The organism is Saccharopolyspora galaxeae (assembly GCF_016526145.1).
Lineage (GTDB): Bacteria > Actinomycetota > Actinomycetes > Mycobacteriales > Pseudonocardiaceae > Saccharopolyspora_C > Saccharopolyspora_C galaxeae.
Genome location: NZ_JADDUE010000013.1, coordinates 1 through 56,790 on the forward strand (window position 1 = coordinate 1; position 56,790 = coordinate 56,790).

Annotated in this window: 58 protein-coding genes (1 of these 58 only partly in view); 19 read left to right on the forward strand and 39 right to left on the reverse strand. The window is 68.1% G+C overall.

Going from position 1 to position 56,790, the window contains the following annotated elements; translation table 11 throughout:
• From INP57_RS24940 to INP57_RS24970, 7 genes are all read right to left on the reverse strand, one after another.
• Positions 1-113 (reverse strand): transposase (locus INP57_RS24940; protein ID WP_200072785.1); only part of this gene is annotated, 113 nt, incomplete at its 3' end.
• 141 nt (positions 114-254) lie between these two features.
• Positions 255-650 carry a hypothetical protein gene (locus tag INP57_RS24945; protein ID WP_200072786.1) on the reverse strand — a complete coding sequence of 132 codons (396 nt, stop codon included), beginning with the start codon at positions 648-650 and terminating at the stop codon, positions 255-257.
• A 46-nt stretch (positions 651-696) separates the two neighbouring features.
• A complete protein-coding gene (locus INP57_RS24950) occupies positions 697-1,806 on the reverse strand; it encodes an ABC transporter ATP-binding protein (RefSeq protein ID WP_233628254.1) in 1,110 nt (369 codons plus the stop codon).
• A complete protein-coding gene (locus tag INP57_RS24955) occupies positions 1,806-2,447 on the reverse strand; it encodes an ABC transporter permease (protein WP_200072787.1) in 642 nt (213 codons plus the stop codon). Before INP57_RS24955 ends, INP57_RS24950 begins: the two co-directional genes overlap by 1 nt.
• A 15-nt stretch (positions 2,448-2,462) precedes the next feature.
• Positions 2,463-3,677, reverse strand: coding sequence for an IclR family transcriptional regulator domain-containing protein (locus tag INP57_RS24960; RefSeq protein ID WP_200072788.1), 1,215 nt, complete (start codon positions 3,675-3,677; stop codon positions 2,463-2,465).
• A 303-nt stretch (positions 3,678-3,980) separates the two neighbouring features.
• Positions 3,981-4,808 (reverse strand): DUF6282 family protein, encoded by an 828-nt coding sequence (locus INP57_RS24965; protein WP_200072789.1) that lies wholly within the window; start codon positions 4,806-4,808, stop codon positions 3,981-3,983.
• Positions 4,809-4,873: 65 nt separating this feature from the next.
• Positions 4,874-5,704: a nitrilase-related carbon-nitrogen hydrolase gene (locus INP57_RS24970; RefSeq protein WP_200072915.1), complete on the reverse strand. Its 831-nt coding sequence runs from the start codon at positions 5,702-5,704 to the stop codon at positions 4,874-4,876.
• A gap of 255 nt (positions 5,705-5,959) precedes the next feature.
• On the opposite strand from INP57_RS24970, the gene INP57_RS24975 reads away from it, so the two are divergent.
• The gene (locus tag INP57_RS24975) at positions 5,960-6,631 is read left to right on the forward strand and encodes a flavin monoamine oxidase family protein (protein ID WP_200072790.1); all 672 of its coding nucleotides are present in this window, start codon (positions 5,960-5,962) and stop codon (positions 6,629-6,631) included.
• 29 nt (positions 6,632-6,660) lie between these two features.
• Complete coding sequence (locus INP57_RS24980; protein ID WP_200072791.1) at positions 6,661-7,128, forward strand: hypothetical protein; 468 nt, start codon at positions 6,661-6,663, stop codon at positions 7,126-7,128.
• Between the two features lie 86 nt (positions 7,129-7,214).
• Here INP57_RS24980 and INP57_RS24985 read toward each other — a convergent pair whose 3' ends face one another.
• From INP57_RS24985 to INP57_RS25040, 12 genes are all read right to left on the reverse strand, one after another.
• On the reverse strand, positions 7,215-7,373 hold the full coding sequence (locus tag INP57_RS24985; protein ID WP_200072792.1) for a hypothetical protein: 159 nt from the start codon (positions 7,371-7,373) through the stop codon (positions 7,215-7,217).
• Positions 7,374-7,422: 49 nt separating this feature from the next.
• Complete coding sequence (locus tag INP57_RS24990; RefSeq protein WP_200072793.1) at positions 7,423-7,779, reverse strand: hypothetical protein; 357 nt, start codon at positions 7,777-7,779, stop codon at positions 7,423-7,425.
• Between the two features lie 782 nt (positions 7,780-8,561).
• Positions 8,562-8,777: a hypothetical protein gene (locus INP57_RS24995; RefSeq protein WP_200072794.1), complete on the reverse strand. Its 216-nt coding sequence runs from the start codon at positions 8,775-8,777 to the stop codon at positions 8,562-8,564.
• Positions 8,778-9,115: 338 nt separating this feature from the next.
• On the reverse strand, positions 9,116-9,319 hold the full coding sequence (locus INP57_RS25000; RefSeq protein ID WP_200072795.1) for a cold-shock protein: 204 nt from the start codon (positions 9,317-9,319) through the stop codon (positions 9,116-9,118).
• Positions 9,320-9,571: 252 nt separating this feature from the next.
• A complete protein-coding gene (locus INP57_RS25005) occupies positions 9,572-9,727 on the reverse strand; it encodes a hypothetical protein (RefSeq protein WP_200072796.1) in 156 nt (51 codons plus the stop codon).
• A gap of 255 nt (positions 9,728-9,982) precedes the next feature.
• Positions 9,983-10,576 carry a dihydrofolate reductase family protein gene (locus INP57_RS25010; protein ID WP_200072916.1) on the reverse strand — a complete coding sequence of 198 codons (594 nt, stop codon included), beginning with the start codon at positions 10,574-10,576 and terminating at the stop codon, positions 9,983-9,985.
• Positions 10,577-11,109: 533 nt separating this feature from the next.
• Entirely contained in the window at positions 11,110-11,565 is a 456-nt protein-coding gene (locus tag INP57_RS25015) for a CBS domain-containing protein (protein WP_200072797.1), read from the reverse strand.
• 152 nt (positions 11,566-11,717) lie between these two features.
• Positions 11,718-12,008 (reverse strand): hypothetical protein, encoded by a 291-nt coding sequence (locus tag INP57_RS25020; protein WP_200072798.1) that lies wholly within the window; start codon positions 12,006-12,008, stop codon positions 11,718-11,720.
• A gap of 123 nt (positions 12,009-12,131) precedes the next feature.
• Entirely contained in the window at positions 12,132-13,406 is a 1,275-nt protein-coding gene (locus INP57_RS25025) for an ATP-binding protein (RefSeq protein WP_200072799.1), read from the reverse strand.
• A gap of 208 nt (positions 13,407-13,614) precedes the next feature.
• Positions 13,615-14,397 carry a cation:proton antiporter domain-containing protein gene (locus INP57_RS25030; protein ID WP_200072800.1) on the reverse strand — a complete coding sequence of 261 codons (783 nt, stop codon included), beginning with the start codon at positions 14,395-14,397 and terminating at the stop codon, positions 13,615-13,617.
• Between the two features lie 291 nt (positions 14,398-14,688).
• Positions 14,689-15,705 (reverse strand): Dyp-type peroxidase, encoded by a 1,017-nt coding sequence (locus INP57_RS25035; protein WP_200072801.1) that lies wholly within the window; start codon positions 15,703-15,705, stop codon positions 14,689-14,691.
• A 144-nt stretch (positions 15,706-15,849) separates the two neighbouring features.
• Positions 15,850-16,926: an NAD-dependent formate dehydrogenase gene (locus INP57_RS25040; RefSeq protein ID WP_200072917.1), complete on the reverse strand. Its 1,077-nt coding sequence runs from the start codon at positions 16,924-16,926 to the stop codon at positions 15,850-15,852.
• Positions 16,927-17,428: 502 nt separating this feature from the next.
• Here INP57_RS25040 and INP57_RS25045 point away from each other — a divergent pair.
• The gene (locus INP57_RS25045) at positions 17,429-18,724 is read left to right on the forward strand and encodes a GNAT family N-acetyltransferase (RefSeq protein WP_200072802.1); all 1,296 of its coding nucleotides are present in this window, start codon (positions 17,429-17,431) and stop codon (positions 18,722-18,724) included.
• A 319-nt stretch (positions 18,725-19,043) separates the two neighbouring features.
• On the opposite strand, the gene INP57_RS25050 is transcribed toward INP57_RS25045, so the two are convergent.
• Positions 19,044-19,355, reverse strand: a complete 312-nt coding sequence (locus INP57_RS25050; RefSeq protein WP_200072803.1) for a helix-turn-helix domain-containing protein — start codon at positions 19,353-19,355, stop codon at positions 19,044-19,046.
• A 1,066-nt stretch (positions 19,356-20,421) separates the two neighbouring features.
• Between INP57_RS25050 and INP57_RS25055 the strand changes: the two genes are divergently transcribed.
• Genes INP57_RS25055 through INP57_RS25070 form a run of 4 tightly spaced genes read left to right on the forward strand, consistent with a single transcriptional unit; the run spans position 20,422 to position 23,881 of the window.
• On the forward strand, positions 20,422-20,592 hold the full coding sequence (locus INP57_RS25055) for a hypothetical protein (RefSeq protein WP_200072804.1): 171 nt from the start codon (positions 20,422-20,424) through the stop codon (positions 20,590-20,592).
• Positions 20,592-21,839, forward strand: coding sequence for an iron-containing alcohol dehydrogenase (locus INP57_RS25060; protein WP_200072805.1), 1,248 nt, complete (start codon positions 20,592-20,594; stop codon positions 21,837-21,839). Before INP57_RS25055 ends, INP57_RS25060 begins: the two co-directional genes overlap by 1 nt.
• A gap of 7 nt (positions 21,840-21,846) precedes the next feature.
• Complete coding sequence (locus tag INP57_RS25065; protein WP_200072806.1) at positions 21,847-23,208, forward strand: MadS family sensor histidine kinase; 1,362 nt, start codon at positions 21,847-21,849, stop codon at positions 23,206-23,208.
• A complete protein-coding gene (locus INP57_RS25070; protein ID WP_200072807.1) occupies positions 23,201-23,881 on the forward strand; it encodes a MadR family response regulator transcription factor in 681 nt (226 codons plus the stop codon). The genes INP57_RS25065 and INP57_RS25070 overlap by 8 nt, the downstream gene beginning before the upstream one ends.
• A 14-nt stretch (positions 23,882-23,895) precedes the next feature.
• Here INP57_RS25070 and mftM read toward each other — a convergent pair whose 3' ends face one another.
• The 4 genes from mftM to mdo all read right to left on the reverse strand — a co-directional run bounded on the left by mftM (position 23,896) and on the right by mdo (position 28,862).
• Complete coding sequence (mftM, locus tag INP57_RS25075; RefSeq protein WP_200072808.1) at positions 23,896-24,804, reverse strand: mycofactocin oligosaccharide methyltransferase MftM; 909 nt, start codon at positions 24,802-24,804, stop codon at positions 23,896-23,898.
• Positions 24,801-26,318, reverse strand: a complete 1,518-nt coding sequence (locus INP57_RS25080; RefSeq protein WP_200072809.1) for a VWA domain-containing protein — start codon at positions 26,316-26,318, stop codon at positions 24,801-24,803. The genes mftM and INP57_RS25080 overlap by 4 nt, the downstream gene beginning before the upstream one ends.
• Before the next feature lie 10 nt (positions 26,319-26,328).
• Positions 26,329-27,489: an AAA family ATPase gene (locus INP57_RS25085; RefSeq protein ID WP_200072810.1), complete on the reverse strand. Its 1,161-nt coding sequence runs from the start codon at positions 27,487-27,489 to the stop codon at positions 26,329-26,331.
• Between the two features lie 80 nt (positions 27,490-27,569).
• Entirely contained in the window at positions 27,570-28,862 is a 1,293-nt protein-coding gene (mdo, locus tag INP57_RS25090) for an NDMA-dependent methanol dehydrogenase (protein ID WP_200072811.1), read from the reverse strand.
• Positions 28,863-29,280: 418 nt separating this feature from the next.
• Here mdo and mftA point away from each other — a divergent pair, with 418 nt between their 5' ends.
• The 6 genes from mftA (at position 29,281) to INP57_RS25120 (ending at position 33,632) form a co-directional block, all read left to right on the forward strand.
• Positions 29,281-29,385: a mycofactocin precursor MftA gene (gene mftA / locus INP57_RS25095; RefSeq protein ID WP_200072812.1), complete on the forward strand. Its 105-nt coding sequence runs from the start codon at positions 29,281-29,283 to the stop codon at positions 29,383-29,385.
• Entirely contained in the window at positions 29,375-29,683 is a 309-nt protein-coding gene (gene mftB, locus INP57_RS25100) for a mycofactocin biosynthesis chaperone MftB (RefSeq protein WP_200072926.1), read from the forward strand. Before mftA ends, mftB begins: the two co-directional genes overlap by 11 nt.
• Before the next feature lie 75 nt (positions 29,684-29,758).
• Positions 29,759-30,937: a mycofactocin radical SAM maturase gene (gene mftC / locus INP57_RS25105; RefSeq protein WP_200072918.1), complete on the forward strand. Its 1,179-nt coding sequence runs from the start codon at positions 29,759-29,761 to the stop codon at positions 30,935-30,937.
• 53 nt (positions 30,938-30,990) lie between these two features.
• A complete protein-coding gene (gene mftD / locus INP57_RS25110; protein ID WP_200072813.1) occupies positions 30,991-32,157 on the forward strand; it encodes a pre-mycofactocin synthase MftD in 1,167 nt (388 codons plus the stop codon).
• A 206-nt stretch (positions 32,158-32,363) separates the two neighbouring features.
• The gene (locus INP57_RS25115; protein ID WP_200072814.1) at positions 32,364-33,302 is read left to right on the forward strand and encodes a toxin glutamine deamidase domain-containing protein; all 939 of its coding nucleotides are present in this window, start codon (positions 32,364-32,366) and stop codon (positions 33,300-33,302) included.
• Between the two features lie 30 nt (positions 33,303-33,332).
• Positions 33,333-33,632 (forward strand): hypothetical protein, encoded by a 300-nt coding sequence (locus INP57_RS25120; protein ID WP_200072815.1) that lies wholly within the window; start codon positions 33,333-33,335, stop codon positions 33,630-33,632.
• Between the two features lie 182 nt (positions 33,633-33,814).
• Here the strand turns inward: INP57_RS25120 and INP57_RS25125 are convergent, their stop codons facing one another.
• From INP57_RS25125 to INP57_RS25180, 12 genes are all read right to left on the reverse strand, one after another.
• Positions 33,815-34,834 carry a methyltransferase gene (locus INP57_RS25125; RefSeq protein WP_200072816.1) on the reverse strand — a complete coding sequence of 340 codons (1,020 nt, stop codon included), beginning with the start codon at positions 34,832-34,834 and terminating at the stop codon, positions 33,815-33,817.
• Positions 34,835-35,039: 205 nt separating this feature from the next.
• A complete protein-coding gene (locus INP57_RS30440) occupies positions 35,040-35,822 on the reverse strand; it encodes a FadR/GntR family transcriptional regulator (protein ID WP_200072817.1) in 783 nt (260 codons plus the stop codon).
• A gap of 19 nt (positions 35,823-35,841) precedes the next feature.
• Complete coding sequence (locus INP57_RS25135) at positions 35,842-37,284, reverse strand: aldehyde dehydrogenase family protein (RefSeq protein WP_200072818.1); 1,443 nt, start codon at positions 37,282-37,284, stop codon at positions 35,842-35,844.
• Positions 37,285-37,289: 5 nt separating this feature from the next.
• Positions 37,290-38,660, reverse strand: a complete 1,371-nt coding sequence (locus INP57_RS25140) for a glutamine synthetase family protein (protein WP_200072819.1) — start codon at positions 38,658-38,660, stop codon at positions 37,290-37,292.
• Positions 38,657-39,427, reverse strand: coding sequence for an SDR family NAD(P)-dependent oxidoreductase (locus INP57_RS25145; protein WP_200072820.1), 771 nt, complete (start codon positions 39,425-39,427; stop codon positions 38,657-38,659). The genes INP57_RS25140 and INP57_RS25145 overlap by 4 nt, the downstream gene beginning before the upstream one ends.
• Complete coding sequence (locus INP57_RS25150) at positions 39,424-40,395, reverse strand: gamma-glutamyl-gamma-aminobutyrate hydrolase family protein (protein ID WP_200072821.1); 972 nt, start codon at positions 40,393-40,395, stop codon at positions 39,424-39,426. The genes INP57_RS25145 and INP57_RS25150 overlap by 4 nt, the downstream gene beginning before the upstream one ends.
• A gap of 29 nt (positions 40,396-40,424) precedes the next feature.
• Entirely contained in the window at positions 40,425-40,571 is a 147-nt protein-coding gene (locus INP57_RS25155) for a hypothetical protein (RefSeq protein ID WP_200072822.1), read from the reverse strand.
• 230 nt (positions 40,572-40,801) lie between these two features.
• The gene (locus INP57_RS25160) at positions 40,802-42,022 is read right to left on the reverse strand and encodes a xanthine dehydrogenase family Fe-S subunit (RefSeq protein WP_200072823.1); all 1,221 of its coding nucleotides are present in this window, start codon (positions 42,020-42,022) and stop codon (positions 40,802-40,804) included.
• Positions 42,019-42,906, reverse strand: a complete 888-nt coding sequence (locus tag INP57_RS25165) for an FAD binding domain-containing protein (RefSeq protein WP_200072824.1) — start codon at positions 42,904-42,906, stop codon at positions 42,019-42,021. Before INP57_RS25165 ends, INP57_RS25160 begins: the two co-directional genes overlap by 4 nt.
• An 8-nt stretch (positions 42,907-42,914) precedes the next feature.
• Positions 42,915-43,694, reverse strand: coding sequence for an enoyl-CoA hydratase/isomerase family protein (locus tag INP57_RS25170; protein WP_200072825.1), 780 nt, complete (start codon positions 43,692-43,694; stop codon positions 42,915-42,917).
• Between the two features lie 4 nt (positions 43,695-43,698).
• The gene (locus INP57_RS25175) at positions 43,699-46,155 is read right to left on the reverse strand and encodes a xanthine dehydrogenase family protein molybdopterin-binding subunit (protein ID WP_307850272.1); all 2,457 of its coding nucleotides are present in this window, start codon (positions 46,153-46,155) and stop codon (positions 43,699-43,701) included.
• Positions 46,152-47,720, reverse strand: coding sequence for a class I adenylate-forming enzyme family protein (locus INP57_RS25180; protein ID WP_200072826.1), 1,569 nt, complete (start codon positions 47,718-47,720; stop codon positions 46,152-46,154). Before INP57_RS25180 ends, INP57_RS25175 begins: the two co-directional genes overlap by 4 nt.
• 106 nt (positions 47,721-47,826) lie before the next feature.
• On the opposite strand from INP57_RS25180, the gene INP57_RS25185 reads away from it, so the two are divergent.
• The 3 genes from INP57_RS25185 to INP57_RS25195 all read left to right on the forward strand — a co-directional run bounded on the left by INP57_RS25185 (position 47,827) and on the right by INP57_RS25195 (position 51,484).
• Positions 47,827-48,378 (forward strand): PadR family transcriptional regulator, encoded by a 552-nt coding sequence (locus tag INP57_RS25185; RefSeq protein WP_295142633.1) that lies wholly within the window; start codon positions 47,827-47,829, stop codon positions 48,376-48,378.
• Between the two features lie 225 nt (positions 48,379-48,603).
• Positions 48,604-49,050 (forward strand): NAD(+)--rifampin ADP-ribosyltransferase, encoded by a 447-nt coding sequence (gene arr / locus INP57_RS25190; protein ID WP_200072827.1) that lies wholly within the window; start codon positions 48,604-48,606, stop codon positions 49,048-49,050.
• Positions 49,051-49,567: 517 nt separating this feature from the next.
• Positions 49,568-51,484, forward strand: coding sequence for a thiamine pyrophosphate-binding protein (locus INP57_RS25195; protein WP_200072828.1), 1,917 nt, complete (start codon positions 49,568-49,570; stop codon positions 51,482-51,484).
• Between the two features lie 128 nt (positions 51,485-51,612).
• Here the strand turns inward: INP57_RS25195 and INP57_RS25200 are convergent, their stop codons facing one another.
• The 3 genes from INP57_RS25200 to INP57_RS25210 all read right to left on the reverse strand — a co-directional run bounded on the left by INP57_RS25200 (position 51,613) and on the right by INP57_RS25210 (position 53,606).
• Entirely contained in the window at positions 51,613-52,128 is a 516-nt protein-coding gene (locus INP57_RS25200; protein WP_200072829.1) for a formaldehyde-activating enzyme, read from the reverse strand.
• An 81-nt stretch (positions 52,129-52,209) separates the two neighbouring features.
• Entirely contained in the window at positions 52,210-52,494 is a 285-nt protein-coding gene (locus INP57_RS25205; protein ID WP_200072830.1) for a helix-turn-helix domain-containing protein, read from the reverse strand.
• A complete protein-coding gene (locus INP57_RS25210; protein ID WP_200072831.1) occupies positions 52,491-53,606 on the reverse strand; it encodes a zinc-binding dehydrogenase in 1,116 nt (371 codons plus the stop codon). Before INP57_RS25210 ends, INP57_RS25205 begins: the two co-directional genes overlap by 4 nt.
• Before the next feature lie 415 nt (positions 53,607-54,021).
• On the opposite strand from INP57_RS25210, the gene INP57_RS25215 reads away from it, so the two are divergent.
• The 3 genes in view from INP57_RS25215 to INP57_RS25225 are tightly spaced (at most 32 nt apart) and all read left to right on the forward strand, a layout consistent with a single transcriptional unit that may run on beyond the window.
• On the forward strand, positions 54,022-55,302 hold the full coding sequence (locus INP57_RS25215; protein WP_200072832.1) for an MFS transporter: 1,281 nt from the start codon (positions 54,022-54,024) through the stop codon (positions 55,300-55,302).
• Between the two features lie 32 nt (positions 55,303-55,334).
• Positions 55,335-56,111, forward strand: coding sequence for an SDR family oxidoreductase (locus INP57_RS25220; RefSeq protein ID WP_200072833.1), 777 nt, complete (start codon positions 55,335-55,337; stop codon positions 56,109-56,111).
• On the forward strand, positions 56,108-56,790 hold the beginning of the coding sequence (locus tag INP57_RS25225) for an FAD-binding oxidoreductase (protein ID WP_200072834.1). The gene runs 796 nt beyond the window's last position; 683 of the gene's 1,479 nt are visible here — the first part of the coding sequence; it begins with the start codon at positions 56,108-56,110; its stop codon lies beyond the right edge, outside the window. The genes INP57_RS25220 and INP57_RS25225 overlap by 4 nt, the downstream gene beginning before the upstream one ends.

The window sequence follows — 56,790 nt, forward strand, 5'->3', positions numbered from 1 at the left end:
TCGTTAATTCCGAGATCGCGTGCTACTTCCGCAATCGGCTTACCCGATTCACGGACCAACTCTACCGCGTGATTGCGATACTCGGCAGTGTACCTCCGGCGCGACGCCGCCATCATCCACCTCTTTCACAGACAGTCGATCACTACTCTCGGCTGTCCGCCAAAGCGGGAACGGTCCAGATGACCTACGAGGAAGCTCTGGTCCGGGTTACCGACTTCATCACCAGCACGGACCCGCAGGCGGCGGGAAACCGGCTACTGGGGCCGTTCTGATTCGTACGAGCACGAACGTGCGGAACGAATGGACGCTATCAGTCCCAGGGAAGGCACGGCTTGGCCGATGTTCGCGGCCGCCAGCAGCGGCGCCGAGATCCTGCCCGCCCAAGAACGGGTCAACAGCACCCCCACCGGGATGGCCACCGACAAGATCAGCGTCGTAACGATCGCCGTCAGCACCAAGTGCTTTGCGGTGCGGCTGAGCAGGTACTCGACGTTCAGACTGCGCTGTTCGATCAAATCCAACGGCTGGACCGAGATGTAGCCGTACAGTGCGAGCAGCACAGCGGCCAGGACCAGCGGCGTGACCGCGTACCGGACGGAACGCGCCGCGACCGTCGCCGATCCGCCGGTGTCTTGCGCGAGCGCGCTCACGAGGACACCTCCAGCAGGTCCGGTCGGCCGGGGCGTTGGACGTTGCTCAGCTCCCGGATGGAGTCGAGCGCAGGACGCCGCGGGAACGGCCTTGTTCGTCGACGACGACGGAAGCCGAGGAATTGACGGACAACATCTGGTCCAACGCCTCGAACAACGTGTGCCTCGGACCCAGCGGCGAGATCAACGGGACAGCAGCGTCCCGGTCGTCGGGCCGGTTGCGAGGTTGCCAGCCCAACGGGCGGCGTTCGGAATCCAGCAGCAGAAGGAATTCCTCGTCGGTTCGGGTGGCGACGGCGACGCGTTCGGCGTCCTCGGCGGAGTCATCGACCGTCGGCCACCGCGGGATGTCGAGGTCGGCGAGCCGGGTCAGCGAGAGCCGCTTGACCGCGGTCCCCGAACCCAGGAACTCCCGCACGAAGTCGTCGGCGGGCTCGCCGAGGATGCGTTCCGGGACGTCGTACTGGGCGATGCGGCCGCCGTCGCGGAAGATCGCGATCCGATCTCCCATCTTGATCGCCTCGTCGATGTCGTGGGTGACGAACACGATCGTCTTGCGCAGCTGGGCTTGGATGCGCAGCAACTCGTTCTGCAGCGCCTCCCGGTTCAGCGGGTCGATCGCACCGAACGGTTCGTCCATCAGCATCACTGCGGGGTCGGCCCCGAGCGATCGGGCCACCCCGACCCGTTGCTGCTGGCCGCCGGACAACTGCTTCGGGTACCGGCCGCGGTAGTGCTGCGGGTCGAGCCCGACGAGATTCAGCAATTCATCGACACGTTCGGCGATGGACCCCGCATCCCAGCCGAGCATGCGAGGGACGGTGGCGATGTTGCTCGCGACGGTGCGGTGCGGGAACAAGCCGGTCTGCTGGATGGTGTAGCCGATCTTGCGGCGCAACCGGTCCGCTCGCACCTCGGTGACGTCGGTGCCACCGAGGTGGATCCGGCCCGCGGTCGGTTCGATCAATCGGTTGATCAGCTTCATCGTCGTGGTCTTGCCGCACCCGGAGGGGCCGACGAATGCCACGATCCGACCGGCGGGCACGTCGAGGGTCAACTCGTGCACGGCAGGTTCCGGGCGGCCGGGGTAGGACTTGGTGAGCCGGTCGAGGCGGATCATGGCCTCGCCGCCCGATCCGTGGATGGCCTCGGACATTACAACCCCATCAACGTGGTGAGTCGGTTCAGCACGGCGAACAGCGAGTCGAAAAGCACGGCCAGCAACACGATGGCGGCCACGCCCTCCACGGTCAGGTAGATCGCGAACGGCGTGCCCGCTTTGGCCAACCCGTCAAGGATCAGGTTCCCCAGACCGGGTCCGTTGACCGCCGCGGCGATCGCGGCGATGCCCAGCAGCAACTGGGCGGCCACCCGCATCCCGGTGAGCACTACCGGCCACGCGAGCGGCAATTCCACGCCGAGCAACCGTCGAAGGCGGCCCATCCCCATGCCGGTGGCGGATTCGACCAACGCCGGATCGACTTCGCGCAGGCCGACGATCGTGTTGCGCACCACCGGCAACAGCGCGTACATGGTGAGCGCGACAATCGACGGCGCGTTGCCTAGCCCCAGCGGTGCGATGAGCAGGCCGAACAACGCGTACGAGGGGATCGTCAGCAGCAGCGCGGTGGCGCCGAGCACCGCGGCGCGCAGGGCGTCGGTGCGGTAGACCACTACCGCCACCGGCACTCCGATCAGCACCGCCAGGCCGAGCCCTTCGAGGACGAGCACAGCGTGCGCGGTCGTCGCCCCGAGGACCTCCGTCCAGTTTCCGGCGAGATATTCGAGGAATCCCATGCCGCGGGTGCTCGCCTAGCCCACCGGCGCGCGGTCGAGCGCGTCGTCGAAGAAGTCGTCGAGCCGGTCGACGAGACCGCAGAAGGTCGGGTGCTCGTCGAACATGAACTCGGTGTGTCCGGCGTCGTCGATGAGTTCCAGCCGCTTGGGCTCAGCCGCATGTGCGTAGAGGGAGCGGGCCTCTTCGGGCTTGTGCAGTTCGTTGGTACTGCCGTGGACCACCAGCAGCGGGCGCGGGGCGATGCGGTGCGCCACCGCTTCGGGGGAGAACCGCAGGAGCATGTCGGCGGATTCCAGGGTGACGCCGGAACCGAAGCCGGGGGCGCGGTAGAGCTCCGTGCCGACGTAGCCGTCGGTGTTGTCGTCCAGGTCAAGCCGTACGATGTCCCACGGTGAAGTGATCTCGGAACGGCCGAGTTCGGTGCGACGTGCGCGATCGGCCATGACCCGCTCCAGCAGGCTGTTCCACGTCCGCTCGTCGTGCATGGCGCGGGTGGAACGGGCGCCGTCGGCAATGGCGTTGACGGACGCGACGGCCCGGACGCGGAACTTCGGCGCGGAAACGTTCAGCGCTGCGATCACGCGGTTGCGGAAATCGCGCACGGGTGCGGCCGCGGCGACGAGGCATTCTTCGAACTCCTCGTGCACCAGGGCGTAGCCGCGGGCGCGGGCCTCGCGCACGCGGGAGATCACATCCTCGGCGTCCTGCGGGGCGCGTGGGCCCGCCCGGTCGAACACGGCGTCGTCGAGCAGGTCCCTGATCTCGTCATCGTCGTGGTCGAACAGCAGCGCCCGGCCGGACGAGGTGGTGTGCAGCGGAGTCACCCGGCCCACCCAGCCCGCCGTCTGCACGGCGCGCATCGGGCTCTCCGACATCACGGTCAGCGCACCGTCGCCGTCGAGCACGGTCAAGTGCGCACGTTCCTTGGTCACCGACACGACGCTGCGCAGCACCGGCGGCGCCTCGGCCAACAACCGCTGCTGGCCGACGTGGGCGGCCATCGTGAACATCCGCCAGCCCAGCCGGTAGCCGAGCGTCTCGGGATCGCGGGCGACCATCCCGGTCTCTTCGAGCACCCGCAGCGCACGGGAGATCTGGGTCTTCTCCCTCCGCACGCGGCGGGCGATCTCGACCACTCCGAGGCTGCCCCGTTCGGCAGCGTCCACCGAGCCCAAGACCCCCAGGATGGCCGCCGCGCGGTGAACGCTGGACGAGCTTTCCTGATTCATGGCCGGAATAGTGGAAGCCGCACGTGGCGCGGGCAACCATCGTTGCTACCCGAGCAACGGCAAGCTCCTCGCTGATCGGCATGCCGCACGCACCAGTTCGGAGTGAAATGTCCGGAGCAGACGTCCGGCCGGAGCCGATAGGCGGTTCCCGCCCATTCCTTCCCGCGGTCGCGCCGCTGGACGAACCTCGTCGAGCACCACGCCGGGTTCGACGCCCCGCGTGCGCCGTTGCGGAGCGATCTCGATGATTCCGGTGAGGTGGCGAGGTCTCGGGCTGCGCGCGGAAGTCAGCTGCCGATGGTGCTAGCGGCTCACCAGTGCGTCAGGCCGCTCGCCCGCGCAGGCACGCAGCGCGCCGCGGTCGAGGCCCTGCCCGGTGAGCACGTCGACGAGCAGTTCCAATGCCTCGGGCGGATTCGGCGAGTCCTGCTGGCCGGCGTCCGAGGACAGCACCACGTTGGCCAGCCCGACCTCGTCGGCGAACGCCGCCAGCATTTCCGGAGTGCACCCGGTCTGGTGCAGCAGCTGGAACGTCGTGATCTCGGCGAGCGCCCCGTGCGCGATCAGGGCCGTCGCTTGCGACGCCGTCATGGCGGGCACGGTGTAGCTCGGATGGGTCAGCAGGATCCTGCGCACCCCCTGCTGCCGGGCCGTGGGAACCAGCCAGGCCGCCTCGTCCCCGCTGATGTGGCCGGTCGCCAGCACCGCGTCGGCTTCCGCGATCAGCCGGCAGATCGCCCGCGCGTCGTCGGCGGTGGACGGATCCACCGGCGGGAGCGCGTAGCTATGGCCCGACAGCTCCGGACGGGTACCGCACAGGCTGGGCAATCTCGCCGACCGCTGGGTGTGCGCATCGGCCGTCGGCATCCACACGAAGCGGCCACCTGCGTCCAGGTATGCCGCCACTGCAGCGGGATTGACGCCACCGACGTGCTGGTTGAGCGCGATGCCGCCGTACACGCGCACCGGCTGCCCGCGGCCCGCTGCGACCGCGCGCCCGACCGTAGACTCGTAGTGTCCTTTGAGGACGCAACCGGTGAATCGCGCAGCCGCGTAAGCGGCCACCACGCCCCGGTCATCGGCCCGGCGCGGCGTCACGTCCGGTGCGGCATGCACATGGAGGTCGAACACGCCGACCACTGTGGGACCCGACCCGGTCGTTGACAACGCTCGTTGCTCGCCCGGCAATACGGCGATCAATCCGCGCCTTCCTCCAGCAACCTGTTGACCTCCCGCGACACCAAGCCGAACCGGGACTCCTGCAACAACGGCATCTCTCGGCGCCGCCTCCGCGCCGCCTGCACCTCGATGTCGACAACGGTCAGCGCGGAATCCCAGCGGGGTGCCTCGGCGACCACCTCGCCCCACGGATCGAGCACCCTCGATCCGCCCCAGAACGAAACACCTGCCTCGTCACCGACCCTGTTGACGAACACCACCCAGCACTGCTGCATTCGCGCGATGAACAGCAGCAAGTCGCGCCAATACGACTCGGTGTCGACGGCACCGGGCGCCACACCGGAGGCGCTGTTGGCCGGCACCAACAGCACTTCCGCACCGTCTTGGGCGGCCAGCCAGGGCAATACGGGCTGCCAGGCGTCGTTGCAGACCAACGTCGCCATCCGTGCGTGCGGCGTCTCGTAGGCGCGCAGCGCCGTCCCAGGGCTGGCGTGCTTGCGCTCTTCCCAGCTCAAGTAGTTCGGCAAGTAGAGCTTGCGATGGGTGTGCAGAACGTGGCCATCAGCGCAGTAGGTCGCCGAGTTGTACCGCCGCAGACGGCCGTCCTCGTGCAGGCCGACGAGCACGTCCGGCCCGAAGCGCGACAACCGCGCAACCCGATCATCGGTCACCGCGATCGACCGGTCATCGGGCAGTTTCCCGAGTGCGTAACCGTGCAAGCTCAGCTCCGGGAAGACCACGAGTTCGACCTCGCGCTCGGCCGCCTGCCGCACGACCGCCTCGGCAGCACCGGAATTCGCCTCGACATCACCAAGCGCCGTATCGACCTGCGCCAAAGCCAGCCGCATCCACAACCTCTCCCAACGAGCCGACATCCTGCTACGGCAAGTGCCGCCTCCGAGTCCTGGCACGCTGCATAACTGCTGGCACACGCAGCCGCCAAGCATCGTTGCTGGACCGACAACGCGGCCGTCGCAGTTCTCGCGCTCCCAACAGGAGCCGATGCGCCGCCACCGAGGCGCAGTGTGGCTCCGTACGGACCCAGCCCCCCTGTTGCGTGCGGCCGCGCAGGCCCTGGCGCACGCAGTCCTAAGTGGATTCCGATGGACTTCCCGGCGTGCCGGCGGAACGGTGCGGAAAGTGCGAGCTCGAGCCTAGGGTTCGCGAGCTGGAGCGGACCATCGAGGCGCAAACCCGCAATCGACTTTACCCCGCCATCGGTCACCAACCGCATCACCTTCAGCCCCGCACTGCCGGTACGGCGGGCCGGACTGCAACAACGCATGCCGATGGGGTTGGTGATCAAGATGCACATCGCCTACCCGACACCCTTCTGGCGCCACCGCGGGTTGAGCGGCGCGGCCATGAGCACCGACCGCGCCCTGGCGCTCGTCTTCGACCAGACGCTCCAGAACGAGAGCGTCGGGGTTCTCGTCGGTCTCATCGAGGGCGAGCATGCAGTGCAGTACAGCCAGCTGAGCGTCGACGAGCGTCGCGAAGCCGTCATCGAGGACCTCGTCCACTACTTCGGCGAAGACGCCGCGTCTCCGATCGAGTACGTCGATTACGACTGGATCCGGGACGAGTGGGCCGAGGGCGGCTACGGCGCCCACATGCCACCCGGCATCGTGACCGGCTACGGCGACACCATCCGTGAACCCGTCGGGCGGATCCACTGGGCCGGCACCGAAACCGCCACCGAACACATCGGCTACTTCGAAGGTGCATTGCAATCAGGCATCCGAGCCGCGCGCGAAGTCATCGACGCAGGCTGACCGGGCACACCACGATCGGAGGCAAGAAGATGAAGTTCGCGGACTTCGCCGACGGGTTCCGCCTCGAATTGGCCAACCGAGAGTTCGCCCGCAGCGCGATGACCCTGCTCGCGGCCCGCGCCGGAGGATGCGACTCGGGACCGTTCTGGGTCGGCTACGCGAAGCTGGAGGAATTCAACGCACCCAGGTACCGAGCCGCCGCCCGACGAATGAAAATCAGCTTCGAACCCGACTGGAGGACCCGTACCCGAGGCTGGCTCGTTGGCCACACGCCCATGCCGCTCTTGCACGAACTCCTGCGGATCGCGTACCCGCGGACCGTCGAGTACGCCGAAGACATCAGACGACTCAAAGACGCAGGGCCACCACGGGAAGCGGCCTTCCTCGATTACATGATCAGACAGGACCTCCAGGTGCGCATGATGCACGCAGCCTTGATCGGGACCGCCAGCGAGGCAACCGCGCTGGTCGACGAATTCATCGCATCGGAGCGCTGACGACAAACCCATCAAAGTACTTTGCGGAACCTGGCGGATTTCGCACTGCCAGCAAATGGACCAAATACAACGCCTAGGGAGGCCCATCATCGCTGAACTTCTTGTTGGATGAGCTCAGCCGTGCGCCCGGCCAGCCGAATGCGCAGCAATGCGTCTTCTTCGAAGCCGTCGCCGACACGGGCCCGGACCTCCGCCGTGCCCGTGAGGCCAAGCGGCTCCCGCTCCGGTTGGCTGAACGGGGTCAACGAGCTCCCCGTCCGCTACACGCAGCAGACCCCGGCGGCGAGGATGTCTCTACAGCGGTAGCCCGGCCTTCGGGGAGAGCCACCTGGCTTCGTCGGTCTTGCGTAGAGCGGCGATGGTCGGCTGGTGCCGTTCGATATACCCGATCACCTGATCAAACATGTTGATGATCTCGTGCATCTCGCCGTGTGCCGCATACACCGCCGGGCGGCTGGTGTCGAGCTTGGTCATCAGCACGCTCACGAGGTGCCGGAACTCGTACAGGATCGAGGTGTCCACTGCCGCGTAGCAGCACAGCTCGTCGCTGACCTGGGCGGTTGTCTGCTCGCGTACGGCATTGACGGCCGCTTCAAGCGCATCGCGGGCGTGGTACAGCGTCTCAAGCGGGTGCTCAGCGGGTGCGCTCATGACGCTTCTCCTCTCCGCGCGTTGAGCGCCCCATGGTGCCGCAAATGACCGCTACGACCAGGAGCACTCGGTCCTTTCACCCAGTTGGGTGACACCGCCGCCGCGACCGTTGTCGGTGGACCGCCCGCTGGGACCAGGACGATGAGCACGGCCCAGGAGGCGGCGAACCCGATCGCGCTGGCCAGGCGAACCCAGGCCCGCAACCGTGGCTTGATCGAAGCATGGGCGCGTCGGCAGAGCTCCGCTCATGCCACCAGGATATGAACGTGGTGCCGTCGATCACCGATCACGGTCATCATCGGTGGTGAACGGGGTGCGCAGCCGGTGCATGGTGCCGTCGCTCCGGTCTGCCTGCCGGTGATGACGAGGGCTCGGGGTGCTGCGGGGCCGGTCAGGTTCGAGGAACGCGACGGGAGCGACGGGCCTCAGCGTGCTGGATCCATGTCCGGCGGGCGGGCATGCGCCGGGACGCTGCGGCGTGCTGCGCCGATCGACGCCGGCGGGGCCGTTCCGAGTCCGGTTGCTGGAGTGAACGGGGGAAGAAGGAGGCATGAGTCAGTCCTTTCAGGACAGAGGGCCACGCACTGAGCGCGTGGAGCCGACGGGAGTAAGTCGGTGCCGACCCCGCAACGAGGCGTCGAGGAGCCCGCCGCGTCGCTGTGGCTGGCTGTGGCTGTGGGGCATTCCGTGCAGGAGTTGCTTGCTGAGAGTGCGTCCGCCGCGGCCGCGTGCAGCACGCTGTGCACGCAGGGCGTCGCGTTGACGGGGCGAAGCGCGAGTCCTCAGTGGATTGCGTAGGTGCGTGCGGACGCGAAGAGGTCGACCCCAGCGGCATCGACGCTGGCGGCCGCGGCCAGGTCCACGAGCGTGGCCGATGGCGCGGTCAGCAGATGTGGCCAGAGCTGCTCGGCCCGCCGGGTGATTTCCGGGCCGGCGAGGTCACCGTCCACTGTGAACGTGACCGTGGTCGTGATCGGGTGAGAGATGATGGCCCGCACCGGGCCTCCAATGCATGGTGGAAGGTCCCCACGGCCTGGCGCCGACGCGGAAAGCGTCGCTGCTGCAGGCCACAGGGCGCGTTGACGAGCCGAGTATCGGCCCGTGGCACCAGGCCTGGGCTCGACTAGGAAAGAAAAGTTCCGATGTGCAACAGGTGGCGACCAGCTGGTTGCTCACGCGCCCTGCGGGGCAGCGGCATCGCGGCGGCGCCTGTGTTGCTGCGGTAACTCCGATCGACACGTCTCAACCGCACGCAGCAGGCGGATGCGGGAACGGTGCCGACGGGACCGTTCCCCGGCCCGCGCAGCGCGCGAGCCGGGGAGGGTACAGCGCAACCTCAAATGGCGCGGACGAGGTCCGCCTGGGCGCCCTTGGGGCCCTGGCTGACCTCGAAGCTCACCTGCTGGTTCTCTTCGAGAGTGCGGAAGCCCGTGCCGTCGATGGCCGAGTAGTGCACGAACACGTCCGGCCCGCCCTCGTCCGGGGCGATGAAGCCGAAGCCCTTTTCCGAGTTGAACCACTTCACGGTTCCCTGAGTCATGTACGTCTCCATTCGGGAGCTAGAGGAATCACGGGACACCGCACCGCGCGGCAGCCCCGGGCCGGGGATCTCAGACGGCGGCTCAACTCCAGCTACACCAAAGACAGCAGCTCGCCCGCATCAACATCCTGCGAGCATGCGCGAAACACGAACCCAGAAACAACGACCACCCTGGACGCTACACGCCACCGGCGCCGGTGACCAACCACCCCGCGATCAGGCGCGCCTGAGTCCTGTTCGGACGGATGCCGGCTACTCGGCGGGAAGATCGGAGGCGCGCAGCTCAAGATAGGACTGCCCGCGGTGGAAGCGCACGGCGCTGTGCAAGACCGGCAGCACCAGCCGGTTGCCGACGTTGACCGCAACCGGCATGTCACCGGCGTCGGTCTCCTGCAACTGCCCCAGCACAACCGCAAGCTCATTACGTCGCCGGCGGCCACGGATACCGAAGCTGCTGGCTGCGGCGCACATTCCGCTGAGGCGTCGCTGCGGGTGTGCCCCGTTTCCAGCGAGACACGCAGCGACGCCCGCCCCCGCACCGCGCGGCCACCGGCATCGCTGCGGCCATCCGCTGGACTGACCCGTATCAAATCAGCGCCGGGTGGCGACGATGATCGGAATCCGCCGTTCCTCGATCGTGACGCGCGAAAGCCCAGTTGCTGCTCAATCGGCGTCGTCGCGTTTGCGGTAGCGGATATGGGTGGTCAGCGGCGAGTGGAGCACCTCGACGGGCTCGAAACCGAAGGTCTCGACGCCCTCGAACAAGCGCTCGCCGCTGCCGAGCAGGACGGGTGCGATGTCGAGGGTGAGTTCATCGATCACGCCGACGTTGAGTGCCTGTCGAACCGTCGAAGCGCCACCGGCGATGTCCACACCCTTGCCGTCGGCGGTTTCGAGCGCCTGCGCGTGAGCGGTGTCGAAGCCCTCGGTGACGAAGTGGAAGGTGGTCCCGCCCTCCATCTCGATCGGTTCGTGGGCGTAGTGAGTGAGCACGAACACCGGGGCGTGATAAGGGGGCTCGGGTCCCCACCATCCGTCCCACGTCTCGTTCCACTCACCTCGGATCGGCCCGAACATGTTTCGGCCCATGACATAGGCGCCGCGCGGGCGCATCAGCCACCTGTCGGCCGTCTTGTCGGCTTCAGTCGCGCGCGGGTCGCCGATGTGCCAACCGTGCAGCTCGTGGCCGCGCTTGCCCAGCGGATCGTCTCGGCTCTGCTCGGGTCCGGCGACGAAGCCGTCGAGCGAGATCGACATGTGGCATGTGGTGTCGGACAACAGCTTCTCTCCGAACGTAGTAGTTGCGGGTTGCGCTGCGGTCATCGGACCGCATGACACACGTACAGACTGGCGGAGGCCACCGAAATCATCGCGACAGCGCGAAAGCCGTTCAAGGCTTGAACCGCCCCAGGGTGTCCGGAGGCTTCAGCCTTGGGAGGCCGCGGCGAGCGCGGCGTGGTTCGCGGGGCCGCGCGACCGGCACCGCCCGAAACGCCGCCACAGTCGCGCTGGTGGCACTGATCGGCGCACAGCTCGGCCAAACCTTGGCGCTACGAGGTCGAACCCCCTCGTAGCCGCCGCGGCACTCGCGTCCACGGCAGCCTTGGCCCTCGCCGTGCAGACCCCGGGAGTCAGCACCTTCTTCGGTTCCACTCCACTGTGGCCACACGGCTGGGCCACCGCGCTAGCGTCCGCCACCGCGGCCACCCTCGCCAGTGTCGTGATTTAGCACCGCGCAACGAACCGGATCGGCGCAGACAACAGGCCCGACCACAGCGAAAACGCGCGCACTACCGGTCCGCCCGCAGGGCAGTCGCATTCGCGCGACGCTCGCTGGCACGTGCTTCGACATCCGCATCGGAACAGAAGCCGAGACCCGTGCGTTTCAAACACAGCAACCCACGCAACATGCCTTGATCATCGATGACGGCCAGGCGCCGACGCTGATCCGCAGTCATCACGCTCCAGGCAGCGTCCAGATCAGCATCAGGACGAACGACCCGCCCCTGCAACCGCCCGCTCAACCATGCCGGAACCTGCGGAGACATCGAGCTGATGTCCGGCCGCTCCACCACAGCCAGCAGCCGACCACCGTCGACGACCAGCACCGCGTGCACGTGGTCGTCTTCAAAAATCTCGCGCGCCTGAGCAACCGTCGTCGCCGAACCGCACACCTTGGGTGCATGCAACATCGCATCAGCCACCGTCACGCCACCGCCAACGCACTGAATGCCCGCGCGACTCATGATGACGAATGCTCCAGCGACTCCACGCTGCCCAATCTACGGCGTCCACACACACGTGCAAGGTACTCGGCGTAGCACGCAGTTGCCGGATCGCGATAATTCAACACCGAGCTGTCGCGAGCGAACCACGTCGAAGCCAGCATGTCACCGACCTAATGACGACTCCCGACCTCGACCCGACCAATGTCACGACCAGGGTGCGCCGGTAGCGCGGCACCTTCTGAACAACGCACTACGACGTCCTGCAGATGCGATTTCAGATCCCGCACCTTCTGATCGAGACGGTGTTTCAACCACATCAGCACAACGAACAGGCCACCCAATCCGACCTGAACCCATTCCGACGCTTGCCCGCCCGGTAGGACCAGCGCGCCAATTGCAATCGTGAGAGCCACTCCCGTGGCCAGCACCAGGATCAAACGAAGGTAACGCATTTCAGCCACCTGCACCCACCATTGATGCCTACTTTTCCAGTAGCAGCGCCCGAAAAACCGAAGATGCCACCCGCGCAGGTTCGTATTTCTTCCATCACCGGCACGATCAACTTCGTCACGTGATCAGCCGTCCTACAGCCGGGTATATGCGTCGATATCCTGCTCAAACGTCGCGATGGCATCGGCGCTCAGCGTCGGGCGGGCGTCGGCGATCGCTTGCAGGTAGTCCGCGGTGACAGCGAGTTCACCGCTGTGTTCCAGCACGTCGCGCTCGAACGCGGCTTGGGCGCCCTGGCGCGCGGCGAACTCGATGTCGGCCGGTGTGAACAGTTCCGTTCGTTGCACCAGCAGATCCAGGTCGACGTTGTCCCGCGCCGGTCCGAGATAGCGCGACCAGATCGCTCGCCGCGCGGGAGGATCCGGTGGCCCGACCGGGATGATGTAGTCGAACCTGCCGGGCCGCAGGAAAGCGTGATCCAACGAGCTCACGGAGTTCGTGGCGCAGACCAGCAGGCGGTGGTCGTGTTCGCGGAAACCCGGGATGAGCTTGAGCAACTCATTGGTCACCCCATGGGCCGGACCCGCTGCCGGGCCAGAACGCGTACCAGCGATCTCTTCGACCTCGTCGATGAACAGGACGAGGTCGTCGAGCTCCTCCAGCTGCGCGAAGATCTCCCGCAGCGAAGCCGCCAACCCGTCCGGTGAGGAAGCGGCCAAGCGGGACGGGAACAATTCCACAAACGGCCAGTTCAGCCGGGAAGCGACCGCCTTGGCGAAGCTGGTCTTGCCGGTACCCGGAGGTCCGAACAGGACGATGGCTTTCGGGGGCAGCACACCGTGCCGTTCCGCCGGTCCCGGATGGGCGATCGGCAGCACGACCCGGCGTTCGATGACGTCCTTCTCCCGCCGCATCCCGGCCAGCGCGTCCCACCGGCCGGGTGGGAGAAGGCCGCCGCCGAGGTGTTCCAGCACGTCGAAGTCGGCTGGGTCGAGCTCCTCCACCTTTTCGAAGTAGGTCAGGTCGGTGCGCGGCCGGTAGCCCGAGTTGATCATCGCCTTGGACCCGGCGGCTCCTTCGGGCACCAAGCTGGCGATGCGATGCACCCCGTGCGCGCGCAGCCGCTTTTCGAGTTCAGCCAGCAGCGCGCTGCCGATGCCCCGGTTGCGCCACCGCGCGTCGAGGGCGAACAGCGCCAGCCACGCCCGCTCGCCCTCCACCTTGGCCGCCGCCATGCCGACGACGTCCTGCTGCACGACCGCGACCATCGCCGGATGCCCGGCCTGCGCGATCGAGACCACCTCGGCAGCCGAGAACACCGGTTCGGTGCCTTCCCGGCTCTGATCCCAGATGTGGATCGCCTGGTCCAGGTCATCACCATGGAAATCGCGCACTCGCCACGACGGCACAGCACACCTCCTCGTCGCTCGGGCAGCGGGGTCGAGTAAAACGCCTCCACGACCCGTTGCCGCTGCGCCCGTTCCGATACCGGCGCCCACGACCGGTTCGTAGCGGGCGCAGCGGGCGTTCGAAAATCCCTTGAAACGATCGAATGCTCAGCACGGGCAACTTCTGCTGAAACGAAGTGCAACACATCTCGACCAGTGCGTCCAAAAGCTACTTTCGATGCTCCGATAACTCGAATCTATCAACGGAAATCATTGCTGCACCGGGTCTGCGCACTCTTGCGCGACGCCCGGGGCACGCTCGGTCGCCGTGCCGCCGGCGGCTAGCGCCGGTCTGCAGCCGCGGGTTCTGGTGCCCGATGACCAGACCGGCCACGACCACGGCAAGGAGCCCCGACGTCCGGCACAGCTCAGCTAGGACGTAGGCGGCGAAGGGTGTCGCCAACGAGATCACGTTGACCGACAGCGGGTCGGTGAGCAACAGCCGGGACAGTCGCACCAGCCACGCCACCGCCGCACCGACCGACAGTCCGCCCAGTGCGGCCAGCAGGAAGCTGCCCGTGGCAGCGCCGAAGGAGAACTGACCACCGACGGCGACGGCTACCGCGACTTGGTACACCGTGAGCGCCGTCGCGTCGTTGAGCAGACCTTCGCCTTCGATCAACGTCGACAACCGCGCGGGCAGCCGCGCGCGCCGTCCCACCGCGAGCGAGGCGACGGGGTCCGGAGGCGCAACCGCCGCTCCCAGCGCGACCGCCGCGGCCAGCGGAACCGCAGGCACCAGCCACGCCACCAGCCCGCCCACCGCGAACGCCGTTGCGAGCACGAGCAGCACCGACAGGCTGATGACAGCGCGGAGACGGCTTCTCACCGCCAACAGGCTGGAGCTGAGCGCAGCGTGGTAGAGCAGCGGCGGCAGCACCACGTCGAGCACGACTTCCGGCTCGAGCCGCAACTTCGGTCCCGGTAGCGCGGCGTACACGAGGCCGATCACCGTGAGCAGGACCGCGGCCCGGCAGCTGCGTCCGTCCGCTGATCTTGCCGACCAGCACCACGACCCCGACGAGCGCAAGCACGAAGCCGACCTCACCGAGCATGTTAATGCCTCCGCATCGAGGTGGCCGCGCACGCGGAAAAGGTCCGCCGCGGACCACGCCTCCGCATCCGGAGTACGCCGCAGGAGACCTCGCCGTCCCCGCCGGTGCTCGAACCCGCGTTGCCCAGGTTCGCCGCCCCATGGCGGACGAGCACTCGGCCGATCTCCGGGCTCACGCACCTGCGCCGGTCAAGCACCCCCGATCGTCAACGACGTGTCGGCTTCGTTCGTGGGCCGGGCTTCCGGCACCGGAGGCTGATCAGCGAGGAAATCGGCGGTCGGCACGACGAACAACGACCCGGTGACCGCCGTGGAGAAGTCCAGGATTCGGTCGTGCGTTCCGGGCCCGGAGCCGACGAACATTTTGTCCAGCATCGTTTCGATGACCGCCGGGTCGCTCGCGTACCCGATGAAGTAGGTGCCGAACTCGCTCGATCCGACTCGTCCGAAGGGCATGTTGTCGCGCACGATCTGCAGTTCCTCGCCGTCCGGACCGTTGACCGTGTTGACAGCGATGTGCGAGTTCGGGGGCTTCGCGGCATCGTCAAGCTCGATGTCGTCGAGCTTCGTACGCCCGATCACCCGTTCCTGCTCCTCGGTCGACAACGCATTCCAGGCGCCGGTGTCGTGCAGGTACTTCTGCACGACGACGTAACTCGATCCCTCGAACGCGGGGTCCTGCTCGGCGGTGACCGTCACCGCCGCTCGAGCCGCCCCACCGCTCGGGTTCTCAGTGCCGTCGACGAAGCCGAGCAAGTCGCGTTGATCCCAGTACTTGAACCCGTGCACCTCGTCGACCACCGTGGCCGAGCCGCGCAGCCGAGCCATTACCTGTGCGGCGAGTTCGAAGCACAGGAACAGCTGCCGCGCGCGGATGTGCAGCAGCACGTCGCCGGGAGTCGAAACCGCCCGGTGCCGGGGTCCTTCGAACTCGGGCAACCGGTGCAGCTCGGCAGGTCTGGGACCGGCGAACAACCGGTCCCAGGCCGCCGATCCGATGCCCGCGACGCAGGCCAGGCCACCTTCCGGGTAGCGGAACCCGACCGCACGCTGCAAACCGGCCAGGTCGGCGAGCAGGTCCCGCACGGCGGACTCGCCACCGTCGTCGATCGTCAGAACCAGGAACACCGCCGACTCGGTCAGCGGAGTCAGCACCGGTTGCTGCTCGGGGTACTCGCCCTGGGAGGTCGAGCTGGTCAACCCCATTCAGGCCTCCATGTCGTAGTGGGGAAGCACAGTCAGATCGGTCATTTTCCCGTCCTTCGCTCCTGGCACGGAAGCGCCCTGCCCGCAGTCGCGAGCCGCCTACGCCAATAACCGGACCGGCATTTCTCCGAAGTCGTACGCCGACTACGCGCCGCGACCGGCCTCGACGCCCGCACCGGCGGTATACGATTTCGCGCCTGTACCGGCCAGTTCGCCGCCTTCGACGATCAGGTACGCCTCCCGGATGTGGCGCCCGGCGAGGAAGTCCTCGAGGACCTCCCGCGTACCCGCGGCGTAGCGGGCCTGCGCCGACAGCGTCGTGCCCGACACGTGCGGCGTCATCGCTTGGTGCGGCATCGAGCGCCACGGGTGGTCGGTCTCCGGTGGCTGGGGGTACCAGACATCCCCTGCGTAGCCGGCCAGTTGACCGCTTTCCAATGCCTCGACCACGTCGTCTCGAACTGTGATCTCGGCTCGTGCGGTGTTGACGATGTACGAGCCGCGGCGCATCGAGTTGATCATCTCGCGGTCGAACAGGTGGTACGTCTGCGGATGCAACGGCGCGTGCAATGAAACGACATCGACCGACCTAGCGAGCGAGCCCGCATCGGGATGGAAGGCCGTCCCGAGCTCGTGTTCCACATCCGTCGGCAGTCGCATCGGGGAGAAGTAGTGCAACCGCACGCCGAACGGGGCCAATCTCCGCAGCACGGCCTGGCCGATGCGACCGGCGCCGATCACTCCCACATTCATGCCCTCCAGGTCGTACGATCTGGAGGCGGCATCAGCGATGTTCCAGCCACCGTTGACCACCCACTCGTGGGCGGGCAGGAAGTTGCGCACCAAGGTCAAAATTTGCATGACCGCGTGCTCGGCGACGCTGAGGCTGTTGCTGTAGGTCACCTCGGCGACCGTGACCCCGGCCCCGATCGCGGCATCCAAGTCGACGTGATCCGACCCGATTCCCGCTGTCAGAGCCAGCTTCAGCTTCGGCGCCTTGGCGATCCGCTCGGCGGTGAGGTAAGCGGGCCAGAACGGCTGGGAGATGACGACCTCCGCGCCGGGCAGCTCACGTTCGAAAACGGAGTCGGGACCGTCCTTGTCGGAAGTGACGACCAGCTCGTGTCCCTGGGCTTCCAGGAACTCGCGCAACCCCAGCTCGCCGGAGACGCAGCCAAGCAGATGCCCGGGAGTGAAGCCCAATGCCGACGGGGTGGGCAGCGTCTTCCAATTCCGAACCGCCCTTTTCGCAGTCCGGCCAAGTTACCGATCGGCGCCGCCCCACTGAACCGCCGAGTCCACTTCGGACTTCGCTGCCCTCAACTGCCCGAGGTTTGCGACGAACCTCAACTTGCAACCAGCATAAATTATGGACGATCGCGATTCCGGCGTCTAAGCGGAAATAACGAATAGCCGACAAGGGGCGTTTATGATGACCGGTCGATCGATCATCGCCTTTTCGCGCGACGAAAACCTCGTCGTGGAAAGATCGTCCAGTAACCCGGTAGGAAGCCGATCCCGAGCGCAGCGACTCGTCCCACTCTGCCGCCGACAGAACCGCCCTTCACTCAGGCCCCGTCAGCCGCCAACCCTTCCAGGCGGCGCGTGTCCCCGCCGCTCTCGCCGGTCCCTGCGGATCGTTCCGGTAAGCCGCACGGAGGTTGTGACTCGCGTGTAACACCGAGCTCAAACCAGGGAAACGGGGAGGGGCGATCCTCGGAGCATGCGCTGGATGCGACAGACAGGCTTTGTGCGCTGGGTACGAGCGCACGGCCGGGGCTGCTACGTTTTCGTGGGCGTGCTTGTCTGGATGACCGGACTCGTGTGGGCGGCGGCCGGTGGCGGGACCGCAACAGCGCTCATCGGCGCCGCGTTGTCAGCGCTGGCCGCAGTGACCGTCGGCGCGGCGAGCCGCAACGGCGCATCGAGTGGTGGGGCGGCCCCGGCAACAGCGTCGGAGACGCAGCGGCCGCTGGAGGTACGCGAAGCGGAACCCGACCGAAAACCGGTGCTGTGGCGCGTGCGCACCGGCGTGGTCGATGCGCCCGGCCAGTTGGCCGAAGTCGCTGCCGCACTTGCCGCTCTCGGCGCCGACATCCGCACCGTGCAAGTGCACCCCACCACCGAAGGTGCGGTGGACGAGATTCTCTTGCACGCCCCATCCGGGGTACGTCGTCGCGACCTCCTGCGGGCCGTGCGGGTTGCCGGAGGAACCAGCGTCCGTGTGGCGCGCGCTGAGGTGCACGAGCTTGATGACATACCGACGCGGGCATTGAGTGTCGCCACGGGACTGGTCACCGGGCGGACCGAACTGCGGCGTGGACTGGCCGTGCTACTCGGCGAGGTCGCGGTGGACTGGTGCGAACCGAACGTCCGCATCCAGGAGGACCAGCACACAATCGCCGTGCCCGCGCCCGGTGGAGGAATGTTCCGGGTGCACCGCAGCAACGGGGAATTCACACCGGCCGAGCAGGCCCGGGCCCAGCGCCTAGCGGATCTGGCGGCGCGCTCGTGGGAACGCACGCCCGCCCACGCCGACGTGATCGGCACACGTTCCGGCCGGGAACTTCCAACGCGAGTGGTGGACCGCAGCGACTACGCCCACCTCCTCGCCTTCTACCGAGCATGTTCACCGGCGTCCCGACACCGCCGCCACCGCGCAGGCCCTCCCGATCAAGACGAGATCCTGCGTCTGCTCACCCCGGGAGTCGGCCGGGCACTAGCGGTCTTCGACGGCGACGACATCATCGCGTGGGGAAACCTCGTGTACGAAGGCGAGCAAGGAGATGTGGCCCTACTCGTCCGCGACGACTGGCAACGGCGCGGCATCGGTACGGCGCTGGCACGACTGCTCGTCGACCACGCCGAACGCGTCGGCCTCTCCGCGGTATCAGCACGCACACAGGTGGACGACAGCCCCACTGCCGCGACACTACGCGCCGCCGGTTTCATCCTGCACCGCGTTCCCGAACCCGGCGAGTGGCACTGGACCCACACCGCGTCCGAACACGCCATTTGACCGGCCGACGCAGCGAACCTCAGCGAGGACGCCCTACTTTGTTCCCGGAGAACGTTCGAAAAGGATCAGGCATGTGACGAGCCGTCAGAAGGCCGCCGGTGTAGTCGGCGCTGATGTCGTCGAGATCCAGGCTCGCGGGCGCTCGGCACTGATGTAGCTGACCGCGCCCTCACCAATGACGGCGATCCGCCACGCGTTGGCCAATGGCCGAACCCGGTGGTTTTGCTCCGCCCTTTCGGCAACTGGCGGCCGGTGACGAGCACAAGCGCGAGACAACCGGCCGCGCATGGGATGGTGATGTCGGCAAGCGCGGGCGTTGTCAACCTTCTCCGTCCGCGGGTGTGGCGCGCAGCTGCGCCAGCTGGTCTTCCAGGGCGATGATCCGGCACGCTCCCCACACCGGCATGCCCTGATCCACCAGCTCGCGCACCCGCGCGGCCCGCCGCAGCTGCGCGCGCGAATAGCGCCGATGCCCGCCTCCGGAACGCACTGGGACGAGCAACCCCGATTCCTCCAGCGAACGCAAGAACGGCTGGGTCGCACCCACCATCTCCGCCGCTCGCCCCATCGTGTACGCCGGGTACTCGGCGTCGTCGAACTTGTCCTCGATCCCGGCGTGTTCCTCGCTCATCGCACTCCCACGTAAGCCCCTCCACAAACGGACCCCCGACGCATCATCCGGCCTCCACGCCACCGCACTCCCATGGTCGGGCGTCACTGACCACCACCCTCGATGATCTGGCGGGCCCCGCCGTTCGGCACGACCAAGAACGTGGCCATCTCCGTCGCACGGCGAACTCAACACCTCGACCGCAAGCCCACGCGCTGCACTTCACAGGCACGGATGCAGGGGAGATGAGAATGAGAACCATTTTCGATAAGCTTCCGTCATGCGGCATACGGAAGGATTCACGGCGGTGGCGTGCGGGGTTGATCCCTGTCCGGCTGGGGGTGTCGACCCGCTGGCAGCGCTCCGATTAGCCGTCCGGGAATGCGAGCACGGCGTGCTGGTCCGAAGCGGTGGGTGCCCGCTGGCACTCCTGCCACGGACGAGCGGCACCCCAGCCTGCACGACATCGCAGCCGGGGGCGGGGCCGTTCGTTCTCGTGCAACCGTGCGACGCCGCCCGCCGAGCGAGCGGCGAGGTGGTGGTCGCGGGGCCGTTGCACGAATCGGCCGACGTGATCGACCTGTGCCACTGGCTCACCGATGGGCTGCTCACCGGCACGCCTCTCCCTGGCCACCTCCGGCCGGCGTTCGTCATCAGTACCGATCGCCGCTCGTAGCCTCTCCCGACGATCAGTACGCACCCCCGGGCTCACGCCAGCTGCCGCGGTTTCGACATGCAGGGACGGCCCGGTATTTCCATGCTCAATCGCGGAAAACCTCGCCACCGAAGTGGCGACCGCGGACGAAGCTCGCCACGTGCGACAACGACCACCCCGACCGCCCCAGACGACCTCTGTGTCCACTGTGGATGACTTCTGCACTCGCAGCGGCGCTGCGACTCTCGATGTGCCCAAGATGAGCCACGGCGCGTACCGCCGCAGTTCCGGTTCCGCGCTCCGGTCCCTGCCCAGTTGGACAGGTGCAGGCCCGATCGACTGGGGAGGTTACGTCCCCGTGAGAGACAGATTACGGTCGGGACTTGTCGAGGTCACTGTCGTAGCGCTGCTAGTGCACCGAGGAGAACCGCTGTGGACCGTTACGTGGTGGAACCGAACTTCCCCGATGCCGGGGGGCTTTCCGAAGACGGCCTACGCACACTGTCGGCGGCGAACGAGGTACTCCGATCCACGCACTACGACCTGCAGCTGCTCGTGCGAGTGACCTCACCTGACGAGCCGTCCCAGACCGCGAGCGCTTGATGCCCCGGGTTGGCGTGGGCCCAGGCTCCAACGGCGACTGGACTGGGACGGAGCAACTGGCGGGACCTCGTGTGCCGGCTGAGCCGACGACAGCGAGCGGACAGCTCGCCAAGTTTCATGCGCCCGAGATCGTGTTCGGCCAGAACGCGCTGTTGGAACTCGGACACAGCGCGGGGCGCCTCGGAGCGCGGCACCCATTCCTGCTGACCGACGCAGGTGTGGTGGAGGCAGGCTGGGCGCATCGAGCGTGCGAGCAGCTCAGGTCGGTCGGGCTGCACCCCGTTGTGTGGTCCGACCTGACCCCCAATCCCAAGGACTTCGAGGTCCAGGCGGCATACGACCGGTACGTCGACTCCGGTGCGGACGTGATCATCGCGGTAGGGGGTGGCTCCTGCGTGGACGCCGCCAAAGGCGTCGCGATCCTGTCCGGCAACGGCGGCCACATCCTCGATTACGAAGGGGTCGACGAGGTCGTCAAGCCGATTCCACCACTTGTGATGGTGCCCTCGACTTCCGGCACGGGAGCCGACGTTTCCCAATTCTGCGTGGTCACCGACACCTTCCAGGAGACCAAGGTGACCATCATCAGCCGCACCCTCGTTCCCGAGATATCGATCGTCGACCCGCTTCTGCTGACCACGATGCCGGAGTGGCTCAACGCCGCCACCGGCCTCGACGCTCTTGCCCACGCCGTCGAGTCCTACGTCTCCCGTGCGCACAACCCGCTCACCGATCACCACGCGTTGCACGCGGTCAGCCTGGTGACCGAGAATCTCTTGCGCACGCTCGTCGATCCCCAGAACATGCAGGCACGAACGGCGATGGCCCAAGGGTCCTTGGAAGCCGGCATGGCCTTTACCAACGCGATCCTTGGCGCCACCCACGCGATGAGCCACCAAGTGGGAGGGCTCCTGGACGCGCCGCACGGAATGATCAACGCCATCCTGCTGCCCCACGTCATCCGGTTCAACGCCGCGGAAGACCCCGTCCGCTACGGGCCCCTGGCTCGTGCAGCCGGGATCGACATCGACCGGGTGCGGGCGGACCAGGCCGCCGAGCTGCTCGCCGACCGCGTGCGCGAATTGGCCGACTCGCTCGGCGTGCCGCGAGGACTGCGCGGGCTGGGAGTCGGCGAGCACAACGTCGCCAGCCTGGCCCGGACGACGATGCGGGACGCTTGCTTGACGACCAACCCCCGGACCATGGACCAGCAGCAGGCCGTGGCGCTGTTCCGCGCCGCCATGTGAGGGCCCCATGCACGACCCGGACCGCTCCGAATCGCCCGCGCTCGGGAAGTTGACCGGAGTCCGTTCGAGCAAGCACTCGTTCTACCCGGAGTACCGGCGCTCGAACGAACGGCTGACGCACACCGTCCGCGCGTTGGACGAGATCTCGCAGGCACTCGTGCGGTCCGCGGAAGGGCCGCGCGCGCTGGTGGAAGCCGTGGTCACCGCGGCGGCCGATCACCTGCAGGCGCAGTGGCTGCTGCTGGCGATCTCCGGCGGCCAGCTCAGCGGGATGCGGCCGAGCCAGTTGCTCTACCACCACGGGACGTTCATCGACGACCAGCACGACATGCCGCGGCCGATCCGCCATCACTTGACCATGGTGCGCACCTCCCCGTGGGAACTGGGCACCTGCTCGTTGAACAACGGACTGGTTCGCGCGCCGATGATGCTCGACGACGAACCGGTCGGCGGGATCGTCGCGCTCGCGGGCGAGGACGTGCAGCTCGCCGACACGGACCTGGCCATCATCCGCGTGCTGGCCAACCAAGCGGCGGTGGCGCTGTACAACTCGCATCTGTTCCAGACCGCGACGCACTTGCGGGGCCGCACCGACCAGCTCACTGCAGAGGCGTCCCGGCAAGCCGAACACCTCGTTCAACGGCAAGCGGAACTGGAGCACGTTCAGCAACAGCTGACCGCGGCCATCCAACGCCAAGTGATCGACGAAGAGCGCCACCGCATCGCCAGGGAGCTGCACGACAGCGTCACGCAAGCCGTGCTCAGCGCCGGAATGATCGTCGAGGTTTGCCGTTCCGAGCTGGAGGTCCTTCCGCCGCCTGCCCCGGCCCTTGCCCAACGGCTGGAGCCGGCCAAGGAGCTCACCCAGCAAGCCGTCGCGCAGCTGCGATCGGCGATCTACGCGCTGCACAACGCCAGTGACGAAGTCCCGGGGTCGCTACCGGTGCTGCTGGAACGACTCTCGCACGTGCACCTGCCCACCGAGTTGGAGGTCGCGGTGCGCGTGGAAGGCGACGCGATCGCACTGCCGCCCGCGATCGAGCACTCGATGCTGCGACTGACCGGCGAGGCGCTGTTCAACACGGCGATGCACGCCCACGCCGATCAAGCCGTGGTCGTCCTCCGGTACCGGCCCGATCGGGTCCTGCTGTCGGTCGGCGACGACGGAACCGGCGACCCGGATGTTCTGCAGCGCGACCTGCTTTCCGCCGGCAATGAGCACAGCGGATACCACTGCGGTTTGGCGAACATGGTGCACCGAGCCGAGGAGATGGGCGGCACGCTGAGCATTCGACGCGCGGAGCTCGGCGGCGTGTTGGTGCACCTGGATGTCCCGCTTTCCCCGGCATGGAGGGTTTCCGATGATTGAGGCAGCACAGCGGCACGAACCGCCCCGGGGCTCGCAGGAGGAGACCGTGGGGATCATGCTGGTCGACGACCACGCCATCGTCCGGCAAGGGCTTCGCGCCGTGCTGGAGCGAGAAACGGATCTGGCGGTGGTGTGCGAGGCTTCCAGCGCCGAGGAAGCGCTGGCATCCGTGACGCGGTACGCCCCCACCGTCGTCCTGCTCGACCTGAAGCTCTCCTACGGCGACTCCACCGAAGGCTTGCGGTTGTGCGAAGAACTCATCCGCGCACGTCCCAACATCGGCGTGCTCGTGTTCACGACCTTCCTCGAAGACAACCTCGTGATCGAGGCACTTCGGCGGGGGGCGAGAGGTTACGTGGTCAAAGATGTCGACACCACCGAGTTGGTCCGGTCCATCCGCGCGGTCGCGCGCGACGAGAGCGCGTTCGACTCGCGGTCCGCAGCTGCGATGGCGCACTCGATCAGCAACCAGGACGACACGCCTGAGCTGACACCCCGAGAGCTAGGGGTGCTGCAGCTGCTCGCACGCGGTATGAACAACCGGGAGATCGGTGAGCAGCTCCACATCTCCGAGACGACGGTGAAGTTCCACACCCGCAACGTCAAGCGCAAGCTCAGCGTGTGCAGCCGAGCGGAGGCCGTCTACGCCGCGAGCAAAGAAGGATTGATCTGAACACCGACGCCGCATCAGCGGCGATCGATGACCAACCAGCCGCCGTGGTGCTCCTCCACCCGGAAATGTGCTCCGGCGCCGCGGCCGAGTTCTTCCAACGCCGGTAGGTCGAACGTGCGTACGTGGCCGTAGGCCGCAGTGGGCTCCGGCTCGAACGGGACGGCGATGACCACCCGTTCCCGCGCGAGGCGAAGTGCCTCGGCCAGGACCGCGGCGCCATGGACCGGTTCGAGATGTTCGAGCAGGTGCACGGCGAGCACCGTGTCCACGGCGCCGTCCGGCAACGGGATTCGGGCTGCGTCGCAGACGAGGGTGCCGACGGGCGTGCGGCGCTGCCGCGCCATCCGTCGCAGCAGATCGATGCTTCCCTGGTCGATGTCCGCGGCGATCACCTCGGTACCGGCGCGCGCGGCCAACAGCATCGCCAGGAATCCGAAGCAGGACCCGACGTCGAGAACGCGCCCTGGTGGCACGAGTTCCAGACTGCGGCGGTAGACCGGAACGATCTCCGCTATCGCGGAGCAGCGGGGTCCCGGTTCAGCGGTCCACAGCCGCCGTATGTGCTCGAGGGTGTTGTCGTAGAACAGCGACCAGGCTCGCCCGGGATCGTCCACAGTGGTCTTGACGACGCCGGTGAACACGCGCTCGAAGATGTCGACGCTGCTGCTGAGCCAACCCGGGGCGAACAACTCGTGGCGGAGCAGTCCGGCGAGGTCGTTGTCGAGCTGCTCCGGTGGGATCCGGTGGCCGATCCGGAGGCGGTCCCCGTTGCGGTGCAGACAGAAGTGCCGCGTGCGGGCCACCGTTACCGCATCGGATGCATCGTGGTCGCCGCCGCGCACGACTTCGACCAGCCCGTCGTCGTAACGTCCCGGGGTCGAAGGGCCGAGCGTGTCGAGCGGCCCACCGGCTCGCTGGTTCATCGGCCGGTCACCTCCGCGGCCATGCGCTCCGCCGTGCGGCGCAGCCCGGTCAGGTCACGCACCACTTGGACCCGGTCGCAGTGTTCGGCGTAATGCGGCAGGTCGCAGCCCCCGAGGCCCCACGAGTACCGCGGTTCCGGGGTCAGCCAGATGAGTTCCTTGCAGTGCCGGGAAATCTCGTTCAACCCGGGTAGATTGGCCGGACGCCCGTTGTTGCGCCCATCCCCGAGGATCACGACCGTGGTGCGGCTGTCGATCGCGTCGCGGAAATCAGCGCGGAAGTCGGCCAAGACGCGTCCGTAGTCGGAGTCGGCGTCGACGTCGAGGGTGTGCCCGTCGAAGATGAGCCCGAGCGCGTGTTCGGCCGGGTGCGCGCTGAACAGCGCGGTCACCTCGACGATTTCGGCCACGAACGCGAAGCTGCGAACCTTGCGGAACTGGTTCTGCAAGCCGTGCACCAAGTGGAGCGTGAACCGAGCGGTGGCTCGCACGGACAGGCTCACGTCGGCGAGCACCACCAACCGCGGCTTGTCCTCGCGACGCCGCACGGTGACCGGCCGGAACGGCACGCCGTCGAAGCGCATGTTGCGACGCATCGTGCGCGCCGAGTCGATGCGTCCTCGCGGAGAAACCACGCGCCGGCTGGTGAGCCCACCGCGGAGGCTGCGGGCGAGTTGGTCGAGTGATCGCTCGAGTTCGTCACGCTCACCTTGGTCGACGTGGTCCGAACAGGACGGATCATCGACCTCGGAAGCGGAGTGCCCGGCCGCCAGCAGGCGGGCGATGTGTTGCTCGAGCGCTTCCGGGAGGTTGTTCAACAGCCCGGACAGCCGGGCGCGCAACTCCTCGGCGTCATCGAGGTCTCCATCGTCGTGCGCACTGGTGGGGTCGGTGAGCGGGCTGAGCCATCCCAGCAGGGCGTCCTGCTGCTGATCGCTGAGGTCGGCGTCGATGCGGTGCGCGTTGGCCGCGGACAACCGGCCGGGCGGTGGTGTGCCGCCCATCCGGTCGGTCTCCAGCTGCACGTGATCGCTGTTGCCGATGCTGGCCACGTCGTCCTGGGAGAGCATGAGCTCGTCTTCCGAATCGGAGCTCATGCTGATCGGGTTGAGCTCCGGGTGCGGGCTGTAGCGTTCGACGAGGTCGTTGTCGTCGAACAGATCACCGACCGCTGCGTCCGGGCTTTCCATGTCCGCCCGTGGTGGGCGCTGCTCGACGTCTCCGAGGACGAAGTCCTCCAGCGGTTCACCGCCGCCCTGGGATCGCCCTTCGCGTCCCTCGCTCACGGCCGCGGCAGGCGCCTCGACGAATACGATGTGGAAGAGTTCGTCGAACACCGGGTCGTCGCGGTGATCCTTGATCAAGGCGCTCCGGAGTGCTTCCCGGAACGCCGGCCGCTGCGCCAACACCCCGGGGGCGCACAGCGCGCGCAGCGCGTCGACGACTTCGGAGACCGATATGCGCACGTTCCGCGCGCGCAACGAGCGAGCGAAACGCAAGATCGTGAACTCCATGACCGCTCCTTCAACCGCGGCGGCGGAACTTGGAGGTGAACGACCGCTCCCCTTGTCCGGTGCTGACCCGCGGCCGCGCGGGCTGCCCGTCGACGGCCGGTTGGCTGCGTTCGCCGTACGTTCCGGGGCCGTGCCTGCCGGGGTGGTCCTTGGCGCTGCGCACCGTCCGGCCCTCTCGATCAGCCGGCGCGTGTTCGGTTGCGGCGTCCACTTGAGCCGGCACCGAGGCGGGTTCGGGGATCTCGCCCTGGACGAGCGCCGCCAACTGCTCGCGGGCCCGGGCGAGATCCTTGTCGTACTTGAGGACCACCGACAACGTCTCGTCCAGTTCGGCCGTGCCGAGCTCGGAAATGCCGAGGACCGCCAGCGTGCGCGCCCAGTCGATGGCCTCGGAGATGCTTGGCGGCTTGCGCAAGTCGAGTTCCCGGAGCCCGCGCACGACCTGCACCAGGTGCTCGGCGACGGCGTCGCCGAGGCCGGTTCCCTTGGACTGGATGATCTGCAGTTCGCGATCGGCATCGGGATAGTCGAGGAACAGGTGCAGGCAACGCCTCTTCAACGCCGCAGACAGATCACGGGTGTTGTTGGAGGTCAACACGACGTACGGCGCGTGGCGGGCGACGAAGGTTCCGATCTCGGGTATCGAGATCTGGCCTTCGGCCAAGACCTCCAGCAGCACGGCCTCCAGCGCCTCGTCGGCGCGGTCGATCTCGTCGACGAGCAGGACCACCGGGGCCTCGGAGCGGATCGCTTCGAGCAGGGGGCGCGAGGAGAGGAAGCGCTCCGAGAAGAACACGTCGTCGTGCGAACCGATCTGCTCGACGGCCTCGGCGATGCCGGTCGAGCTCTCGACGATGTCACCGATCTTCTCGCGCAGCATCTGGGTGTAGAGCATCTGCTTGCCGTAGTCCCACTCGTACAGGGCGCGGCTTTCGTCCTGCCCCTCGTAGCACTGCAACCGCACCACGCGGCGACCGGTGCTGTCGGCCAGCGCGTGGGCGAGCTCGGTCTTGCCGACGCCGGCCGGGCCTTCCAGCAGCACCGGTTTGACCAGCCGGGTCAGCAGGTACACGGTGGTCGCCAACCTCCGGTCGGCCAGGTAACCCACCTCCGCCAGCCGGCTGATCGTGTGCTCGACGGAGTCGAATTCGTAGCTCGGCGTGGGATTCACGGACTCGCCTTTCCACGTGGTTTCGACTGGCCGGTGCCCGCCCGCGCATCGGCGGGCGGGCACCAGAGGAGGACTCGACCTCAACTCACCAGGTCTTCCAGGTCCCCGTTGAAGGCGTGCTCGACGACCGGGCGAACGGTCTCGAACGTCGTCTCCTTGGGGTTCCCCGGCGTGCAGCTGTCGCCGAGGATGTGCCGGGAGACGCGATCCACGTCTTCCTTGTCGCCCTTGATCGCCGTGCGCTTCTGGTAGAACTTCGTGGGCCCCTGGCCGAGCCGGTTCTTCTCGTGGGTGTCCTGGGTGATGTCGGTGAGCTTCTCCGGGATGCCCACGTCGCGCAGGAGCCGGATCGCGGCGTCCACTGCGGCGTCCGCGGCCTTGACGTCCGTCATTCCGTGGGTGTCCACGCCCAGCGCCTCGGCAAGCTTGGCGTACTGCTTGTAGGCCACCGGCAGGTTCCAGGCCCACACGCGCGGCAGTGCGATCGCGTTGTTCAGGCCGTGGTGGGTGTCGTAGAACGCGCTGACCGCGTGCGAGATCGAGTGCACCACGCCGAGCCCGCCGGAGTTGAAGGCCTGCCCCGCGATGTACTGCGCGTACATCATCCCTTCGCGGGCGGCCAGGTTCTGACCGTTCCACGTGGCGGTGCGCAGGTGCTGGCCGACGAGCTCGGCAGCGTGCCGCGCCTGCCCCATCGACGGGGTGAAGTCGAGTCGGGCGACGTAGGGCTCGGAGGCGTGCGCGAGCACGTCGAAACCGCACTGGGCGCTGAAGTGCGTCGGCAGGTCGTAGTACAGCACCGGATCATCGATGGCCAGCGTGCTCACCGAGTGGTCGTCGAAGGCGACGTACTTGTGCGGGTTGTCCGGGTCAGTGGTCGTATCCGTGATCACGTACGCCCACGAGGTCTCCGAGCCGGTCCCTGCAGTGGTGGACACCGCGATGTGCGGCGGGTTCTTCGAATTCTCGCTCTTGTTGAACCCTTCGAATTCATTCACGTTCCGCCCGTCGTGCGCCACCGAGATCCGCGCGCCCTTGCAAGCATCGTGGGAGGACCCACCGCCGATGGAGACGAAGCCGTCGCACTTGTTCTCCTGGTAGAGCTGCACCGAATCCATGACGTTGTAGTCCTTGGGATTCGACTCCACCTGGTCGTACAGCACGGGGTCGAGCCCGTGGTACTTCAGCGACTCGAAGATCTTGTGCACGATGTCGGTGCCGCGAAGTCCAGAGGTCATCACGAGCGGGCGACGCATCCCGATCTTCAGCGCTTCCGGGCCGATCATCTCGTGCGACCCAGGCCCTAGAAGTGCTCGGGGAACCGGGTGGAACTCCTTGAGCGGGAAGGGCTTGAACAGCTCTTCGACCTGCATTCGCATCTCCTCTCGCCGCGCTTTGCCGAACCGTGCGTTCACGCGGTTCGGACTACCCAAGTGATCGGCGTCACTGAAATCTGACGCTAGGGCTTTCAGCGCGGCGAGCGGAAGACGTCGCGCGGCGAACCGACGCTTCGGCGAGGCAAGAACGACTGATCGGGCCAGACGGATCCTGCCTACGTGGGCAGGAAATCGTTGTCCACTCCGCAGGAAACGAGCCGCACCGCACGTCTCGGACGGCGACCATCCACCTCTGGTATCGAGTGGGACAGGTTGCGACCCTGACCAACCGGACAGGAAATCCGTGCCCGCTCGCACGGCGACCGTGCTGCGCGGCGCCGACTAGATTCAGCACCTGTTCCGTTTTCCACCCCCGCTGCGCGCTGCGAAGAGCACGACCAGGAGGAATTTTCCGATGAATGAGCAGAACAGTTCCGAGCAACCGCCCGCCGAGGACGTCGTCGAGGACGACATGCTGGTCGAGGAAGTCTCGATCGACGGGATGTGCGGTGTCTACTGAGGACCGCTCCTCCGGGGTTCCGGTCCCGGAGGATTCCTCGGAGTTCCACCCGGACCGCGCCTACCGGCTCAGTGCCGACGTAGCGCTCCGCGCGGAGCATTTCGGCGCGCTCGCGTACCACTTCGGCACCCGCAAGCTGTCGTTCCTGAAGACACCGCAGCTGGTGGAGCTCGTGACGAACCTGCACCAGCATCCTTCCGCACGATCCGCGGTGAGCCACCTGCCTGGCGCCGAGCGAGCGAGCTACCTGCGCGCCCTGGCCGGATTGGCCGGTGCGCGCATGATCGTGCCCGCTTGAGCGCGCCCCACCGCAGTCGAAAGGTCAGCTATGCACGCACCTCTGAAAACCAGCACCGGCGGCACCTCGCAGGTACTGCCGCTCGTCGAGCAGTTCAAGTCCGGGTTGGCGTCACCGATCTGCCTGACCTGGGAGTGGACCTACGCCTGCAACCTGTCCTGCGCGCACTGCCTGTCCTCATCCGGTCGCCGCGATCCGGACGAGCTGGGCACCGACGAGATCAAGTCCGTGATCGACGAGCTGGAGCGGATGCAGGTCTTCTACGTCAACATCGGCGGTGGGGAACCCACCGTGCGCCCGGACTTCTGGGAACTCGTCGAGTACGCGGTCGACCATCACGTCGGTATCAAGTTCTCCACCAACGGCTACCGCATCACCCAGGAGCGGGCACGCTGGCTGGCCGAGGCCGACTACGTGGACGTGCAGATATCACTGGACGGCGCCACGCCCGAAGTCAACGACGCCGTACGCGGCCCGGGCTCCTACACCACCGCGATGCGGGCGATGGAGAACCTCGCAGCCGCCGGGATGCGGGGCTTCAAGATCTCGGTGGTGATGACCAGCCAGAACGTCGGCCAGCTCGACGAGTTCAAGCGCATCGCCGACCACTTCGACGCCCAGCTGCGCATCACCCGCCTGCGCCCGTCGGGACGCGGCGCGGACGTGTGGGACGAACTGCACCCCACCGCCGCGCAACAGCGCCGGCTCTACGACTGGTTGGTGGCGCACGGCGAGGACGTACTCACCGGTGACTCGTTCTTCCACCTCAACGCCCTCGGATCGGACCCGCTGCCCGGACTGAACCTGTGCGGGGCGGGCCGGGTCGTGTGCCTGATCGATCCGGTCGGAGACGTCTACGCCTGCCCGTTCGCCATTCACGACGCTTTCCACGCGGGCAACATCCGCGAGGCGGGGTTCGGGCCGGTGTGGCGGGATTCAGAGCTCCTCAACGACCTGCGACGTCCGCAGACCGGCGGAGCGTGCGTCTCGTGCTCCGCCTACGACGCCTGCCAAGGTGGCTGCATGGCCGCGAAGTTCTTCACCGGCCTGCCCCTCGACGGCCCCGATCCCGAGTGCGTCAAGGGCCACGGTGAGGCCGCGCTGGCCCGGGTCGACGCGCAACAGGCACCACGTCCGGCGCAGGACCACTCCAAACCCAGTGCCAAGCGACAACAGGTGATGCTCGGACTCCCCGGGCTGCGCCAGCGTCCGGACCGCGCCTGCGACCAGAGCCCGCTCGCGGGCTCGTCCTGAGCGGCCCCGCTGACTGCCCCGCCCCGTTCGCCGATGTGAAAGAGGAAGTGCCCATGGGTAGAGGCTGGTTCGAAACGGTCGCCGAAGCACAGCGCCGCGCGCGAAAACGCCTCCCGGCATCGGTCTACAGCGCCTTGATCGCCGGTGCCGAGCAGGGCAGCACGCTCGAAGACAACCAGGCGGCGTTCACGGAGCTGGGTTTCGCGCCGCACGCGGCGGATCTCTACGGGCAACGAGACCTCGGCACCACGGTGATGGGCCAGTCGCTCTCGTTGCCCGTGCTCATCTCCCCCACCGGTGTGCAAGCCGTGCATCCGGACGGTGAAGTGGCCGTCGCGCGCGCCGCTGCCGCCCGCGGTACAGCCATGGGGCTGAGCGGATTCGCGAGCAAACCCGTCGAAGAAGTCGTCCGGGCCAACCCGCAAACCTTCTTCCAGACCTATTGGGTGGGCAGCCGCGACGACATCGAACGGCGGATGCAGCGTGCGCGCGAGGCCGGCGCGATCGGCCTGATCGCCACCACCGACTGGTCCTTCTCGCACGGCCGGGACTGGGGCAGCCCCGCGATCCCGGAGAGGATGAACCTGCGCACCAAGCTCAAGTACGCCCCGCAGGCGCTGACGCACCCCGGCTGGTTCGCCGAGTTCGCCAAGCGACGCCAGATCCCCGACCTGACTGTTCCGAACATGCAGCAAGGTGACGATGCGGCGCCGACCTTCTTCGGCGCCTACGGCACCTGGATGTTCACCCCGCCGCCGAGCTGGGAGGACATCACCTGGATGCGCAAGCAGTGGGACGGGCCCTTCATGCTCAAAGGCATCTGCCGGGTCGATGATGCCAAGCGCGCCGTGGACGCAGGGGTCACCTCGATCTCCGTGTCCAACCACGGCGGCAACAACCTCGACGGCACACCGGCGAGCATTCGCGCACTACCCGCGATCACCGACGCAGTGGGCGATCAAGTAGAAGTGCTGCTCGACGGCGGAGTGCGGCGCGGTAGCGATGTCGTCAAAGCGCTCGCACTCGGCGCCCGGGCGGTCATGATCGGTCGCGCCTACCTCTGGGGCCTGGCGGCCAACGGGCAAGCGGGTGTCGAGAACGTCCTCGACATCCTGCGCGGCGGGATCGACTCCGCCCTGCTCGGGCTCGGACACCGCTCGGTGCACGAACTCGGCCGGTCCGACCTCCTAGTTCCACCCGGATTCGCAAGAGGGCTCTGAAACAGCACGTACTACGGCCACAACGCACCACGCCACCGACCTGCTCACCAGCCCGCACCACCAACGACGCGCTGTGGACCAGTTGTATTCCCGCCGCGCCGAGGCCAGGATCCCGACCGGGATCATGACGACGAAAGCGCCGATGAAGAACTGGCCGTCGAGCTCCGCGCGGTGCCCTGGTCGCGGGCAATGGGCTGCGTACCGAGATGAGCGCCGCCGCTCAGGAATGCGCGAACCGCATCGAAGAGGCCAAAGGAATGCGGTTCCAGGAACCCCCGGGCACGTTGGATCTGATCGGCCAGGGACGGGATTTCATCCGGGAGAACAAAGATGTTCTCAAAAACATCTCCGAGGCCCTGAAGATCGTCTCCGCGGGACTCGCGGTCGTTGGCCTTGCCTTGCAGGCCATCCCGGTGGTCGGCAATGCCGTCGGAGGAGCGTTCCTAGTGGCCGCCGGGATCACCGGCGGCGTCGCGCTGGCCATCGACGCCGGCATCTACGCCGCCACCGGCGAAGGCAGCCTCACCTCAATTTTGGTCGACACCGCGTTGACGGTCATTCCCATAGGCAAGTTGGCGAAACTCGGCAAAGCTGCCTTCAGCATGGCCAAGGACTGGCGTTTTCTTGCACGCCCCACGTCACACATTTCCGAACCGGCAATCCACGCCGGCTCTGCGAATCCGGCCATGGGGAGATGGTTCCTCCGGGATCAGCACTCGTGGATGAGCGGCGAAAAGGCCATCAATGCTCCTCGGTTCAACGCGAGCACGCCTGGCTACGTGGAGAACTGCTCGAACAATGTGGCCACGGTTGAACATCGGTTGAACGGGGTCGAGGTCTCGACCACACCGTTGCACAATCCGCGGTGGCCGGATCCGGCCGCACTGGGCAATCCCAATGCCAGGTTCCAGGACGTGGCCAGCTACGATGACATCACCAAGGACATGCACGCCCGCGGTGCAGGATCACGTGGAGTGGTCTACATCAATCGTCCGGGCAACCCGGCCTTGTTCATAAAGCCCACGGCCCACGTGTTTAACGTCCCCCACGGCCCGCACGGGGTGGAGTTCCTCGATGGCCAAACGGGTGCTCTCGCGGAGCTGGAACAACACGTCGACCGCATTGGATACATGCCGTACCGGTAGGTGCGCGACAGGTTGAGGAGTGCAGCTGGAATGGTTTCGAAAGAAGACGCCAACCGCGCCGCGGAACAAGTTTTGGCGGAGGTTTACGGCGACGATGCGGTTGGGGCCACGATCGTCATTGAGGGAATCGGCGAGGTCCCCAACGCTTGCATCGTGGCATTCGACCTGGCCGACAATAACACGGATGATCCGACCCAGTTGCCGATGGTGCGGAATATCATCGTCCCCAAGGACGGCACTCCCGCACACCTGCCACCGACAGCGCTTCCGATCCCGAAGTATCTGTCCATGGTCGAGTCCGGAGAATGGAACTGGGTCGGCGCGCCATAATTCCGACCGCACCCTGCCCCCGTGACGATTCATGACTGCTGCCCGGTGACATCCAGCGGGCCAGCGCCTGAAGATCCCGGCTTGGTGCTGGTGGCGCTCACCAGCCCGAAATCGCCGCCCGGACGTCGCCGCGCCGCCTGGTTCTCCCCAGGCGGCGCAGCGGTCGTGGTGCCGGGTGATCGTCAGCGCAGCGTGGCTTCGACGATGGAGTACGGCGTCGGGGTTTCCACGATGCGGTCCAGGGTGAAACCGGCCCGGTCGAGCAGCACCCGGTATTCCTCGGCGCTGCGCTCCTGACCGGTCAGCATCCCGAGCATGGTCAGGTCCATCATCTTGCTCAGGTGCGGGAGGTCGTCCGCGGGAACGACGCCTTCGAGCAGCAGCACCCGCGCCCCGGAATCGGCCGCCGCGGCGATCGAACCGAGGATGCGCAGGCTCGACTCGTCGTCCCAGTCGTGCAGGATGTAGGACAGCACGTAGACATCGGCGGTCGGAACCGATTCGAAGAAGTCGCCGGCGACGACCTCGACCCGGTCCGCCAACCCGTTGCGGGCCAGGCTGTCCCGCGCGCCGGACACGATCGCCGGAAGGTCGAAGACGATCCCGAGCCGGTCCGGGTCCGCCCCCAGCAGCTCGGCCAGGACGTTGCCGCTGGCACCGCCGATGTCGGCGACGACCTTGCCCTCGGGCAGGACGTAGCCGTCGAACATGCCCGTCCGCAGGCTCGAGCTGAACTCCGTCATCGCCCGGTTCTGCAGCTCGGCGCGGTCGGAATCGGCCGCGATCCAGTCGAAGAACGGTTCGCCGAGGTGGACGTCGGCTGCCGGTCGGCCGGTGCGCGCGGCGGTGAGCAACTCGCTGAACGGGAGGTAGTGCGTCTCCATCCAGTAGCAGATCGCGTTGTACATCGACGAGGGGTGCTCGCGGGAAAGGATCGCGCCCAGCTCCGTGACGCGGACCCGGTCCCCCTCGCTGCTGAACACGCCCAGCGGGGTCAAGGATCGGATCAGCCGGTGCAGCGCGCCCGGATCGGCTCCGGCGCGCTCGGCGAGCACGTTCACCGGCAGCGGGCCGTCGTTCGCCAGCATGGTCGGCACATCCAGCTTCGCCACCGCGTACAGCGCCTGCGACACCTGGAAACCGGCCATCAGGCGGCTGATCTGGGCGGTCGGCGGCGGGGTGGGATGGCTTTCCGAGGTCATCGATCCTCCGAGTTCGGGGTCGCGCGGGCGAACTTCCGGCCGGCTCGCACCGGAAAGTTCCTTGATCGACAACCTATCGGCACCCGCTGCCGAACGTCCACGCACGTGCGCGACCAACAGCCCCCAACACGCCGGCCGACCTGAGATGATCTTGATGTTGCTGCGCCACGGCAACCATCCGAAGAACTGCGATACGCACCGCTAGTCACAATTCCTCGGTGAGGAGCAGTTCGAACTCCTCCCTGGTCGCGGCGAGATGCCGGGTCATCTCTACCGCCGCTCGGTCCGGGTCTCGATCCCGGACGGCGGCGAGCACCAGCGCATGCCCCTGCACGCAGGACCCTTTGAGGAACTGGAAACCCAGGAGGTCGACCGGCGCGAACATCTTGACCCTGGCGTCTTCGACGGCGACCGCGAGCTCGTGGTTCCCGGAAGCACGCGCGACCGCGAGGTGGAACGCCGTGTCCGCATTGCGGGAGTCGTGCAGCGCCTCGGACGCTTCGAGCTCGGCCTGCGCCTGTTCCATCGCGGCGAGGTCCTCGTCGCTGCGCCGTTCGGCGGCGAAGCGTGCCGCGGCGCTGTCGATCACGGCGCGGAACTCGACGAGCGCCACGATGGCACCCGCCCGTTCGCGAACGTCCTGGCGGATCCGCCACGCCTCGACCATCGAGGCCTGCACGAACGCTCCACCGCGGGCACCGCGGCGGATGGCGATCTGCCCACTGCCCTCCAGGATCCGCAGCGCCTGGCGCAGCGTGTCCCGTGCGACCCCGAGCTGTTCGGCCAGCTGCCGCTCCGGGGGAAGACGGTCCCCGGGCCGGATACGTCCCAGCGTCATCTCCCGCCGGAGATGATCGACGATGGCCTGGTAGCCGGAAATGGCCCGCGGCGACGTGGCTGCAGCCGAGGTGTCCGGGATGGCCTGCGCTGCCGAGTCGGCCGGGCTCCCCGAGGCGGCTGAGACGTCACCGGCCCGCTTGCTCGTCACGCTCGCACCCCGCTCGGACTCAGAGGGGAAGACCGGGCGCGTCGGTTCCCACGATCCTCTTGCCGAGGAAGAACTCTAGCAGTTCAGCGTCCCCGTGCCCCCCGATACCGGAGCTGCCGAAGAAGCTCTGCGCCGAGTGCGGCGACATGTCCAGCACGCTCGTCCCGTTGACCTTCACCTCTCCGGCGACGAGCCGGGCACCGAGCGCACCTGCCTCGTCGATGTCCTCGGAGAAGACGTATCCGGCGAGTCCCACCTGGCCGGAATTCGCGCGGCGCACCGCATCCTCGGCTTCGTCGAAGGCCTCGATCGTGAGTAGTGGGCCGAAGATCTCCGAGTCCGGCTCGACGGCTTCACCGACGGCGAGCGTCGGGGGAAAGAAGAAGCCTTCGTCGGGCGTCAGACCTGTCTCGACGATCGTGGCGCCGCGGGCGGCGAGGACATCGCGCTGCGCGGTCAGCTGCTGCCGCCGCCCCTCGAAGGCGACGGGCCCGAGCGTCGTCGTGTCGTCGAGGCTGGAACCGATCCGCAGCGTGGCGAGTTCCGCGCGCAGCCCCTCGACGAGCCTGTCACGCACCGCGCGCGACGCGAGGACCCGTCGCGGTGCCTCGCACCATTGGCCGGAGAGCTTCATGGCGCCGCCCGCGAGCGCCTTTGCGGTGACCTCGACATCGGCGTCCGGCAACACGATCGCCGGGTTGTTCGAGCCGAGCTCGAGGCGAAGCTTGGCGAAGCGGGGTGCGGCGGCGGCCGCGATGGCGCGGCCGGTCGGAGTGGAGCCGGTCATCGAGATCGCGGCGATCCGCTCGTCCTCGACGAGCCGGGATCCCGCCTCCGCACCGCCGAGCACCAGGTTCACGACGCCGTCGGGAATGCCCGCTTCGGCGGCCGCTTCCGCGACGAGCAGCGCGCTCCACGGCGAGGCCGGTGACGGTTTCATGACGGCGCTCGCGCCGGCCGCGAGTGCGAAACCGAGCTTCTTGACGGCCATCGCCGAGGGTGCGTTCCAGGGCATCAGGAGGGCGGCGGGGCCCCACGGCACGCGGTGGATGCGCACGTCCCTGCCGTCCGCGGGCAGGGCCGCGGCGTCGCCGAGCGCGAGCGCCCGGTCCGCGGCGGAGCGCACGGTGTCGCCGTTGCTGGACGCGAACAGCCGGGTCACCGAGATCGGCACGCCCGAGTTGATCGCGTCGAGGCGGGCGATCTCGTCGGCACGGGCGTCCAGACCGTCGGCGAGGGCCCGCAGGAACGGTGCGCGCCTCTCGGCGCCGAGCGAGGACCAGCGCCCGTCGGCATGTGCACCGGCCGTGGCGCCGACGGCCCGGTCGATCTGCTCGCTCGACGACGAGCGACTCGGTGCGAGTTCGGCGCCGGTGTTCGGGTCGCGCAGCGATGCTCCGTCGTCGGTGCGGCTCTGCTCGGCGCGGCCGTCGATCCAGGTGCACGGGGAGGGAAAGGTCATGCTCGTCAGATCCGATCGAAATAGCGCTGCAGGTCCCATTGCGTCACCGTGGATTGGTAGACGCGCCACTCCAACTCGGCGAGGTGGCGGAAGTGCGATGTGTTCTCTTCACCGATGAGCCGGCGGACGAAATCGGACGTCGCGAACATCTCGGCTGCCTCGGCGAGCTGCGTGGGCATGGCCGCGTCGATCTCCCCGTCGTAGGCGTTGCCCACCGTCATCGCGGGCGGTGTCGCCGAACGTGCGATGCCGTCGCGGGCGGAGGCGAGCACGCCGCCCAGGGTCAGATAGGGATTGGTGTCTGCGCCGGGTATCCGGTATTCCACACGCAGGGCGGACGACGTGTGCCCGACGATCCGCGCTGAGACCGACCGGTTCTGCACCGCCCATGTCCGGCCGTACCCCGCGATCTCCTGTGAGTTGGTGCGCCGGTAGGAGTTGACGGTCGGCGCGTACCAGGCCATGAACGCGGGGGTGTGCTCGAGCATCCCGGCGACGGCCGAACGCAGCGTGTCGCTCATGCGGTGCTCGGCGTCGGCGTTCCAGAAGACCGACCCACCCGCGTCGTCGAGCAGCGAAAGGTGCACGTGGCAGGACGAGCCGGGCTGGTCGTTGAGCGGGCGCGCCATGAACGTCACCGACATGCCCGCTGCCACCGCGCTGTCGCGCACGGCGAGCTTGTAGAGCGCGTGCCGGTCGGCCATCTCGAGCGGGTCGCCGTAGGCGAAGGTCATCTCCCACTGCCCGGTTCCCCATTCGGACTGCCCCGCCTCCACCTCGATACCGCTGTCCCGCAGGTCGCGACGCAACTTCTGGAAGAAGGGCTCGTAGCCGTTGCCCTCGTGGATCATGAAGTCGCTCGGCGTGAGGGTCGTGGGGTCCAGGTCGTCCCGAAAGTCGCTCTTGCGCAGCGCACGAGGGTTGTTCGCGAACAGGTAGAACTCCAGCTCGGTACCGGCCTGCGGCGAGTAGCCCATGTCCCGGTACCTGGCGAGCTCCTTCTTGAGCAGCACGCGCGGCGAGATGTCGAGCGGTTCGCCGGTCGTGGGCCACACGGGGTCGGCCATGCAGATGGCGACTCCCTGCAGCCACGCGGCTCGGCGCAGCGTGCCGACGTCGGGGATGAGCGCCACGTCGGGTGCGCCGTTGTGCATGCTGCAGACGGCGAGGACGCCCGCGCCGATGAGGTCGAAGGACTGCTCGACGTCCCAGGCCCACGCGCAGGTGCAGATCTCGACGCCGCACTCCAGGATGCCGGGGAAGCGCTCCGCGGGAACCCGCCGTCCCACCAGGCGGCCCTGCAGGTCCGGGGTCGCGACGATCACCGTGTGGATGCCCGCTCCTTCGAGCTGGAGCGGGTCAAGGAGAGGGGTCATCGCGTCAACCACCCGCCGTCCACCGGCAATTCGATGCCGTCGATCCAGGCCGCCTCGTCCGAGAGCAGCCACGAGATCGCCGAAGCCACGTCGGCCGGCGTTCCGACCCGGCGCACGAGCAGGCGCTGTCCCAGGAACTCCATGGCCTCGGGGCTCGTGACGTCCTCGTAGGAGAAGAAGTCCGTCGCGATGGGTCCCGGCGCGACGCAGTTGACGCGGATGTTCTTGGGGGCGAGTTCGACGGCGAGCGCCTTGGTGAGTGCGGGTACGCCGCCCTTGCTCGCGTTGTAATGCGGCTGCGCGGTGCTGCCGCTGGTCACGACCACGGACGCCTCGACGGTGGAGAGGTTGACGATCGCGCCGCCGCCGGCGGCATCGAGGTGCGGGGCCACCTCCTGCGCGACCAGGAACTGGCCCTTGAGGTTGACGTCGAGCACGAGGTCCCAGGCGTCGTCGGTGAGGTCGGACAGCGAGTGCGGAGTCACCAGGCCCGCATTGTTGACGAGCAGGTCGAGCGATCCCCACGCCGCGGCCGCGGCCTCGGCGGCGGCCCGGATGCCGGAGCGCTCACGCACGTCGACGGCGGCGGACAGCGCGGTACCGCCATCGGCCTCGACGAGTTCCGCGGTTTTCCGGGCAGCGTCGCCGTTGACGTCGGTCGCCATGATCCTCGCGCCCTCGCCCGCCAGGCGCAGCGCGGTCTCCCGGCCGATACCGCCGCCTGCGCCGGTGATGAAGACCGATCGGCCGGCATGTCGTTCGCTCATCGTGCGACCTCCTGTGCGTTGTCGTTGCGGGTGAGCCCGGCCTTGGCGGACGCGGTGCGGGCGAGCCAGGTGAAAATCGGGTCGTTGCCGAAGGTCTCGGGATGCCACTGCACTCCGATCGCGGACGTGCCCGCGATCTCGATGGCCTCGGCGGTGCCGTCCGGGGCACGGCCGACGACGGTCACCCCGTCGCCGGGACGGTCGACCGCCTGGTGGTGGAAGGAGTTGACTCTGGTGCGCGTGCCGTAGACGGCCGCGTGCGTGCTGCCCTCGGTGAACTCCACGTCGTGGACCCGGTGCGCACGCGGATAGGCGTAGGAGCCGTGCGACTCGCCTTCCCCGAGCTCGAGATGCTGCTGCAGCGTGCCCCCGAGCACCACGTTGAGAATCTGCTGGCCCCGGCAAACGCCGAGGATGGGGATGTCCCGCTCCAGTGCCGCGGTGACGAGGTCGGTCTCGAACTGGTCGCAGGCCGGATCCACGACCGTCGTGAAAGGACCGGGCGCCTGGCCGTACCGGCGCGGGTCGACGTCGTCCCCGCCGACCAGAACGAGCCCGTCGAGTCGCGCCACGAGCGCCCGCGCGTCGCCGTCGAGAGGCAGGTGCACCGCGAGCGCGCCTGCGCCCTGTACCGACGTGGCGAATTCGGCGAAGTAGACGTCGATGGGCGCGTCGGAGAATCCCCGCGGAGCCGTCATGATCGCCGCGCTCTTCCGGCGACCGGTCAGCCCGATCAGCGGGCTCGCCGCGGCGGCAGTCGCGTACCGAGTCGGATTCATCGGATCGAACTCCCGGTGTCGTTCGTGGTCGAGTTCCTGTGCGCTCAGGGCGAAATCCGCGGGATCGCGAGCTTTGACCAACAGCGCCTGCACCGCGCCGAGACCCGGCGCCAGGACGACGATCGCGAGCAGCACGTAGCCCACGTCCCCAGGTGGCTTGCCCGCGGCGCCGACGTCTTCGACGACCAACGGGAGGTTGCTGGCGATCAGTTGGGCGGCTACGGCGAGGCCCACCGGGCCGGCGAGCGGCGCAACCGCATCACGGGCAGACCGACTCCGTTACCGACCAGGAAGCCGATCGGCATGAAGGTCACGGCGCGCGGGCCGAGGGTGCTGCTCAGCCGGTATTCGCCCTGGACGCTCATCGGCGAACCTCCTTCAGGAGCGTTTGGCCCAATAACTAGACCATTCGTCCATGGGCGCCGAAAACCCAAGGCGGGAGAGTTGACCGAACCGTTACGCGGCGCGTGCTCGCCGACGTCCGGGCCCTCCGCCGAATACTTGTCAGACGTTCGGACGACACGGCCGAGCCGCGGTCTCATGCAGCCGATCGCGTTGCCACAGCGTGGAATTCGAGCCAACCGCCCGCCTCGGCTCACTTCCCGCGAAGACGGCCGATTCGCTTGATCCGGTCCAGCAGGGTGCCGAGCATCATGCGCAGCGCGCTCGGCGCGGCGTGGGACCGCTGCGGTGCTTCTCCGGTGGTGGCGGCCTGGCGGACCGAGTCGGCGAACTGCTCGAACATGCGTCGGCTGATGTCGCCTGCCAGCGCTCGGCCGAACTGGGCGATGCGGCCGGTCAGGTACACGGCCGCGTCGGCGCGGAGTTCCGTTCCCGCTGCGGTCGCATGCGCCCGCAGCGTGATGTCGGCCTGGGTTTGCGCCCCTCCGGTGTCCTGCCCCTGCGCGAGCACGCGGATCGTCCCGGTTTCCCGGTCCTGTTCGAGTACCCGGGCGACCCCGTGGAACGAGAGCTTGATGGGTCCGACCGCGACTCGCGCGCGTCCGGCGTAGAGCTGGTCGCCGAGTTCCTCGGTGAGCTCCGCGCCGGGAAGGCATCCCGCCAGCACGTGCACGTCGTCGAGCACCCGCCACACCTGATCGAACGGCAGCTCCAAGGCGGTGTCCACCTGCACCGCGATCGTCGGATCTCCCTCGGGGAGCACGATCTCCACGTTCCCGGCAGGTTCGCCCGACGGTTCTGCGTTCTCCTCGGTGACCGTGGCCGACTGGCCGCCGGAGCGGCCGACCAGCGCCCGCCGGGCGCAGTTGCCCGGCTCGGGGATTCCCTCCGGGTGCGCGGCGCGGGTTTCGGAGACGGCGGTCATGATGTTCCGGTAGCCGGTGCAGCGGCAGATTACGCCGGACAGCTCCGCGGGGAGCTCCTCGTCGGTGACCTCGGGTTCGTTGCTGAGCAGGTCGTAGGAGCTGAGCAGGAAACCCGGGGTGCAGAAACCGCATTGCAGGGCGTGGTTCCGCCCGAAGGACTCCTGCAGCGGGTGCAGGTCGTCCGGACGCCCGAGCCCTTCGACGGTGACGACCTCGGAGCCGTCGAGCTGGCAGGCGAACAGCAGGCAGGCGCGGACTGCTTCGCCGTCGACCAGCACGGTGCACATCCCGCAGACCCCGTGCTCGCAGCCGACGTGGGTTCCGGTCAGTCCCAGGTGGTCGCGCAGCGCGTCCGCCAGCGTGACGCGGGCGGGGAGGTTCAGCACCGCGGGTGTGCCGTTGACCGTGAACCGCACTTCGACGGTTTCGCCGGCTTCGGCGCGGACCGGTCGAAGGCCTTCCTGCACGGGTTCTCGTGCGCTCGTCATGCTTCCACCTCCGCTGTGCCGCGCACCGCACGGCGGTATGCCTTGGCCGTTTCGCGGGCCGCCAGCGCGCGCAGGAGGCGCCGGCGGTAGCCGTTCGACGCGTGCGCGTCGCCGTCGGTGTCGACGACCTCGCGCACCACGTCGTCGAGCGCACCGGCCAGCTCGGACTGGTCGCCACCGGCCGTGCGGACGAGGCCGGTCAGGTCACGGGTGACGGGCCGGTCGGAAACTCCGAAAGCCGTCATCGTCGCGGCGGACACGCCGCCGCCGTCATCGACGCGGACGTGCGTTGCTACTCCGGCCAGCGCGAAGTCACCGTGCCTGCGCGCGATCTCGGCGAAGCCGAAGCCCTCCCCCGGCCCGGCCGCCGGGAAGGAGACCGCGGCCAGGACGTCCTCCGCGCGCAGTGCGGTCGTCATCGCCCCGTCGAAGAACCCGCGGGCTCGAACGGCGCGTTCGCCCTCGGGGCCCGCCAGGGTCAGCTCCGCGTCCAGGCAGCAGGCGACCGCCGGGAGCTCGGCGGCCGGATCGGCGTGCGCCAGGCTCCCGCAGATCGTGCCGCGGCTGCGCAGTTCGCGGTGCCCCACCCAGGGCAGCGCGAGCCGCAGCAACGGCACCTGCGCGGACTCGGGCGCGCGCTCCACTCGACGCTGCCGGACAGTGCCGCCGACCTCCAGCCGGTCGCCCACTGCCCGCAGCGCGTCGAGCCCGGTGACCGCGTTGATGTCCACCAGGGTCGTCGGCCGCGCCAGCCGCATGGCCAGCACCGGAACCAGGGATTGCCCGCCGGCGATGACCTTGCCGCCGCCGTCTGCGTCGACGAGTTCGGCAACGGCGTCGGACAACGCCGCGGGGCGCGCGTACGCGAAGGGTGCGGCCTTCATCCAGCTCCTCACCGCCCCTGGAACTTCGGGGTGCGCTTCTCGCCGAACGCGGCGACGCCTTCGGCGAAGTCCTTGCTGGAGCGCAGCATCGCGTAGGCCTTGCGCTCCAGCTCGATCCCGCTGTACAGCGGGGCGTCGACGCCGCGGTCGAGAACTTCCTTGGCGGTGCGCGCGGCCAGCGGGGAGAACCCGATCAGCTTGGTCACCAGCCGCTCGACCTTCTCGTCGAGCTCCGCTCGATCGGCGGCCAGCTCGGCGAGAAGTCCCCAGTCCTTGGCGTCGTCGGCGTTGATCCGGGACGCGGTCAGCACGTGGTACTTGGCGCGGGAGAGCCCGATCAGCCGGGCGAGGCGTTGCGTTCCGCCGGAGCCCGGGATCATGCCGAGGTTCATCTCCGGAAGCGCGAACTGGCTTCGTTCGGTCGCCACGCGGATGTCCGAGGACAGCGCGAGTTCGAACCCGACGCCGAAGCAGTAGCCGTCGACGGCGGAAATGACGACCTTGGGGCTGCGGGAGGGCGCGGTCACGTGGTGCCCGAGGTCGGTGAAGTCGACCGGGTCGACCTCCATGAAGCCCGCGATGTCGCCGCCCGATGAGAAGTGCTCGCCTTCGCCCCGGATGACCACGACCTGGATGGCGTCGTCGGCGTCGATCTCGGCGAACCGGTCGGCCATGACCTGCCGGGTCTCCCAGGTGATGATGTTGTACTTGCCGTGGTCCAGCGTCAGGTACGCGACCCGGCCGTCGTGGCCGCGGGTCAGCTTGATCTCGCCTCCGGTGAGGGCCATGTCGTCAGTTCTCCCCTTCTGTTCCTTCCAGCACCGCGGTGTCCGTTGTCGCCGCGGTGAGCAGGCGGTGGATCACGTCGCCGTGGATCGGCAGCGTGGTGATGTCGGCGCCGGACGGCGCGAGCGCGTCGGCCACGGCGTTGGCGATGGCCACCGGAAGGCTCATGCAGCTGCCTTCGCCGCAACCCTTGGCGCCGAGGCGGGTCAGCGGCGAGGGCGTTTCCAGGTGGTCGCTGCGCAGCTCGTAGCCGACCTCCGCGGTGGTCGGGCACAAGTAGTCCATGAACGTCGCGGAGGTGGGCTGGCCGTTGTCGGAGTAGCGCATCTCCTCGTACATCGCGCCGCCGATGGCGTGCGCCAGCGCGCCGTGGACCTGTCCTTCCAGCAGCACCGGGTTCAGGATGGTGCCCGCGTCGTGCACTGTGGACACCAGCTCCAGGGTGAGCTCGTAGGTCTGCGGGTCGATGCGGCAGACCACGAGCTCGGCGACGAACCCGTAGCACAGGCTGGAGTTGATCTGGTCGTCCCGGCTGGCCGCTTTGGCCTGCGGTGGTGTGAAGGCGGCTTCCTCGTACAGCCGGGCCGAGGTTCCCTCCGGCAACGAGCCGGGGTCCCAGTGCACCACTCCGGCGGCGTGGCGGAAGTCCACCGACTGCGCGTGGTCGTCGCGGTGCCGGATCCGGCCTTCGGCGAATTCGAACTCTTCGGGGTCCAGTCCCAGCATGGAGCCGGCCGCCGTCCGCATCGTGCGGGCGAGCCGGTCGCACGCTTCGACCAGCGCGCTGGTCAGCAGCGGCGCGAACCTCGACGAGTAGCTGCCGGAGCTGATCGTCCACGGAGTGGTGGCGGTGTCCATCTCCACCACCGGTCGGACCTTCTCCAGCGGCAGTCCGAGCCTGTCGGCCACGACCTGCTGCGCGACGGTGGCGTGCCCCTGGCCCTGCGGGACGGTTCCCAGCAGGACCGAGACGACCCCGTTGACGTCGACGCTGACCCGCACGTGCTCGGTGGAACCCGACTTGCCGCGCCCCGGCGGGCGTTCGTCGGCCGGGGTGGCCAGTCCCACGTACCCGATGTTGGTCGCCGACGGGTCGACGATGGTGGCCAGCCCGATGCCGAAGTGCTCACCGCGTTCCCGCGCCTCCCGCTGGCGCTGCCGCAGCGCCGGGTAGTCGGCGTTCTTCAACGCCATGTCCAAGGCCCGCGGATAGTCGCCCGAGTCGTAGATGCCGCCGGTCGCCGTCCGGTACGGGAACGCGTCCGCGGGCACCAGGTTGCGCTGGCGGATCTCCGCGACGTCGATCCCGCACGTCGCGGCGATCTTGTCCATCAGCCGTTCCAGCCCGAAGTAGAGCTGCTGGCCCCCGAAACCGCGGTTGAGCCCGGTCGGCGTCTTGTTGGTTACCACCGCGCGCGAGCGGATCTGCACGGCTTCGACGTCGTAGGCGCCGGTGAGGTTTCCGAAGCACCGGTAGAGCGTGCTCGGTTCCGGCGGGCGCAGGTAGGCGCCGACGTTGTCGACGAGATCCGCCCGCAACGCCTGGACCTGGCCTTCCGCGCTGACCGCGGCTTCGAAGCGCATCGCCCGGTCCGAACCCGCTGAGCTGGCCAGCAGGTGTTCGCTGCGGTCCTCCGTCCAGCGCACCGGACGCCCGGCGTGCTTGCTGGCCAGCGCCATCAGCACCACGTAGGGGTAGATCCCGGCCTTGATGCCGAAGCTGCCGCCGTTGTCGGCCGGGATCATCAGCCGCACGCGAGAGGCCGGCACGCCCAGCGAACCCGCGATCACCGGGACCATGGAGAACGGACCGTGGAAGTTGGCCCAGGCGGCGATCGCCGGACCGTCCACTTCGTCCTGCCACTCGGCGATCACCGAGTAGCACTCCATCGGTGTCGACGAATAGCGCGGAAATCGGTACTCGCCGCGGACGACGTGATCGGCTGCGGCGAAGAGCTCGTCCACGGGTCCGAAGTGGAACGTGCGGTCGGTGGCGACGTTGCTGTCGGCCGCGTCGTGCAGTCGCGGTGCCTCGGGGCGCAGCGCGGCGTCGACGTCCACGACCGGTGGCAGCGGCTCGTAGTCCACGGAGACCAGCTCGGCGGCGTCCTCGGCGGCGTAGCGGTCGGCGGCGACCACGACCGCGACGGGTTCGCCGACGAAGCGCGCCCGATCGGTCGCCGTCGGGTAGTACGACATGGGCGTCTTCAGCGACAGCGGGAACGGGTTCAGCGCTTCCAGCACCTCGTCGGGTCCGATCACCGCCGCCACACCGGGGTGCGCGCGAGCACGGGTGAGGTCGACACCGCGGATGCGGGCGTGCGGATGCGGGCTGCGCACGATCGCCGCGGTCAACGTGCCCGGCAGCGGGTCGAGGTCGTCGAGGAACCGGCCGCGCCCGGTCAGCAGGGCGGGGTCCTCGATGCGTGCCGTGGTGCGCGCAGGCGTCATCGAAGTGCTCACTTTCGCGATCCGATCGAAGCAGCGGAGACCTCTGCCAGCGGCGTGAACCGCCCATCGGTGAGTTCGCGGCGCAAGATCTTGCCCACCGCCGATTTCGGGACCTCGGCGACCGCGACGACCCTCTTGGGCCGTTTCAGCGGCGGCAGCCCGGCCCCGGAGCGGATGTACCCGGTCAGCGCGGCGGCGGCGTCCTGCGGGGTGAGCCCCGCTGCGGGGACGAAGAACGCGGTGACGGCCTGCCCCCAGCGGTCGTCCGGCATCCCGACGACCACGACGTCGGCGACCTCCGGGCAGCGGATCAGCGCGTCCTCGATCTCGTCGGGGTAGATGTTCTCGCCGCCCGAATTGATCATGTTGTCGACGCGTCCGGACACCCACAGGTCGCCGTCCTCGTCCGCGACGGCGAGATCACCCGGGAAGTACCAGCCGCCGCGGATGGATTTCGCATCCGCGTCGGGCCGGTTCCAGTACCCGGTGAAGGCTTCCGGCGACTCCATCGAGATCGCGATCTGGCCCTGCTCGCCGGCACCGACCAGCGCGTCCGGGGTGGCCCGCGGGTGCGGGTCGACCAGGCGAACCCGGGTGAACACGCCGGGGCGCCCGGCGCAGCCCGGTTTCGCCGCGACGTCCGGCCCGATGGTGAAGGTGTAGATCTCGGTGCTGCCGAAGTGGTTGACCAGCACCTCGGGTTCGAGTTCGGCGACGAGCCGTTCCGCCAGCGCCGGGGTCATCGCGGCTCCGGCGTAGGCGAGCTTGCGGACGCCGGTCTCCCCCAGCCGGCCCGTTCCCAGCAGGCTCCAGTAGATCGTGGGCACCAGGTACAGCGCGGAGACGCGCTCCCGGGTGATCAGCTCCAACGATTCCTCGGCGTCGAACCGGACCTGCGGGACCCAGGTCCCGGCGCTGACCACGCTGGCCAGCAGGGTGCGCAGGCCCATCGTGTGGAACATGGGCATCACGCCGAGGGTCGTCTCGAAGGGAGCCGACCGGCTCTGGTGCAGGTGCGCGACGGCGGCGTAGAACTCCGCTCGGTGCGTGCGCGGAACACCTTTCGGCTTCCCGGTGGTGCCCGAGGTGTAGAGCATGACGCTCGTGTCGGAGTCGCGCACCGGTGCGTCGATCGCGCCGTCGGGCTGAGCAGCGGCGGATCCCAGCAGCTCCTCGACACCGGCCGGAGCGCCTTCCCCGACGTGCGCGTGCGGCAGGGGCTCGGTGCGCTGCAGCGCCTCGCACGCCCTCTCGACCGTGGACACGTCCGTGACCACCAACCTCGGCGCCGCGTCCGACAAGCAATAGGCGAGCTCGTCGACACCGAAGCGGAACGACAGCGGAACCGAGACGGCTCCGAGCTTCTGCGCCGCCAGGTGCAGCGAGGCCATCGGTTCGCCACCGGCGAGCAGGAACACGACCCTGTCCCCGTGACCGACGCCGCGCGCGGCCAAGGCACGAGCCAGCCGGCTGGTGTGGACGTCCCACTCCGCGTAGGTCATCGAGCGCTCGCCGCCGACCGCGCGGCCGGCAGGGTACCGCTCGGCGGTCCAGCTCAACACTCTCCCGAGATCCATTCCCAGTCCTCTCGCAACATCACCGGTGCGAAACAAGCCCGAGGCCAACCATCCGTTTCAAATCATCCGAAACAGATGGTTGGAAACGTACGGTAGGGTTCGGAGCGTGTCAACGGTTCGGCTTTCCACGACCTCGTACGTCGTGCTGGGGATGATCGCGATGCGCGGGCCATCGACCTCGTACGACCTCAAGCGGGCCATCGGCCACTCGGTGGGCTACTTCTGGCACTTCCCGCACGCCCAGCTCTACTCCGAGCCCAAAAGGCTCGAACAGCTGGGACTGCTCGAGGTCGAGGAGGAGGACGACGGGCGCCGCCGGCGCACCTACACGATCACCGACACCGGTCTCTCGGCCATGCGCTCATGGCTGGCCGAGCCCACCGACCAGCACTTCGAGCTGCGCGACATCGCCGAGATCAAGCTCTTCTTCAACGAGCTCGCCGACTCCGACGACGTCGAGCGGCTCGCGCAGGACCAGATCAAGCAGCACCAGGCGCGCATCGCCGAGTACGAGCAGATGCAACAGCGCTTCGGCGACGAACCGGCCATTTCGCGGCGCATGGTCACGCTCGGCCTCGGGCTTGAGATGGAGCACGCCGCCCTGCGGTTCTGGACCTCGCTCGCCGAACGCGCCGAGCGAGGTGAGTTCGAGGACTGACGCCGGGCGGGCCGATCGGACGCGGCGTCCGCGAGCAGGGTGGAATTCCCCGACCGCCAAACGTTGCACACTCGGACGACGACCTCGCCGTTCACCGGCGGCCCGGCGCCGCGGAATGACCTCGCAGCGCCGACCGTGGTCAACTGATGGCGCGGGATGCGGCGTGCGGCCCCCTCCGCGTCCGGGGTCCGCAAACGGAGGAGCGGCACGAACGGAGAGCTGTTCATGGCAAGTCGACGTGACACCACGCCCGGTCCCACGCCCTTCGAGATTCACGAGTCCGGGGCTCTGCTGCACGGCACGAAGGCGGATCTCGCGGTCGGCGACCTGCTGCTGCCGGGCCGCCTTTCGAACTTCGAGGCGGGCAGGGTCATGAACCACGTCTACGTGACCGAGACGCTCGACGCCGCCACCTGGGCAGCCGAACTCGCCGCGGGCGCAGGTCCCGGACGCATCTACCTGGTGGAACCCACCGGCCCGATCGAGGACGACCCCAACGTCACCGACAAGAAGCTGCCCGGCAATCCCACTCGTTCCTATCGGACCCGCGAACCCGTCCGCATCATCGGTGAACTCGAGAACTGGACCGGCCACACCCGCGAGCAGCTGCAGGCGATGCAGGACACCCTCGACGATCTCAGGCGACGCGGACTCGACGTCATCTACGACTGACCCGCTCGATGCCGCGGCCGGCGCGATCGCCGGCACCGGCGTCGTCGAACAGCGGGATTCCGGGCGGGACGCGAAGTCGTCGTGCAGCGGCAAAGCGTCAACTTTCCATTATGGACTCAAATTCCCGTTTCGGGAATGCTCAGGGTCGGCGGGCCGGTCGCATCGACAGTGAGCCGCGAGTACTCGATCGCCGGATTTCGCGATTCGGCCCACACCGCCCGCAAGTCCTGCTAGCTTCGAATCGCCGTTGAAGTTGGATCGTCGGCGTGCGTGAGCGGGCTGGGGGCCGACACGACGAACGTTCGTCGTCGGGAGACGAAATCCGCCGATGCTTGCTCGATTCGCCGGCATTGCGGATCCCGACTGCAACCGAGTGCACCGCCACCGGCAGCTCGGGGGAATGCGAGAGCTGTACCGACGCGCGGGGATTCCCCGGTACCGCGACCTTTCGCCTGCCATTCCAGTGCCGCCCAGCACAACCCGGGTTCACGACTCGATTCCCGAGGGGGACAACGCAGTGACCGAAGCCAAGCACGAGCAGCACACCCAGTGGCTCCCGATCGAGCAGGAGAACAATCCCCGGCTCGGCCGGGACATCATCTTCGACTACCTCAAGACCGCCGGTGTCGACCGGCTCTACGGGGTGCCCGGCACCAACGAGATCCCGCTCATCGACGGCACCGACGTTCCGGAGCACCGCGTCGAGTACGTGCCCTGCCTGCACGAGAACATCGCCCTCGGCGCCGCCATGGGGTACGCGCGGCACCGGCGGACCGAGACCGGCGACGTCGTGCCCGGTGCGGTCGGATTGCACGTCACGCCGGGAGTCGGGCACGCGATCGGGAACCTCTTCAACGCGTTCCGGTCGCACATCCCGCTGGTGGTGCTGTGCGGACAGCAGAACAGCAATCTCCTCATCCAGGAACCGCTGTTGGGCTCGGACCTGGCTCAAGTCGCCAAGCAGTACACCAAGTGGGCCTACGAGGTGCGCGGCCCGAACGAGATCGGCATGGCCATGCAGCGCGCGCTGAAAACCGCGCTCACACCTCCGATGGGGCCGGTCTTCCTGTCGATCCCGTGGGAGTTCCTGGTGCAGCAGGGAGCCGATCCGCAGCGCGGCCGGTTCACCAGGATAGCTGGGGAATTCCACGCACAGCCGTCCGAATTGGACAAGGCCGCGGATCTCCTCGCCAAGTCGCGGTATCCGGTAATCGTCGCCGGTGACGGTGTCGGCGATGCCGAGGCGTGGCACGAACTACAGGACTTGGCCACGGCCATCGGCGCACCGGTGTACAACGAGCAGTCCAGCAGCCACCTCAACTATCCCCACCACCTGGCACATGCGCGCGGCGAGCTGCCCAGCGTGCAGCAACAAGTCCGGCAAGTTCTCGGGCGCAAAGATCAGGACACGGTGCGGGACACCGTGTTCTTGTGCGGATTCAACGCGCAGGCGCAGCTCGTCATCTACAACTGGGATGACGGCCCCTTGATCCCCGGGCACCTGACCCAGGTCTACCTGCACAACGATCCGTGGCAGATCGGCAAGAACCACTACGGGGCGGCGGCGCCGCTGGGCGACATCAAGGACGCCTTGCCCAAGATCACCGCGGCGATCAGGGCCCATCCCGGGTACGACAAGGGGCACGTGGACGGCCTGAACGAGCAGCTGGCGCAGGAAGACCGGTCGCTCGCGCAGGATTTCCAGCAGCGGGCGAAGGAGGTCCCGGACACCGGCATCGCTCCCGCGATGCTCGTGAACGCGCTCAACACGGCGCTGCGCGACCACTCGGTCCGCCTGATCAACGAAGCGTGTTCGGACACCGCGGATTTCCAGCAGGGTTTGTCCTTCGATTCGCCGAGCAGCTACATGTCGTCCGAAGGAGGCTCGCTGGGCTACTCGATGCCAGCCAGTCTCGGTGTCGCCGACGCGGTGATCCGCTCCGGTGCGGGCGCGGCGGAGCCGGGCGGCAAGCCGCCCATCGTGGTCAACGCGGTCGGAGACGGATCGGCACTGTTCTACCTGAACACGTGGTGGACCGCGGTCAAGTTCCAGCTCCCGGTGCTGTACCTGATCACGAACAACAAGCAGTACAAGACGCTCCGGGTCGGCTTGGACGTGTTGCGGAAGTCCTACGACTGGGATCCCAGCGGCAAGACCGAGTACCTCCATCTCGACGGAGAGCCCCAGCTGTCGTTCGTGGATCTGGCGGCGGGTTTCGGTGTCGACGGCCGCCTGATCGAATCCGCGGGCGACCTCGAGCAGGCGCTGGCCGAGGCGGTCCGCGAGGTCGGCGCGGGCAAGCCCTACGTGGTGGAAGTCCTCACCGACCCGGCCCTTCCGGACATGGGCGAGGTCGACATCAGCACGAACGGCCGTCTCAGCGCGAAGGCGGACGTCGCCGAACGGGCCATTTGGAACTTCGGCCCCGCTTGACGCACTCGGGCCGCGGAACCGCCGAGTCGGCCCGCCGCGGTCGTCCGAATCCGCTCACCTCGGCTGTCTCGAAGCGAGACAGCCGAGGTTTGCGTTGACAGCAATGGGTTCTCGTGCCGGCGCACGATTCACGGCACGTAGAAGGGGTGCGTGAGCTCGTCCCGGGCAGCGATCAGATCGGTGGCGTCCGCGCGCCCTCGCAGAGCTTCCCGAACGGCTGCGCGCATCGCGGTGCGGGTCGCCAGGCGCACCGCGTCTCCGCGTTCGGCCGCCGGATCGAGCCAGACCGCGGCGAAGACCAGCGAGTCCTGATCCTCGGCGAGCAGTCCGTCGGCGACGGAGTCGAGCACGCCTTGCGCGATGCCGAGCTGGCAGGCGCCCGAGACCAGGTTCACGTGCTCATCGGTGGGCGATGTGGTCTTGTTCAGCATGATCGTCGGTGGGCGCACGGTCCGGTACGACGGCTGGTCCTCGCCGACGCACACGAGGATCGGGGTGAACCCTTCCGCGGGGCGCGCGAGCGTGCCCGTCATGATCGCTGCGGTGGGTGATCCGCGTTCGGCGAGCACCACGTTGAGGTGCACGCCGTCCGGGTTGGTTCCGCCCCACGCCTGGGAGCTGCGGCCGTCGATTCCGGTGCTCATGATCCGGTTCCTTTCCGTGGTTCGCCGGAGACCGGCAGGGCGTGCGTCTCCGGTGCGAGTGGTGCCGAGCGGATGGACGGGTCAGTTCGCCGGCGGCCCCTCGCCACCGTCGGGTTCGTCGTAGGTGGCCATTCGCGGGCCGACGACGAACCGTCCGTTCCCGGCTCTGCGGACCACGCCGAGCTCGCACATCGTCGCCAGCAGCCGGTGCACCGAGCTCTTCGGCGCGCCGACTCGCTGCACGACCTCGCTCAACCGCAGACCTCGCTGCCCGTCGGCGAGCACGTCGAGCACCGCGAAGGCCTGCGCGACGGCGGGGCTGCGGTTGCCTTCCCCTCGCTCGCCCGGCGCCGGATGCGCGCTCATCGGCCGGCGAGTTCCGCATCGACGAGCACGACGCCGCGCCGGCTCGCACCCGTGGCCAGATCGGCGAACGCGGTGTTGATCTCGTCGAAGCGGTAGGTCTTCGAGATCAGCTCGTCGATCGGCAGCTTGCCGGTGCCGAACTGGTTCAGCAGCTTCGGGATGTCATGGGCCGGGCGGCTGGAGCCGTAGAGGCTGCCGGTCAGGTACTTCTCCTCGCGCACGAACCGCGCGGCGGGAACGCTCGCGTAGGCCGTGGCTGCGGGAACACCGACGCACACCACGCTGCCGCCCGGTGCGGTGGCGTCGAACGCCTGCTCCAGCAAGCCTTCCTTGCCGACCGCGTCGATGGTCACGTCAGCGCCGCCGTTGAGCCCGCGCACCTCGGCGACCACGTCGTCCTCCGGCGCCAGCACGCGCGTTGCTCCGAACAGCACGGCGCCCGCGCGCTTGTCCGGGTGCGGCTCGACGACCACGATCTCGTCCGCCCCGGACAGCCGCGCTGCCATGATCGCGCTGAGTCCGACCCCGCCCGCGCCGTAGACGAGCACCACGTCGCCCGGCGCCACCCGGGCGCGGTTCACCACGGCGCCGTAACCGGTGAGCACTCCGCAGCCGACGAGTGCGGCGACCGGAAATGGGATCGTTGCGGGGATTTTGATGGCACTGGCGGCAGGAACCACCGTGTTCTCGGAGAACGTGGACAGGAACGAGTAGTGGTGGACGTCGCGCTCGCCGTCGTGCATCCGGACGGTCCCGTCCAGCAAGGTGCCCGCCAGCAGCGCGGGCGCGCTGGCCGTGCACAGCACCGGGCGGCCCGCTTGGCAGTAGCGGCACCGGCCGCAGCTGGGCAGCCAGCACAGCGCGACGTGGTCACCGACCTCGACGTGCCCGACTCCGGCACCGACCGCGGTGACGACGCCGGCCCCCTCGTGGCCGAGGACGGCGGGCAGCGGCGACGGGATGCGCCCGCTGATCGTGTGCGCGTCGCTGGCGCACACGCCGGTCGCGGCGATCCGCACCGCGACTTCTCCCGGGCGGGGCTCGTCCAGGCGGAGCGTGCGGAATGCGAGCGGGGCGGCGGTCTCTTCGAGGACCGCGGCACGAGTTTCCATTCGAGCAACTCCTCGGGAATCGTTGAGACGGGGCCACTCGAACGACATTCGTTCCACATGTGGAACACGTTTCTCGGGGGCCGCGCAGAGTGTGGATATCGGTTACCCGGAGTGTCAATAGGACGTTGAGGCGGGCGCCGCCCGCCCTTGCCGAATGCCCTCCCCGCAGCACCGCCCGCCGACCAGCACCCGGCTCGACCCTGGCGCGGCCCCGCGCACGATCGCCGCCACAGCCCGGAAAAACCGGACCAGCGCGTCTTGACGCCCGCGTCCGGCCGCGGCTACGCTCCCGCGAACAGCACAACTGAAAACCACGTTACTAAGAGACCCAGAGAACAGTAACCCCATTCGAAGCACGGGGGATGCTGTTCTCTTTTTTTGTGCCCGGCAGGGCCCCACAACGAGGTGGAGGCAGGTGAGCGATGTGCGGAGACGGCTGAGTTATCTGCTGCTGTGCACGTCCGGCGGGGTCATATTCCAGGTGGCCTACATCAGATTCGTTTTCCTGGAACCGACCTATCAGGCGCTCGGACTCAGCGGACCGGAATACGGCGACATCATGTCGGTGTTCGGCGCGGTCGCCGCGGTGATGTACTTCGCGGGTGGCTGGTTCGCCGACCGGTTCGCCCCGCGTGCGCTCGTCGCGACGGCGCTGACGATCACCGGGCTCGCCGACCTGGCGCTGATCGCCGTGCCCGGCTACGCCACCGCGCTGCTCGCGCACGTCGTCATGGCCTTCGCCGGGATGGCGCTCTATTGGCCTGCGCTGGTGCGCGCGATCGGCTCGTTCGGTTCCTCCGCGCAGCAAGGCAGGTTGTTCGGCTTCCTGGAGGCGATCCGCGGCATCACATCGACGGTGATCAGCGGGATCGCCGCGTTGCTGATCGGGACCGCGCTCGCCCCGGCAACAGGGGTGCGCGCGCTGATCGGGACCTATGGCGTGCTGTGCCTGGTGCTGGCGGGCCTGATCTGGCTCGCGCTGCGCGGCCCGGCCGACGGCATCGCGAGCGGCGAACGTTCGGCCCTGTCGGTGCGCGATCTGGCCGCGGCCGCGCGGAACAAGTACACCTGGCTGCTCGGCGGATCGATCATGCTGATGTACTGCTTCTACACCACGCTGGGCTACTTCTCCCCGCTGCTGCAGCACGAATTCGGCGTCACGGCCGCCATGATCGGCGTGCTCGGCGTCGTGCGCAGCTACGTGTTCCAGTTCGTCGCGGGGCCGCTCGGCGGGTTCTGCGTGGACAAGGTGACCCGGTCCACTCCCCGCTTCCTGCGGCTGGCGTTCGTCGCAGCAGCGGTGTGCGTGGTCGTGCTGCTGTTCCTGCCGCGCGAATCAGGGTTGAAGTGGGTCGCGGTGGCGCTGATGTTCGCGCTGTCGCTCGTGGTCTTCGCCAGCCGCGGGGTGTACTGGGCGAGCATGACCGAGGCCCGCATCCCCGAGCACCAGCGGGGCGGCGTGATCGGCCTCGCCTCGGGACTGGCCTACCTGCCGGATGCGTTCCTGCCCGGTCTCGTCGCCAGGTGGATCGGCGACCCCGGCACGGGCACGGCCGCGCAAGGCGGCTACGGCATCTTGTTCGGCGTGCTGGCCGGTGCCGCCGTCCTGGGGATCGCGCTGACCACGCTGACGCTGCGCGTGCAGCGACATGAGCCGGACGCCGGACCGCAGCCGCGGCCGGCCGCGGTGCGCTGACCGACCCGGCTCCTGCACGGAAAGGATTCTCGTTGGACATCCAGGACTTCTCCCTCGACCTGTTCTCGCTGCGCGGCCGCAACGCCATCGTCACGGGCGGCAACACGGGACTCGGCCGGGCGTTCACGGTTGCGCTGGCGAAAGCGGGCGCGAACGTCTTCGCGCCCACCGTCGCAGACGACGGCGGCACGACCCGGCAACTGGTCGAGGAAACGGGTGCTCGTCTGGAGACGCAGGAGATCGACCTCACCGGGCCGGGTGCTCCCGAGCGGGTCGTGGAGTCCTGTGTGGACGCATTCGGCTCGGTCGACGTACTGGTCAACTCGGCAGGCATCGCCGAGCTCGCGCCGGTCGCGGAGTTCGGCAGGCAGCACTGGGACCCGATGATCGCGCTGAACCTGACCGCGCCGTTCGAACTCGGCTGGTGCGCCGGGCGCCGCATGGCGCAGCAGGGCCGCGGCAAGATCATCAACATCGCGTCGCTGTTCTCGTTCCTCGGCGGCCAAAGCTCACCGGCCTACGCCGCTACCAAGCACGGCATCGTCGGCTTCACCAGGGCCTACTGCGACGAGCTCGGCGCGCACAACGTCCAGTGCAACGCGATCGCACCCGGATACTTCGCCACCCCGCTCACCGAGCGGACCCGGGCCGACCCCGCGCAGAACCAGCGGGTGCTCGAGCACATCCCCGCCGCACGTTGGGGCGAACTGGGCGACTTGATGGGCGCGACGGTCTTCCTCGCCAGCCGCGCCTCCGACTACGTCAACGGGCACGTCCTGAGCGTGGACGGCGGCTACCTCACCCGATGACCCGAAGCACCGAGAGCACGGAGACCGAAGTGGACAACAACGCCATCATCGACGAGCTGCGCGAGATCGCGGGCCCGCAGCGGGTGGACACCGACGAGCAGCTGCTGCGGGAGGCCAGCGTCGACCGCTTCAAGAAGTACACCGCGGTCCACGGCATCTACGACGGGCCGCTACCGCTGGCGATCGTGCGCGCGGGCAGCGCCGAGCAGGTGGCCGCGGTCCTGGCGTTCGCGAACGAGCACGGCGTCAACATCGTCGCCCGCACCGGTCGCACCGGAACCGAGGGCGGACTCGAAACCAGTCACGAGCGGACCGTCGTGCTGGACGGGTCCGGCATGGCCGAGATCGTGCGCATCGATCCGGTCGACATGCAGGCCACCGCCCAGTGCGGCACTCCGCTGCAAGTGTTGGAGCAGCGCGTGCGCGAGTTCGGGCTCACCACCGGGCACTCGCCGCAATCCAAGCCGCAGGCGCAGCTGGGCGGGCTGGTCGCCACCCGCTCGATCGGCCAGTTCTCCACGCTCTACGGCGGGATCGAGGACATGGTCGTCGGCCTGGAAGCGGTGTTCCCGGACGGCTCGATCAGCCGGATCAAGAACGTGCCGCGCCGCGCCGCGGGACCGGACATCCGCCACGTCGTGATCGGCAACGAGGGCGCGCTGTGCTTCGTCACCGAGGT

What these genes read in the sequence shown, in the direction of transcription:
- INP57_RS25165 (WP_200072824.1), bottom strand. Translation starts at nt 42,906, where the DNA reads ATGAAGGCCGCACCCTTCGCGTACGCGCGCCCCGCGGCGTTGTCCGAC.
- mftD (WP_200072813.1), top strand. Translation starts at nt 30,991, where the DNA reads ATGGGTAGAGGCTGGTTCGAAACGGTCGCCGAAGCACAGCGCCGCGCG.
- INP57_RS25205 (WP_200072830.1), bottom strand. Translation starts at nt 52,494, where the DNA reads ATGAGCGCGCATCCGGCGCCGGGCGAGCGAGGGGAAGGCAACCGCAGC.
- INP57_RS25210 (WP_200072831.1), bottom strand. Translation starts at nt 53,606, where the DNA reads ATGGAAACTCGTGCCGCGGTCCTCGAAGAGACCGCCGCCCCGCTCGCA.
- INP57_RS24960 (WP_200072788.1), bottom strand. Translation starts at nt 3,677, where the DNA reads ATGAATCAGGAAAGCTCGTCCAGCGTTCACCGCGCGGCGGCCATCCTG.
- INP57_RS25115 (WP_200072814.1), top strand. Translation starts at nt 32,364, where the DNA reads ATGAGCGCCGCCGCTCAGGAATGCGCGAACCGCATCGAAGAGGCCAAA.
- INP57_RS25160 (WP_200072823.1), bottom strand. Translation starts at nt 42,022, where the DNA reads ATGACGAGCGCACGAGAACCCGTGCAGGAAGGCCTTCGACCGGTCCGC.
- INP57_RS25050 (WP_200072803.1), bottom strand. Translation starts at nt 19,355, where the DNA reads ATGAGCGAGGAACACGCCGGGATCGAGGACAAGTTCGACGACGCCGAG.
- INP57_RS25015 (WP_200072797.1), bottom strand. Translation starts at nt 11,565, where the DNA reads ATGAGTCGCGCGGGCATTCAGTGCGTTGGCGGTGGCGTGACGGTGGCT.
- INP57_RS25170 (WP_200072825.1), bottom strand. Translation starts at nt 43,694, where the DNA reads ATGGCCCTCACCGGAGGCGAGATCAAGCTGACCCGCGGCCACGACGGC.
- INP57_RS25155 (WP_200072822.1), bottom strand. Translation starts at nt 40,571, where the DNA reads ATGAGCGTCCAGGGCGAATACCGGCTGAGCAGCACCCTCGGCCCGCGC.
- INP57_RS25120 (WP_200072815.1), top strand. Translation starts at nt 33,333, where the DNA reads ATGGTTTCGAAAGAAGACGCCAACCGCGCCGCGGAACAAGTTTTGGCG.
- INP57_RS25045 (WP_200072802.1), top strand. Translation starts at nt 17,429, where the DNA reads ATGCGCTGGATGCGACAGACAGGCTTTGTGCGCTGGGTACGAGCGCAC.
- arr (WP_200072827.1), top strand. Translation starts at nt 48,604, where the DNA reads ATGGCAAGTCGACGTGACACCACGCCCGGTCCCACGCCCTTCGAGATT.
- INP57_RS24970 (WP_200072915.1), bottom strand. Translation starts at nt 5,704, where the DNA reads ATGCGGCTGGCTTTGGCGCAGGTCGATACGGCGCTTGGTGATGTCGAG.
- INP57_RS25080 (WP_200072809.1), bottom strand. Translation starts at nt 26,318, where the DNA reads ATGGAGTTCACGATCTTGCGTTTCGCTCGCTCGTTGCGCGCGCGGAAC.
- INP57_RS25065 (WP_200072806.1), top strand. Translation starts at nt 21,847, where the DNA reads ATGCACGACCCGGACCGCTCCGAATCGCCCGCGCTCGGGAAGTTGACC.
- INP57_RS24950 (WP_233628254.1), bottom strand. Translation starts at nt 1,806, where the DNA reads ATGTCCGAGGCCATCCACGGATCGGGCGGCGAGGCCATGATCCGCCTC.
- INP57_RS24975 (WP_200072790.1), top strand. Translation starts at nt 5,960, where the DNA reads ATGGACTTCCCGGCGTGCCGGCGGAACGGTGCGGAAAGTGCGAGCTCG.
- INP57_RS25145 (WP_200072820.1), bottom strand. Translation starts at nt 39,427, where the DNA reads ATGAGCGAACGACATGCCGGCCGATCGGTCTTCATCACCGGCGCAGGC.
- INP57_RS25200 (WP_200072829.1), bottom strand. Translation starts at nt 52,128, where the DNA reads ATGAGCACCGGAATCGACGGCCGCAGCTCCCAGGCGTGGGGCGGAACC.
- mftM (WP_200072808.1), bottom strand. Translation starts at nt 24,804, where the DNA reads ATGAACCAGCGAGCCGGTGGGCCGCTCGACACGCTCGGCCCTTCGACC.
- INP57_RS25180 (WP_200072826.1), bottom strand. Translation starts at nt 47,720, where the DNA reads ATGGATCTCGGGAGAGTGTTGAGCTGGACCGCCGAGCGGTACCCTGCC.
- INP57_RS25010 (WP_200072916.1), bottom strand. Translation starts at nt 10,576, where the DNA reads ATGTCGATCTCGCTCGACGGCTTCGTCGCCGGACCCGAGCAGAGCCGA.
- INP57_RS25035 (WP_200072801.1), bottom strand. Translation starts at nt 15,705, where the DNA reads ATGGGGTTGACCAGCTCGACCTCCCAGGGCGAGTACCCCGAGCAGCAA.
- mftA (WP_200072812.1), top strand. Translation starts at nt 29,281, where the DNA reads ATGAATGAGCAGAACAGTTCCGAGCAACCGCCCGCCGAGGACGTCGTC.
- INP57_RS25070 (WP_200072807.1), top strand. Translation starts at nt 23,201, where the DNA reads ATGATTGAGGCAGCACAGCGGCACGAACCGCCCCGGGGCTCGCAGGAG.
- INP57_RS25140 (WP_200072819.1), bottom strand. Translation starts at nt 38,660, where the DNA reads ATGACCCCTCTCCTTGACCCGCTCCAGCTCGAAGGAGCGGGCATCCAC.
- mdo (WP_200072811.1), bottom strand. Translation starts at nt 28,862, where the DNA reads ATGCAGGTCGAAGAGCTGTTCAAGCCCTTCCCGCTCAAGGAGTTCCAC.
- INP57_RS24990 (WP_200072793.1), bottom strand. Translation starts at nt 7,779, where the DNA reads ATGAGCGCACCCGCTGAGCACCCGCTTGAGACGCTGTACCACGCCCGC.
- INP57_RS24955 (WP_200072787.1), bottom strand. Translation starts at nt 2,447, where the DNA reads ATGGGATTCCTCGAATATCTCGCCGGAAACTGGACGGAGGTCCTCGGG.
- INP57_RS24980 (WP_200072791.1), top strand. Translation starts at nt 6,661, where the DNA reads ATGAAGTTCGCGGACTTCGCCGACGGGTTCCGCCTCGAATTGGCCAAC.
- INP57_RS25135 (WP_200072818.1), bottom strand. Translation starts at nt 37,284, where the DNA reads ATGACCTTTCCCTCCCCGTGCACCTGGATCGACGGCCGCGCCGAGCAG.
- INP57_RS25060 (WP_200072805.1), top strand. Translation starts at nt 20,592, where the DNA reads ATGCCCCGGGTTGGCGTGGGCCCAGGCTCCAACGGCGACTGGACTGGG.
- INP57_RS25125 (WP_200072816.1), bottom strand. Translation starts at nt 34,834, where the DNA reads ATGACCTCGGAAAGCCATCCCACCCCGCCGCCGACCGCCCAGATCAGC.
- INP57_RS25000 (WP_200072795.1), bottom strand. Translation starts at nt 9,319, where the DNA reads ATGACTCAGGGAACCGTGAAGTGGTTCAACTCGGAAAAGGGCTTCGGC.